Annotated in this window: 28 protein-coding genes (1 of these 28 cut by a window edge); 10 read left to right on the top strand and 18 right to left on the bottom strand. The window is 38.9% G+C overall.

Features of this window, described 5'->3' with window-relative positions:
• Positions 1-366 precede the first annotated feature (366 nt).
• The 3 genes from EYS08_RS14080 to EYS08_RS14070 all read right to left on the bottom strand — a co-directional run bounded on the left by EYS08_RS14080 (position 367) and on the right by EYS08_RS14070 (position 4017).
• On the bottom strand, positions 367-1692 hold the full coding sequence (locus EYS08_RS14080; protein ID WP_131030638.1) for an alpha-L-fucosidase: 1326 nt from the start codon (positions 1690-1692) through the stop codon (positions 367-369).
• 231 nt (positions 1693-1923) lie between these two features.
• Entirely contained in the window at positions 1924-3615 is a 1692-nt protein-coding gene (locus tag EYS08_RS14075) for a S41 family peptidase (RefSeq protein ID WP_131030637.1), read from the bottom strand.
• 186 nt (positions 3616-3801) lie between these two features.
• Positions 3802-4017, bottom strand: coding sequence for a hypothetical protein (locus EYS08_RS14070; protein WP_029280579.1), 216 nt, complete (start codon positions 4015-4017; stop codon positions 3802-3804).
• A 239-nt stretch (positions 4018-4256) separates the two neighbouring features.
• Between EYS08_RS14070 and EYS08_RS14065 the strand changes: the two genes are divergently transcribed.
• Both EYS08_RS14065 and EYS08_RS14060 read left to right on the top strand, forming a co-directional pair.
• Complete coding sequence (locus EYS08_RS14065; RefSeq protein WP_131030636.1) at positions 4257-4859, top strand: porin family protein; 603 nt, start codon at positions 4257-4259, stop codon at positions 4857-4859.
• Positions 4860-5048: 189 nt separating this feature from the next.
• Positions 5049-6881, top strand: a complete 1833-nt coding sequence (locus tag EYS08_RS14060; protein WP_131030635.1) for an outer membrane protein assembly factor BamB family protein — start codon at positions 5049-5051, stop codon at positions 6879-6881.
• Positions 6882-6949: 68 nt separating this feature from the next.
• Here the strand turns inward: EYS08_RS14060 and EYS08_RS14055 are convergent, their stop codons facing one another.
• The 5 genes from EYS08_RS14055 to EYS08_RS14035 all read right to left on the bottom strand — a co-directional run bounded on the left by EYS08_RS14055 (position 6950) and on the right by EYS08_RS14035 (position 18065).
• Positions 6950-8794, bottom strand: coding sequence for a RagB/SusD family nutrient uptake outer membrane protein (locus tag EYS08_RS14055; RefSeq protein ID WP_131030634.1), 1845 nt, complete (start codon positions 8792-8794; stop codon positions 6950-6952).
• A gap of 11 nt (positions 8795-8805) precedes the next feature.
• Positions 8806-12273 carry a SusC/RagA family TonB-linked outer membrane protein gene (locus EYS08_RS14050; protein WP_131030633.1) on the bottom strand — a complete coding sequence of 1156 codons (3468 nt, stop codon included), beginning with the start codon at positions 12271-12273 and terminating at the stop codon, positions 8806-8808.
• A 266-nt stretch (positions 12274-12539) separates the two neighbouring features.
• The gene (locus tag EYS08_RS14045; RefSeq protein WP_131030632.1) at positions 12540-13337 is read right to left on the bottom strand and encodes a DUF4397 domain-containing protein; all 798 of its coding nucleotides are present in this window, start codon (positions 13335-13337) and stop codon (positions 12540-12542) included.
• A 25-nt stretch (positions 13338-13362) separates the two neighbouring features.
• Positions 13363-14973 carry a SusD/RagB family nutrient-binding outer membrane lipoprotein gene (locus EYS08_RS14040; RefSeq protein WP_131030631.1) on the bottom strand — a complete coding sequence of 537 codons (1611 nt, stop codon included), beginning with the start codon at positions 14971-14973 and terminating at the stop codon, positions 13363-13365.
• 8 nt (positions 14974-14981) lie between these two features.
• Positions 14982-18065, bottom strand: coding sequence for a SusC/RagA family TonB-linked outer membrane protein (locus EYS08_RS14035; protein ID WP_131030630.1), 3084 nt, complete (start codon positions 18063-18065; stop codon positions 14982-14984).
• A 247-nt stretch (positions 18066-18312) separates the two neighbouring features.
• On the opposite strand from EYS08_RS14035, the gene EYS08_RS14030 reads away from it, so the two are divergent.
• Entirely contained in the window at positions 18313-19059 is a 747-nt protein-coding gene (locus EYS08_RS14030; RefSeq protein ID WP_131030629.1) for a DeoR/GlpR family DNA-binding transcription regulator, read from the top strand.
• 37 nt (positions 19060-19096) lie between these two features.
• Here EYS08_RS14030 and EYS08_RS14025 read toward each other — a convergent pair whose 3' ends face one another.
• The 3 genes from EYS08_RS14025 to EYS08_RS14015 all read right to left on the bottom strand — a co-directional run bounded on the left by EYS08_RS14025 (position 19097) and on the right by EYS08_RS14015 (position 24811).
• Positions 19097-20392 (bottom strand): RagB/SusD family nutrient uptake outer membrane protein, encoded by a 1296-nt coding sequence (locus tag EYS08_RS14025; protein ID WP_131030628.1) that lies wholly within the window; start codon positions 20390-20392, stop codon positions 19097-19099.
• A gap of 15 nt (positions 20393-20407) precedes the next feature.
• Positions 20408-23509: a SusC/RagA family TonB-linked outer membrane protein gene (locus EYS08_RS14020; RefSeq protein ID WP_131030627.1), complete on the bottom strand. Its 3102-nt coding sequence runs from the start codon at positions 23507-23509 to the stop codon at positions 20408-20410.
• A 105-nt stretch (positions 23510-23614) separates the two neighbouring features.
• Positions 23615-24811 carry an anhydro-N-acetylmuramic acid kinase gene (locus EYS08_RS14015; protein WP_131030626.1) on the bottom strand — a complete coding sequence of 399 codons (1197 nt, stop codon included), beginning with the start codon at positions 24809-24811 and terminating at the stop codon, positions 23615-23617.
• A gap of 153 nt (positions 24812-24964) precedes the next feature.
• On the opposite strand from EYS08_RS14015, the gene nagB reads away from it, so the two are divergent.
• From nagB to EYS08_RS14000, 3 genes are all read left to right on the top strand, one after another.
• Complete coding sequence (nagB, locus tag EYS08_RS14010; protein ID WP_131030625.1) at positions 24965-26890, top strand: glucosamine-6-phosphate deaminase; 1926 nt, start codon at positions 24965-24967, stop codon at positions 26888-26890.
• A gap of 282 nt (positions 26891-27172) precedes the next feature.
• Complete coding sequence (locus EYS08_RS14005) at positions 27173-28333, top strand: acyltransferase family protein (RefSeq protein ID WP_131030624.1); 1161 nt, start codon at positions 27173-27175, stop codon at positions 28331-28333.
• Positions 28334-28369: 36 nt separating this feature from the next.
• On the top strand, positions 28370-29392 hold the full coding sequence (locus EYS08_RS14000; RefSeq protein WP_131030623.1) for a LacI family DNA-binding transcriptional regulator: 1023 nt from the start codon (positions 28370-28372) through the stop codon (positions 29390-29392).
• Positions 29393-29398: 6 nt separating this feature from the next.
• On the opposite strand, the gene EYS08_RS13995 is transcribed toward EYS08_RS14000, so the two are convergent.
• On the bottom strand, positions 29399-30943 hold the full coding sequence (locus tag EYS08_RS13995) for a glycoside hydrolase family 10 protein (protein ID WP_131030622.1): 1545 nt from the start codon (positions 30941-30943) through the stop codon (positions 29399-29401).
• A 206-nt stretch (positions 30944-31149) separates the two neighbouring features.
• Between EYS08_RS13995 and EYS08_RS13990 the strand changes: the two genes are divergently transcribed.
• Positions 31150-32052, top strand: a complete 903-nt coding sequence (locus tag EYS08_RS13990; RefSeq protein WP_131030621.1) for a coiled-coil domain-containing protein — start codon at positions 31150-31152, stop codon at positions 32050-32052.
• A gap of 39 nt (positions 32053-32091) precedes the next feature.
• Here the strand turns inward: EYS08_RS13990 and EYS08_RS13985 are convergent, their stop codons facing one another.
• The 4 genes from EYS08_RS13985 to EYS08_RS13970 form a co-directional block, all read right to left on the bottom strand.
• Entirely contained in the window at positions 32092-35823 is a 3732-nt protein-coding gene (locus EYS08_RS13985) for a sensor histidine kinase (protein WP_131030620.1), read from the bottom strand.
• An 89-nt stretch (positions 35824-35912) separates the two neighbouring features.
• Entirely contained in the window at positions 35913-36794 is an 882-nt protein-coding gene (gene fabD, locus EYS08_RS13980) for an ACP S-malonyltransferase (protein ID WP_131030619.1), read from the bottom strand.
• A gap of 81 nt (positions 36795-36875) precedes the next feature.
• Positions 36876-37511, bottom strand: coding sequence for a GTP cyclohydrolase I FolE (gene folE / locus EYS08_RS13975; RefSeq protein WP_116250505.1), 636 nt, complete (start codon positions 37509-37511; stop codon positions 36876-36878).
• A 12-nt stretch (positions 37512-37523) separates the two neighbouring features.
• Entirely contained in the window at positions 37524-37934 is a 411-nt protein-coding gene (locus EYS08_RS13970) for a 6-pyruvoyl trahydropterin synthase family protein (RefSeq protein WP_029274209.1), read from the bottom strand.
• Between the two features lie 105 nt (positions 37935-38039).
• On the opposite strand from EYS08_RS13970, the gene mqnB reads away from it, so the two are divergent.
• From mqnB to EYS08_RS13955, 3 genes are all read left to right on the top strand, one after another.
• The gene (gene mqnB / locus EYS08_RS13965; RefSeq protein ID WP_131030618.1) at positions 38040-38663 is read left to right on the top strand and encodes a futalosine hydrolase; all 624 of its coding nucleotides are present in this window, start codon (positions 38040-38042) and stop codon (positions 38661-38663) included.
• A gap of 118 nt (positions 38664-38781) precedes the next feature.
• Entirely contained in the window at positions 38782-39630 is an 849-nt protein-coding gene (locus EYS08_RS13960) for a menaquinone biosynthesis family protein (RefSeq protein WP_131030617.1), read from the top strand.
• Between the two features lie 550 nt (positions 39631-40180).
• Positions 40181-40942 carry a hypothetical protein gene (locus tag EYS08_RS13955; protein ID WP_131030616.1) on the top strand — a complete coding sequence of 254 codons (762 nt, stop codon included), beginning with the start codon at positions 40181-40183 and terminating at the stop codon, positions 40940-40942.
• A 235-nt stretch (positions 40943-41177) separates the two neighbouring features.
• Here the strand turns inward: EYS08_RS13955 and EYS08_RS13950 are convergent, their stop codons facing one another.
• Complete coding sequence (locus tag EYS08_RS13950; RefSeq protein ID WP_029274212.1) at positions 41178-41873, bottom strand: response regulator transcription factor; 696 nt, start codon at positions 41871-41873, stop codon at positions 41178-41180.
• 175 nt (positions 41874-42048) lie between these two features.
• A protein-coding gene (locus EYS08_RS13945; protein ID WP_131030615.1) for a sensor histidine kinase crosses the window boundary here: on the bottom strand, positions 42049-43481 show its 3' portion. The gene runs 388 nt beyond the window's last position; only the last 1433 of its 1821 coding nucleotides appear in the window; its start codon lies beyond the right edge, outside the window; it ends in the stop codon at positions 42049-42051.

The raw sequence follows: 43481 nt of genomic DNA, 5'->3' as shown, positions 1-43481 counted from the left end.
GGCAGACAGCTGAAATTAAGAATTTACTCAATAGATCATAGCTACCCATAGCATCAGGATCACTAAAAGAAATACTTAGCGCTAATATGTTACCTGAAATATAGCCAGGAGGGGATGTCTATTTCATTTTTATGCCTAAAATAAAATTTCGACCCCAAATCTGTTCAGAAATGCCAATCAAAAATGAACTTCCGCCTATAAATATAATTATCGCGGAATAAAATCAGGTGATATTCATTTTTAGAACTTAGTAATATTCAGATTACGACAGACATGCGGATTTTAGGAGCTATCGGATGACACTCTTTTATTGAAATCAAAAGATCCTTCACTGCATTCAGGATGACAACATACATAATCGACCTCTTAGCCAATCTCCAAAACAATTACCTGATCGGGATCTGCACTATTTAAAGTTGTAGTAATGTTTAATGTTGATTTTTTAAAGGTATAGTTTACCGGACTTTTATCTTTCAGTAAATATGCCTTTTTGATTTTCTTTAGCGGAAGGTTCTCTAAGTTAAGCGTAGTGGTTTTTCCATCTACAATGTGGACGTAAACTTTCTTATCGCTTTGCGTAATGCTTCCCCAGGCCTGTGGTTTTATAAATCCTGCTTTAGTACCATAAATGCTTTCGCCATATACTCTAAGCCAATCGCCCAAACCAGCTAATCGGTCTTGAAACTCTGGTTGGATTTTACCACTCGGCATTGGCCCGATGTTCAATAAAAGATTGGAACCTAAACTTGCGGCTTTAACCAACATATGCACCAGTTCTTTATTCGATTTGTAATAAGTATCACTCAAATTATATCCCCACGAATTTGAAATGGTTTCGCAGGTTTCGAGTGGCAGTTTATCTGATGCCTTTTGAAAACTTAAGCCTGATTTATTCTCACCAGGAAGATCGCGTTCGAACATCTGAAAATCTTCTCCGGCAAAGGGCGAAAGGTGGTGGTTGTTACCGATCATACACTGCGGTTGAAGTTTATGGATTAAACCATAAATTTCATTGTATTTCCAATCAATCCGCGATGTTCTGTCTTTTGATCCTTCTGGTGCAGTCTGATCCCAATGCCCGTCAAACCAGATTCCTCCTATTTCGCCATAATTGGTCAATAGCTCGGTTAACTGGTTTTTCATAAACTGCAGATAACTTGCATAATCGCCTTTACCAGTCCTACCTGAGTTCTGCCCGGTACGGCCAGTTTCGTGGGGATAGTCTTCTCTGCGCCAATCTAACAGCGAATAATACAGGTACAGTTTTATGCCCTGCTTGTGGCACTCATCGGCCATCATTTTTACAATATCTTTTTTGTAGGGCGTATTCATGATATTGAAATCAGAATATTTGGTATCCCACATGCTAAAACCATCATGGTGCCTGGTAATCAGCGTAATGTATTTCATTCCGGCATTCTTCGCCATGCTCACCCATTGTTCGGCATTAAACTCAACAGGGTTAAAAAAATCTTTAAGGTTGGTATAATTATGAACATTCAACTTTCGTTCATTCATTACCCATTCGCCGCTCCCTGGTATACTAAAAGGCCCCCAGTGGATAAACAGGCCAAAACGTGCATCATTAAACCATTTACGGCTTTCGATATTTGATGGAGATGGGCTGTAAGTTTGGGCAGAAACATTGAATGCTATAAAGCCAAAGAAACACAAAAGCAGTATTTTTTTCATGCGAATATTTTCGATTTGATTAGAATTTGAAATTAATCATTTATTCACGTTAATCAACCTTTAAGCTAATAGGGCTTAAGCTTTTTCCATTAAAACTTAAGATTCCACATTAAAAACCAAATTTAGGTGCAGTTGTCTTAAGTTAAGTAAAACAAAAAGTATATAAACAGATATCTTGCTTTCTAACCAGGCAAAGTTGAAAAATTTGCTATTTATTTTGTAGTCAACCTACTAATCAACAACAGCAAGCGCTTTAACTGGCTTACCTATTACTTTGTAATTTCCATCGCCTTTTAAAATGGCCAGGATCTGCGATTGGTTGGTAAAAAGGTTTTTTGCCGCAGCCAATTCTTTATCGTACTGGAAACTCTGCTCAATTCTTCCTTTTTCATAAAAATATCGGCTTACGATCTGTGTTTCTAAAACTCTTTTTATTTCTGCTTTATGCCTAACCAGATCAGTTTTTTTAGAAGAGGTAAGTTTATATTTAAGGTTCTCGAGATCGGTTTTTACTTCAGCAGATTTATTTTCCTTTTCGGCCTCTAAACGTAAATCGGAAAGCAATCTTTCGGTACGGCTGAGGTAGGTTAAATCTTTATCGGCCAAACTGCCAGAAAATGCAGCATAATCCACATCAGATAACTGGAAAGTTTTGGCTGATGCCAGACTTGGTTTTTCTTTCCTGTATTGATTTGCGTAGTTAAAGAAAAGGTTTTTATTAAGCATTGAAATGGTAATCGGACTGAGCTTTATGGCATCTACCACGATATCGGGATAAACGCCATTACCACTGTACACGTTTCTTCCTGCTTTGGTTTGGTACATTACCATAGTCGAATCGGCAAAACGCTCGGCAATACCATCTGCATTTTTATGCGCATAATCTAATTTTTGGATGCACCTGCCTGATGGTGTATAATATTTTGCCACAGTTACTTTAACCAAGCTGTTATAGGGCAGGTTGAAAGTTTGCTGAACCAAGCCTTTGCCGTAACTACGTTGCCCAATTACAATGGCACGATCTAAATCCTGTAAAGAACCTGCAACAATCTCTGAGGCTGAGGCCGAATTTCCATTTACAAGCACTACTAACGGAACTGAGGTAGAAACTGGGGTTAAAAGTGTTTTATAGGCAATGGTTTTCTCTACATTTTTGCCTTTTTGGGTTACAATAAGCTGATCTTTATTCACAAAGAGGTTCACAATTTTAACCGCTTCCTGCAGAATACCTCCGCCGTTGTTTCTCAAATCTAAAACCACACCTTTTGGATTTTCTTTTTGAATAGCCAACAGTGCATCTTTAACTTCCTGTCCGGAATTTTCAAGAAATTTATCGAGTTTGATGTAACCGATGCCATCGCCAACCATTCCTGAGTAAGAAACGTTAGGCTGTTTTATTTCATCACGGACAACTTTTTTAGTGATTTCTTTTCCATCTCTGATCACCAATAAATCTACCGGTGTTCCTTTCGGACCGCGTAACAACTGACTAATTTCTTGACGGTCTTTTCCTTTTATTGCAATCCCATTGATGCTCACCACCTGATCGCCGGCTTTAATATCACTTTTATTTGCAGGATAACCTTCGCTTACTTCATTGATAAACAGTTTGCCATCAATAAAAACAGTACCTGCACCAATGCCTCCATATTGAGTGCTCACATATTTCAGTTTGTAATCTTCAATCTCTGATTCTGGAACATATTCGGTATAGGGATCTAAACTATCCAACATGGCATCAATCCCCGTTTTCATTAATTGGGGGGCATTGGTGTCATCAACATAATTGATATTGATTTCTTTATAGAGCGAAGCAAAAATATCCAGATTTTTAGATACGAGGAATAAATCTTCTTTAAATGAAAAAGACAGAACAGCCACGCCTAAGCCAGCTGCTAAAAGACTATATTTTAGTTTCTTCATTCCCTTATATTTTTAATTCCGAAGGGCAAGTTAAATGAAATACTGCTCTTTTTGGAAGATTATTATCGATTAAGTACAAACGTAAATGTACAAAAACCGATAAATATTAAAAACAGCTTATTTGGGCTATGCGTAAATTAAGCGTTACGCTAAAAAGAAGAGCATGAAAACCAAAGGAAAGATTTACTAAAGTCTGTTACCCTTGGTATCGGCAAGTGCTTTTTGAATGGTAAATTCGATGTAGGTACGGTCGCGTTTTACCAAACGCATTAAATCTTCAATTAGCTGATCTTCCTTGCCTGGCGTAAAATCTAAAGGCTCGTTCGCCAGATCGCGATATTTCCTTAAGAACTTGGTTTTTACTTTAAATGCAGTTTCTGAAGTAAGTTGAAAATTAGCCATGGCATATTTTATTTGATGCAAAAGTAAAAAATATTTGCTCAGGTTAATACCTTTTTATGTGATGTGACAAAAAAAGTGGAGATTCGCGGATTCTTTTTGCACGATAATTGTGTTAAAAGCGCGTTATAAAACCTAATCGGATATAAAAACCGTTTAACACAAATTTTAAAAATGAAACCATGGCATGTATCATTGATCGTTTATGGTTTTATAACCCTTAAAAAAACAAATTAAACAACATGAAAAAAATCATCTTCTCTATTGTTTTCCTAACCTTAGGTTGGGCAACATCAAAGGCACAAACGTTTAACCTTGGTATTAAAGCGGGTGTAAACTTAGCCAAGTTAAATGCAGATTTTGCAAGTGAAGAAAACCGCTTAGGTTATCAGATCGGTGCCTGGGCACGCATTGGTGGCGCTAGTTTTTATGTGCAACCAGAGGCTTACATTGGCAGTAAAGGCAACAAGTTTATCAGCATTACGCAAGATAATGGGAATGAAGTTGCAGCTGAAGGAAAAGTAAAATTTACCACTTTAGATGTTCCTGTTTTATTGGGAACAAAATTTGGTGCTAAAAATTTAAACTTCCGCTTAATGGCTGGTCCGGTTATTTCATTTATTCTGGATGAAAATTCTTCTTTTAGCTCTGCTTATCAGCAAGCAACCGATTTCGACAACTACAAAAACCAGGCACTGGGCTTACAGGCAGGCGCTGGTGTAGATGTGGGTAATATTTCGGTTGATTTACGCTACGAAGCTGGTTTATCCAACATCAGTAAAAGTGAAAAATACAGCCAAAAACCTAATTTGTTTCAATTGAGTTTAGGATTTAAAATTTTGTAATTTTTTACAACAGAACGAGTAAGAGGCGGCCAATGGCCGCCTTTTTTGTTTACTTCTTTTTAGCAACAGAAAAAACTATTTCTTAACCTCTTGCTGTACATTTATTAATATGTAAAATTGGCATTACAGCCCTGTTTAAGCCCTAAAAATTATCGATTTTTATAGTAAAACAATTTAAGGAAAAATAAAATGAAATATCCCATTATTTTACTGTTTGCTGTTCTGTTATCGCTCTCTGTAAAAGCCCAAAATTTTAAATATGCTTTTGTAACTGACACCCACGTCGGTTCATCAACAGGAGAAGAAGACCTAACAAGAACCGTTGCAGATCTAAACGGGTTAAAAGACATCGATTTTGTGATCATTACTGGCGATATCACCGAAATGGGCACCAATAATGAGCTTAAGCTAGCTAAAGAGGTTCTTTCGAAATTAAATAAACCATACCACATTATCCCAGGGAACCACGATACAGGATGGTCAGAATCAGGTGGTGTAAATTTCATCAAAGAGTTTGGCAGTGATAAATTTATTTTCGACCATAATGGTTACCGTTTTATTGCCTGCGCATCGGGGCCTTATGTAAGGATGAGCGACGGGCACATCCCAAGAGATGCTACCGTTTGGCTTGACAGTGTGCTTAAAGCAACACCTAAAAATATGCCCATTATTTTTGCCAACCACTACCCATTGGATAACAGTTTGGATAATTGGTACGAAGCAACAGACGAGTTAAAGAAATATAATATCCAATATGCCATTTGTGGCCATGGACACAATAACCATCCTTATAATTTTGAAGGTATTGAAGCCACAATGGGGCGCTCTAATCTAAGGGCAAAGGATAGTATTGGTGGGTACAACATTGTAACGATGACCAAGGATAGTGCATTTTTTCAGGTTAAAAAACCAACCCAGGATATTCTTCCGGTATGGCGAAAAATTGCACTAAAAACTTTCCGGGCCGATTCAAAAAAATATAATCGCCCTGATTTTGCCATCAACAACAAATATGCAGGCACGAAAGAAGTTTGGACTTACCACTCTAACGCAAATGTAGTGAATACACCAACCTGCGCATCTAACCATGTTATTTTTGGAAACAGTTTAGGTTTCGTTGAGGCCTTAAACAAGAATACTGGAAAGAAAGTATGGACATTTAAAACCAAAGGCGCGATCTATTCATCACCAGTTGCTGTTGACAATATGGTTATCTTCGGTTCAGGCGATGGCACTATTTACGCATTAAGTGCAAAAACAGGAAAGGAAATCTGGCACAAAGAAACAACCAATTCGGTGCTGGGCTCGCCAGTGGTTAGGGGGCAACACGTGTATATAGGTGGCAGCGACAATACCTTCAGGGCATTGGATATCAAAACCGGAAAAGAAATATGGTCATTTAAAGAAGTAGAAGGTACGGTTGTGTGCAAACCACTAATTTATCAGGGCAAAATTATTTTTGGTTCCTGGGGAAGACATCTATACGCACTTGATATTAATACCGGGAACTTGTTATGGGAATGGAATAATGGCCAGGGCAACAGAATGTTTTCGCCAGCTATGGTAACGCCTGTTGCCTATAACGGCATTGTGTACATCGCAGCCCCTGACCGCTATTTAACAGCTATTGATGCAAACAATGGCAGCACACTTTGGCGCAACAAAGAAGCAACGGTTCGCGAGTCGATCGGCCAATCTGCAGACAGTAGCATCATTTATGGTAAAACCATGCAGGATGAAATCGTAGCTTATAAAGCGCAGGCACTAGATCCGGGTGTACTTTGGCGATATAACGTGGGCTTTGGTTATGAGCACGTACCATCCATGTTGATAGAGAAAGACGGAAAGGTATTTTTTGGAACAAAAAACGGTGTGATTTATGCCATCGACCCTAAACAACAAAGCACCGTTTGGGCACATAAAATAGATAACTCCATGATCAATACCGTAAATGTGATCGACAGCAAAAACATACTGGCGAGTACAATGGATGGTAAAGTGGTGTGGCTGAAAACAAAATAGCTAAAATAAATAACCTCCTCAGCTACTAGAGCTTGAGGAGGTTATAAATTCAAAGATTATCTAAAGCACTACCAACCTACGGTTTGCGTAAGTTTATAGCCCTTTTCCTGATATTGAATAATCTGCGCCTGCCCTACTGGGGCTAAATAAGCCCTATCTGTAAATGCATTCCTATTGGTTGCATTGGTAACCATCCAATAACCAATCATATCTGCAGCGTTTGTACCATTGTAGGTTATAATTGTACCATCCTCTTTTTTAACTTTAACATTTCTGGCAGTTGCATTTGCAGGAGTTAAATAACTTGGTGCTTCAGCTTGTACATTAACCCATGGTCCCAAAAAGTAATCAGGATTGATACCAAAATTCATATTGTTTAATTTTTTCCAGCGTTTTAAATCCAACAACCGGGTATGCTCAAACACAAACTCCATGCGGCGCTCCCTGCGGATTTCCCAGATCAGATCAGGAACATCGGCATCTTTAGCCGGATCAACAGGAAGTTCGCCTAACGTTAATGCAGCTGTTTTTAATACCCCTTTTGCAGTTGCTGCAGCATCTAAAGGCCGGTTTCTGATTGCATTTACTGATTTGTTTAAATCAACCTGCGTTACAGCTGTACCGCCAAAATACTGAGCTAATACGGCTTTGGCTTCAATCCAATTTAGCGCTACTTCTGCTAACCTCATTACAGGTGCATCGCTCGTGTTGGTATTGCTGCCCCAGGCTGCCGGATAAGTTTTACCGATGTAGGTTAATGCTTCTCTTGAGGCAAATTTATAACCGTAAAGCAATGTTGCCGACGGAACGAGGGCTTTATCATAAAACGAAGCTTCGAAACGCGGATCTCTTGTTTTTACCAGATCGGCAATTGTAAATGAATTCGCACCTGTAACCGAAGATTTTTGCCATACTTTGCCATCATTAAGTAGAAAAGATTTGATTAAAACCAGATTTGCATCAACCCCTACAACTTCGGTTCCATTTTGATAAGAACCGATACTGTGTGTTACGGCTAAAGCAGCATCATAAGTTCTGTATAGCAATACTTCCGGATGTCCGGCCAGATTATCGCTAGAGAACAATGATTTAAAATCGCGCCCGAAACTATATTTGTTGCTATTGATCACATAATCACCTGCCTCAACGGCAAATTCTAAATATTTTTTTGCCCTTGCCGCATCTAAACCATGGTAATGCTCATAAGTTCCTTCAAATAACATGAATCTTGAGATAAAAGCGGCAGCAATGTATTTATTTAAAAACTGAGCCCCATCATTTTCGCGCATGTTGGCCATCACAAATTTAAAGTCATCATATACTTTATCCATAACCACTCCCCGGGCATCTCTATCTTTATATAAAGCAGCAAGATCGGTATCTGAAAGTTCTTTGTCAAAATAGGGCACATCGCCAAAAACACTGACTAAACGACTGTATTCAAAACCTCTAAAAAAACGGGCAACTGCTGTCCAGTGGTTATAGGCTTCAGTAGTAATTTTAGGCTTAGCCACGTCGTTTAAACGGGCAAGCATTACATTCGATTTTCTGATCCAGGCAAAATCCCAAGTTGGACCAGCATAGGTACCCAACCAATCAGCTGCTTCAGAAACAGAACCTCTTGTAGTAGGCACACTACTTTCAAAGTTAATCTGAACATTTTTACCTGTTAAATCATCAGAGAAAGTATAACCCCTAACCGGTGTATAATCAACTCCAAAACCAGTACTATAACCGTTAAAATAGTTCGGATAGTAGCTGTTGGCATACATGCGGATATCATCTTCACCACGCCAATATTGTCCATCAATATAAGAAGTTAAGGGCAGACGGTCTAAAACATCCTTATTACAAGACACCAGAAGTAGGCAGGCCATAACCGGCAAACCATATATGTATTTAAAATATTTCATCTTCTTAATTTTTAAAAATTCAACTGAACACCAAAAGAAACACTCTTAAAGGCTGGGATTCCGGTGCCCGTACGGCCGCTGTTATAATTTGATTGGTCCCAGATCGAATAGCCGCTAACACTCTCCGGATCGATAGGCAGATCACCCAAATGATCCCAGGTAAAGAAATTCTCTAATGCAGTATATACCCTAAGCGAGCTGATACCTACTTTTTTGGTCAACATCTGTGGGAAAGTATAACCAACGGTTAAGTTTTTCAATCTTAAGTAGGCCATATTTAACAGATAGCGATCTTGAACCTGCATGTTATTGGTGGTTCCGCTTGCTGCATTGTTATAAGCAGCAGGGTAAAAAGCATTCGGGGTTTGCGGTGTCCAATAGTTTCCTGCAATAGCTTCGGGCATGGCACCATCAGCAGAGTTAAAGCCTGGGATAGCTAAAAATCCAGCACCCCAAATTTTACGGCTACCCACGCCCTGGAAAAATGCACTGATATCAACGCCTTTAAAATCGGCACCTAACCTAAAACCATATTCGTAGCTCGGATTAGAATTTCCGATTACCTCTAAATCGCCATGGTTGGCCAATGTGCCATCTCCATTGCTGATTTCCCCATCACCATTAATATCTTTAAACTTAACATCACCAGGACCAAAACGGAAGTTAGCTGAATTTTGTAAAAATGGTTGGTAAACTGGTTTTTCGCCATTTGGTCCGGCTTTTAGTTTATAAGCTTGTTTACCTGCGTTTAACTTACTTTCCGCACTGGTTAAAGTAATTATGATTGGTTTACCCGAGCCATCTAACTCGAAATCACTTGTTTGATACAATCTATCGGTACGGTAACCCCAAATTTCGCCAATATCTTTTCCATTATAATTGTTAAGCACTTGCGTTCCAGAACCATACTCGGTTAGCTTTGTTTTAGCATCGGATATATTTCCTTTAAAGTTTATGCCTAAGCCATTTTTAAACCTGTGGTTAAAATCTAAGGTCAATTCCCACCCTTTCGTTTGCAGGGCACCAAAATTCCCCTGTGGCGCCCCGGCACCAAAAGTAAAAGGGATGCCTTCCTGTGGCACAATCATATTATTGGTGTTTCTTTGAAAAACATCAAAAGAAAGATTTACCTTATTATTTAAAAGTGTTGCGTCTAGCCCTATATTGGTAGTTACAATATCCTGCCATTGAATTGCCTCTTTAATTGCATCAGGTGTGCCTACATAATTCACTTTGGCACCGTTTGCACCGATCCAACTCGATTGTCCGCTTGGCATAGTTGGAATGTATAAGTTGTTTGGTACGGTCTGATCGCCTATTGAACCCCAGGACCCCCTGAATTTTAACTGATTCAGAACTGGCTTAGTCCAGGCCATAAAACTTTCTTCACTGGCAACCCAACCTGCCGAGAACGAAGGAAACCACCTCCACTGCAAATCGGTTGGGAATTTAGAAGAACCATCGTAACGCAAGTTACCTTCAATAAGGTATTTGTTTTTAAAAGCATAATTTATACGACCAAAATATCCCAATTGTGCTTCCCACCTTTTATCTGATCCAGGAATGTTAATCCCACCAGGAATAATGCCCATCACTGTGCTAGTTGGAAGTACGGTTTGAAGTCCGGTACCGAATCTAAACTGTGGGTTAATGATATCGCTTAAATTGGTGATTTGACCAAACTGGGATTCAGCAGTAGAAGTAACCCGGTTTAAACCCAAAATAAATTTAAAATCGTGGTTTTCCTTAAGGTTTAAACTATAAGTAGTAAAAGCATTAATGGTATGGCTAAAATAGCTTGTAGCAGATCTGGCAAAATGATCGGGGTTTGACCCAGGTGTGGTATACATATCCATAGATAGATCATAGGCCGCAATTGCACCAGCCGTGGTGCTCGATACCACTTGGCCCTGATCGTTTACATAAACAGGGGCACCACTTGCATCTAAACGCGCTTTAGGCGCTACCCATGAGTTTCTTGCAGTAAATCTTGTGCCCGGTCTTTTCCAATCTTCGTTCTGGTTGGTAAAAGTATAATCAAAATCTACTTTCCAGTTTTTTAAGATATTAACGGTAGATCCCAAATTTACATTGGCATAATTTAACAATATATTAGCAGTATTTGCAGAAGCCACTTCACTTTCAGGACTGCGGATGGCATCTCCATTCTCATCCTTGCCCAATGGGTACAAGGAACTCCAACGATATAAATACAACCATGGATCGGCTGTTGTAGAGCTGGTGGTATAAGCATATTGTTTATTTCTCCGTGAATATAATGCGCCCCCGCGGATGGTAAGGTATTTGTTGATTTCACTTGAAATTTTAAATGAAGCATTGTAGCGTGTAAAACGATCTTCTTTTGCCGGCTTTAACATTCCACTCTGATCAAGCAATGCAAGTCCGATATTATAAGATGTTTTCCCGGTTGTACCACCAACGGATAGGTTATGTTGTTGGGTAGGCGCCCATTCTTTAATCATATAGTCATACGGATCGTAAGTTCTAACACCCATTTTCTGGTTAGCTCCCTGAACGTACCAGTCTCTGCCGAATATGGTCGGGTCGTCAGGGCCGATGGTGCTGCCATACTTTTCTTTCCAGGCAACGGCCTTTTCATAGCTTGCTCTGTCTACGTAATAAAATGCGCCAACTGGTGTTGTCACACCAACACGTTCTGCAGCATCAACTGTATATTTTAAACCATTTACGTCAGCCATTTTTAAGTCTTTCCAAACGTTTTGGAAAGAAAAGTTATTTGAATAATTGATTGATGGCTTATCAGATCCCGAGCCTTGTTTAGTAGTGATTAATACCACACCGAAAGCGGCTTTAGCACCATAAATAGATGCTGCAGCAGCATCTTTCAAAATGGTAATAGAGGCAATATCATTTGGATTAACCAATTGGATGCTTGGAATCTCTACATTATCCAATAAAATCAACGGTGAATTTCCACCAACAAATGATGCCAATTGCCCTCTAATTTTGATCACTGGATCAGAACCAATCTCTCCACTGGGAACAGTTACGCTTAAACCAGATGCGGCACCTTGTAGTGCTCTACCCACATCGGCGATTGGCCTGCCCTCCAAAGTCTTTTTTACATCAATGGTAGAAACTGCTCCGGTTAGATTGCCTTTACGCTGAGTTCCATAGCCCACAACAACGATATCATCTAATCCCTGAGCGTCTGTTTTTAGACTGATGTTGATTGTTTTAGCTGCACCAACGGTTCTTTCTGCCGTTACATACCCAATATACGAAAATACCAGTATGCTGCCATTAGCCGCATTAATAGAATAATTTCCATCTGCATTTGATTGCGCAACGGTAGTGCTTCCCTTAACCCTAATGGAAACACCGGGTATTGGTCCATCCTCAGATGTGACCTTACCCGTAATGGTAGTTTGTTGCGCAATGGCATGGGCCAGCAACAAAAACATACCAAGAAAAATTAATAGTAGTTTTTTTTTCATAAACGTAAGTTTAGAATTGTTTTGTAGTTTAGTCTTAATACCGCATAAAACAGCAATATTTAAGTAAATATCATTATTTATTTGATTAAAAAAAACAAATTTAGGTTTGCAACAGCTATATTACCGCATAAACACGCAAAAAAGCGCAATAACTGATTATGAAGCAGTTATTGCATTACAAGTATTTATTTTCTTACCAAGAAAAAACTCCGGAAAATGAAAAAGCCAACCGCTAAGGGTTGGCTTTAATAATCATGTGATTCAATTTATCTGATCAAAAAGAATGATACATAAGGTCTGCGCGGTGCAGTTGTAATGCCACTATAGCCACTTGCAAAAATGGTATAAACCCTTTTGTTTAAAAATGTACTTGCACTGGTATAATTGGCCAGAACTGTTGCGCTTGTAATGGCCGCTCCAGCCGGTCTGATTTTCCAGGTTTTCGATTGTGCAGACCTTAGTGTAATCTCGTTGCTAATGTTTAAATAATTTACATTACCTGCAATAAGCGAGTCTTTCGTATTATCCGTTGCACTTGTTCCATAATACAAATCTACTGATGGCACATTTGGCATGAGGTTAATGAAACGGTATTTACAATAGGCCGTATCCGGTCTGATAAAACTTTCCTGGGTTAAAACGTTTTTGGTGTTTGCGGCGGTATCGGTAATATGGGCAACATAGTTTTTACCTGCTTCTATCTGAAAGGTTGTGCTGTACAACACAAGTGAATCAGTGCCATCGTCTCTCTTTTTAGGAAGAATGATTGATAGCTTTAGATTTCCCGGGCTTACAGCCAGAAAATCAGCAGTAGAACTCCCCCCGGTATTATAACCGCCACCAGGAAATGGCGTACGGGCGGTAATTACACTGCTCACTCTTTTATCGTTAATTTTAATGGCTATTGCCCTGTTGTTATAATAATAAGAGGCATAGTTCACTTTTAATAAAGCCTGATCGTTGGTTAATTTTTCTGTTTCACCATAATCGAGCACATTTTTGGTGCAGCCAGCTAAAGCCGTTGCAATAAACAGGCCTACAAATAAGTTAGAAAATATTTTCATCTTGATATTTTTTAAATTAATAAAATTATGGCTGGCTAAACCAGGTTTCTTTGGTCATATAATCAACCTCTAGCCCGCCCCACTTACGTAGTTCTTCGGCATTCCAAACATATTCAGAATTGTACCGTGGCCTGAAACGGTAGGCATATTTACCTCCCAAAAGAAGATCGGCAGCTGGAATTTGATAGAACTGCCTGAATACTGCTGCACTGTAGTGGTGTTTCCTGATGTCAGACCATTGTTCTAAACCTGCCCATCCCCATTGTGCGATATATTTCTGGCCCATAATGTCGGCAAGAGATAATGAATCAGGGGTTTGCGCCACTTCCTTTGAGCTCAAATAACTGTTAATTTCGGCATCAGTTATCAAAGGGTCGGGCGTTTTAGAAGCCCTGCCATAGGTATTGCAAAAAATCATGTGCCCCGATATACCTGCTCTGTATGCAACTAAAGCATCGGCAGTTTTTCCTTGTAAAAACAACGCTTCTGCTTTAGTAAACTGTAATTGCGAATAGGTCATAATTGGGTATCTTGCTGCATCGGCAAAAATATATTTTCCGCTGTAGGTATTAGCCCCTGCCGGGATGCTCCCGAAAACAATAGGAAGACCAGATGTACTGCTTCCCTGGGTTGGAACGCCGGCTATATACCTGCCCAAAGTAGCTGCAGCTGTACTTGCCGGCAGCATCCTACTCAACCGTGGATCGAGTGAACTTGTTGGATTTGTGGTAGGCACTCCCCTCACCCCACCGGCAAGATAGTTTAAGATTGTGGTCGAAATACGGCCATAGTAAGTAGATGTTGTACCAGATGGATTGATATAGCCTAAGGTTGGGCCAAATGGATTGGTATCATCAGTACTTGCTGCAGAGAAATAAACTGTTGCAGATTCTGTTTCGTTGGCAAAAGATAAATTGGTGTATTTAACAACACTATCGGCGTACATGGTTTTAAACTCTGGTTTATTTACCAGATGACTGTACTGTAATGCATAAATTGCATACACAAATTTTCTCCACTTAGCCATATCTCCTTTATAAATCCCATCACCGGTAACACTGGCCAATTGCGTTGCGTAGTTGAGTGGGCTTTTCATTGTAGAATACTTAAGCGACTGTTCGCAATAGTAACGCACTTTTGCATATACTTCTGGCTGATCACGGTAAGGGAATTTTAACATCCCCGGGGTGAAAGCCTCATCCAAAATGATCGGCCCGTACAAATCTGTTGTTTGTTGGTAGGCCCAGGCCTTAATGGCATAACCAATTGCAGCATACTCATATTTTTGATTGGCAACAGCATCATTAATTAAATTTTCCAGGTTCAAACCCAAATCAACATATGTCATTCTCCATATTACCCCCCCATTATCGCTCGAACGCACGAAAGTGTGTTTTTCAAAAGCAATAGATCCATCATCGGTGGATGCTCCAATAAGATTTTGTGTAATTTTCCAAATAAACCGGTAATCCTGTGAGGTTCCGTTTGTCATCTGAAATAAAATCGGAGGAAGCAGCAGTTCTGCCTTACTGGTTTGAGGCACTGCAGGATTTGTATTAATATCGAGGTATTTTTTACACCCTCCGGCCATTAATAATACTGCCGCAGCAATATATAATTTATATAATCTTTTCATGTTATTCACTATAATTTAACCCTAAATCCAACATTAAAACCTATCGGTTTACCTACATTACCATAATCAATTCCGTAACCACCAATTCCACCAACACCTGGCGAGTTTGCATTACTCTCTGGATCGCCACCTGAGTAATTGGTAATGAGTATAGAGTCGGTTAAGGTAAAAAATGCACCAAAACTCTGGATAAATCCGATTCGCTTAACCAGTGATGGGGGAAAATCGTATGCCAGGGTAACATCCCTCAAACGGAGGGTCTTGATATTCCTTTCTACAAACATCTCTGGCGAAACGTTTAAAGAGTAGTAATTCGAAGCATAAAAAGGTGTTACAGCAATCGTATTAACCGTAGGGTTGGCTGTGTTTTGCAATCCGTCTGCCAGAACTCCCTTAATTACACGAGGCACTTCCCTATCTAAAGTTTTCAAACTAATTCCCTTTCTATAAGAGTCGTATTCAGTACCATTAACCACATCACCACCGTATCTTAAATCCCATAAGAAAGAGAGATTAAAGCTCTTGTAGCTAAACCTGTTCACAAAACCCAATGTAAATTTCGGGTTTCTGTCTCCAAGAGGATAATACTGTGTATCTGAGCTTGTTGGCAAGCCAGATGAGGTATTAATCAAGATATCACCCCTATTGTTTCGATCAAACCTGGTTCCACTGATTGCACCGGTACTGTAACCCGGATGAACTGCACTTCTGATTTCGCCAACTACCCAGGTATCAGATTCGTAAAGCTCTGGAAGTTCATTTGCCAGCGATAGTACCACACCTCGGTTGCGGGTAAAATTAAACGTGGTGTTCCAGTTAAAATCTTTCCCTTTTATTGGATTACCTGTTAGCTGTACTTCAATACCACGGTTACGTACCGTACCGCCATTCATCATCTCTAATACGAAACCAGTACCATAGCTTAAACGCGGGTTAATGATCTGATCTTTACTTAACAGGTTGTAATAGTTAAAATCTAGTCCGATCCGGTTTTTCAGGAACTGCATTTCAGTACCGATTTCAAAGTTCTCCGATACCTCTGGTTTTAAGTTGGGATTACCGCCATAATACGAATAGGCATAACCTCCACCCGTAAATCTTTTGGCCTCATAGTTTGTACCTGTAGAATATTCTCTCCATGGCTCTTTACCTGTTAGCGCATAAGAGGCTCTCAGCTTGCCATTATCCAACCAAGGCAGTGCCGTTTTAACGGAGGCCAGATCGGTAAAGTTAAAGGCCAAACTCGCTGATGGATAGGCAAAATATGGATTATTGGGCATCAAACGCGAAGCACCGTCAACCCGGCCAGATAAAGTCAAATACAATAAAGTTTTATAACCCAAAATGGCCTGTGCAAAAACACCAACCGTACGGTAACGGTTTACATAAGTTAAGGTACGCTGCGTGGTAGGCAAAGTATTGTTTATACTGTAAAAATTGGGATCATACATGTTCGTCCCACGCTGAGAATCGGTGGTCGAGTTATAATTATTAAAGGTGGCACCAATAACATAGGTATTGTTAAAATCGCCAAATTTATGCTTGGCACTGGCAGTTAATGATCCATTGAATACTTTGGTCAATTGATTATAGGTCATTACCGTTCCTCCTGTTGGGGCCGCGGCAGAACCCGAACCACGGTAAGATTGGGCGTGGTATACCGACAATCCTTTCGTATTGGCAATATCGGCACCGATAATTCCATTAATCCTTAACCATTTAGTTGGTTTTAATTCCACATTTGTATTGGCAATTAACCTGTTAACTTTATCGTTGTTCACATTTTTAACAACATCCCAAAGCGGGTTATCAAATTCCGAATATATATTTGCCAGGTGCAAAATTCTATTTCCATTGGCATCCTGATAATTTTGCACATCATAAGCAGAACTAAACCGCATTAACTGAAGTAAAGATCCATTAGCACCTTTATTGGCCTTGTCGTTATTAGAATTGATGTAATTGAAAGTGGTTGTTAATTTTAGTGCCGGCGAGATGGTACCAACAGCGGTAACCCGCGATGAAAATCTGGTATAACCTGTTGTAGGGATTGTTCCTTTAGTATCAGTGTATTCGTTAGACCAGCGATAAGAAAACTGCTCAGTTCCGCCCTCAAAAGATAAATTGTGCTTTTGTGTAAAACCCGTTTCAAAAAAATTATGGATGTTATCGTAAAGTGGTGTACTTGGTAAAAATGCCGGTCCAAAAAAATTAGAGGAACCGCCATTGTAAACGCCGTTAGAAAGCCCTGAATTATACTTTGTTTGTATCTCTGGAAATTTATTTAACTGTTCTACCCTAAACGAGTTGTTATAATTAATGCTTCCACGACCGGCTTTTCCTTTTTTGGTGGTAATTAAGATCGCACCACTTGCTCCGGCACTTCCATACAGGGCCGTGGCCTCAGGGCCTTTCATAATCACATAACTTTCAATATCGTTTGGGTTGATGTCCATCCCCCGGTTAGAATAATCCTGATCTCTGTTCGCCGCGCCCGAAACAAGTTCTCTTGTTTGGTTTAAGGTACTGTTGTTAATTGGCACACCATCTACAACAATCAAGGCATTATTATCGCCACTGATGGATACAAATCCACGTAAAACAATCTGCGCAGAGGCTCCTGGGTTTCCATTGGTACTATTAATGGATAAACCAGGAACACGGCCTTGTAGGCCTCCAAAAAAATCGTTCCTCTGTGTTTCGGCTACCTCAGTACCAGAAACCTTCGGGGTAGAATAACCTAATGATTTAACATCGCGGTCAATCCCATAGGCAGTAACTACAACCTCGTTAAGGTAGCTAGCATCAGCAGAAAGATTAACGTTAATGATTGTATTGCCCGATACAGTTCGTTCGGCGCTTTTGTATCCGACATAGGAGAATATTAGTACATCGGTTTTTAATGCTTTAATAGCATAATTTCCATCGCCGTTGGATTGCGATACGATGGTACTCCCTTTTACCCGAATGGTAACACCAGGGATGGGGCCGTCAACAGAGCTGACCTTACCGGTAACCGTTAGCTGTTGCGCAAAAATCTGTGCACTCAGCATAATCATACCGATAAAACTAAAGACTAGTTTTTTCTTCATAATTAATTAATAAGAAAGTTGGTTAAAAAGGAATAAAAATTTGTTTTCTGGTTTATCAAACACGCATATTCACGCAGTATTGATGTTAGTTATAGTAAATATGATGAATGTTTTTGATAAAAAAAACAAATAGCAAAGATTTATAAAGCTACTAAACAATATTTTATTGCAAAAACAAGCAAAAACACGCAATATTTAAAAAATCTAAAAATCTTTTATACATTCGTTTTAAAACCAGACACTACTTATGCTGAAAAAAGAACGCCACGACTTCATTATGCGCCAAATTAACCTGCACAACAGGGTACTCACATCAGATCTGGTACAATTGCTCAATGTTTCGGAAGATACCATCAGAAGAGATTTACAGGAACTTGTTGATGAAAACCTGCTTTATAAGGTTCATGGAGGTGCTTTATCTAAATCATACCACAGCTCTTTTGATGATAGTACGGTTTATGCCAGAGATAGCAAAATTGCGATTGGCAAAAAAGCCGTTCAGTTGATAAAAGATGGCATGGTAGTTTTAACCGGAGGGGGAACAACGATTTTAGAATTTGTGAAACGGCTTCCACAGGGTTTATCTGCTACATTTTTCACCATTAGTCCGCTGGTTGCAGTAGAACTTGCTAAATACAATAATATCGAAGTGATTTTGATTGGAGGCTTGTTTTCTAAAAATTCGCAGGTTACCTACGGCGGACAAGTAATTACACAGTTATCAGAAATTAAGGCCGATTTATGCCTGATGGGAACCAGCGCCATCCACCCAGATGAAGGCTTAACGGATACTTACTGGGAAATTAACCAACTTAAAAAAGCCATGTTGAGTTGTGCAAAAAAAACGGCCGTGCTCTGCATTTCCGAGAAGCTGGATATTGCTTTGAGATTAAGGGTTTGCCCAATAGAGAGCATTAGTTATTTGATAACAGAGCTAGAAGTAGGACATGAATCTTTAGCCCGTTATCGCGCTAAAGAGCTAAATATTTTATAAAAAAGTCCCGACAAAGATCGGGACTTTTATATATCTGCTAGAAAGTAGGATCTGCAGGGGTATTGGTATTGTTGTCTCTTTCTGCAAAAGGATAAGGAAAAAAATTACGTTTGCGATCGGCTAAAGGCTGGTTAAATCTTCTCATATCTTCGAGTTTTAGACCCGACATAAAGAGCTCAATACAACGGTGTTTGTAAATCAGGTCTAAAAGCTGTTGCTGTGTATAAGGACCAGTTAGTGCCGGCAGTGCCGCCCCAACGCCAAAAGGGTCAGTGGCAGCAGTTTTGGTTACAATCTTGTTCAGCTCAGTAAGCGATGAAGTTAAGTTCGGTGTAGCTTGACGAGCATAGGCCTCTGCTTTAATCAATGTCATTTCGCCTGGCAGATAAATGGGAAACTGGGTAAAAGTTCCGGCACCAAAACCATTAATACGTACAGTTGTATTAATTGTAGTATAAAATGGGATCCTGGCATCGCCTGCATCTGGAATATTAGCGCCGGTCTGCCCTAAATTTATATTCTTAGGTTGAATTACATTATTGGTAGAGGTAGCAATCTCAAAAATCGGGTTCAAATTTAATGCATCGTATGTAAATGTCGATTTTTTAGTCAAATCAACTGTATTTGCAGCAGTTAACGCTAAGGCATAGTTTCCGGCGAATAAAGCATAACGCGCTTTGAGAGCATTTAAAGTACTGGAAATGTCTACTCCTGATGGAATGTTACCTAAAAATGATGTACTTATTGAGTTTGCTGCAATTACCGCCAATGCATTGTCAATGGTCGCAATTGCTTTATTATAACCATCAACACGACTCATGAAGGTAACGTTTTGACCTGTCCCGGCTGGAACCTTTTCCCAATACGCTGATAAATTACCCACAGCCAAGGCTTTAAAAATACTTGCGTAAGCTATTAAACCCGCTGCATAGTTTTTATCCGGAAGATTAGCGGCATTATTAATCACGTTATCAGCATCGTAGATAATTTTATTGGCACCAGCCCAAACATTTAGCAATACCGAATTGGTACCATCAACCTGTACACCTCCAATCACTAATCTTTCTTCATTGGTATTACCTGTATTAATGGATATCAACTCATTTGTAGTTAAGCCATTCAGTGTAATAGTCGCATACAGGATTCCAGCCCGGGTTGTCGAATAGTTTTTCTGTAAACCTACCGTAACGCCTGTTAAACCTTTTGCCGAGGTTAATACATCATCAGCCGTAGCCGCATTAGGATTTAAGTACTCCTTTTTACAAGCGCTTGAAAAAGCTACTATTGTAAGTAGAAATGCATAACCTATGTATCTTGATTTTAAATTTTTCATAACAACAGTTTTAAATTAGAATCTTGCTTGTAAACCCAAAGAGAAAGTGCGTGGAATTGGTACAGAGCCGAAATCGATATTTCTCAAGATTGTCGATTGACCACCAGAGTTCAATTCAGGATCATAGCCTTTGTAATTATCCCATGAAATGAGGTTCCTTCCACTAAGATTAACGGTTAAGCTTTTAATAAATTTAACCTGACCAATATTATAACTCAAAGAAATCTCTCTCAATTTCACAAAAGATCCATCATCAATACGCCATTCTTCTACATTGTATGCACCAGCCACATAACCTCTAGGCAATTGGCCCATCTGCTCTGCTTCGGCAACTTTTCCATTACCTACGCCCTGGCGTGTTCTCCAATCTGCGTTCCAAACATCACCCCCTTGAACAGCATCCAATTGAATATGTAAGCTTAATTTTTTGTAGGTAAAATCGTTAACAAAAGACCCTGTATAATCTGGGTTTGGATCGCCGATTACTTTACGCAAAACATTACCAGCGGCTTGACCTGCAGTTAAAGGAATACCAGCAGGATTTGTGGCAATATCTCCAGTTGATGTCCGCTCAAAATATGTTCCATAAAAAACACCTACCGGATAGCCATCAGTGATAGAAACAGGTGCACCTGCGTTGGTTGAAATTAATCTCTGCGCACCTGAACCCACTATTTTATTTCTATTTCTGTTGTAGATCAGTGTCGATGTCCATGTAAAGTCTTCGGTTTTAACCGGCACCCCTGTAAGCATTAATTCGATACCTTTATTTTTTAAAGTCCCGCTAATATTGTCTAACAGGCTAGAAAAACCAGTTGTTGGCGCAATTACAACGGGCAATAGTAAGTCAGTTACGTTCTTATTATAGTAACTAAAAGTTAAACCTAAGCGATTGTTAAAAAAAGACATATCTGTACCGATTTCGAGCTCTTTTTGGCGCTCTGGTTTTACACTCGTATTGGCCCGTGTTGCTAACGATGTTAAAGACGTTTTGCTGTTTAACGCACTTGGCGAATAAACATTGAAACGATCATACGCTCCAATCCCTGTTAAATTTCCTGACTGGCCGTAAGCTGCTCTTAATTTGAAAGCATTCCACCATGATGATACACCAAAATCTTTCCAATAATCGGCAGATGACAATACATAACTCACATTAGCTTTAGGATAAAACTGCGTTCTATTGTCTTCTCCAAATACAGTAGATTGATCTACTCTAATGGCACCAGTTACAAACAAATGGTCCTTATATTTAAAATTTTGTTGTAAATAAGCTCCGCTGATTGAAAATTCTGAACGACTATCAACATTTGCCAAAACAGTACTTGCTCCGTTTACAACCTGAACAAAAGGAGCTAACCCACGTCCGTTTAGCAAGCTGTACAGATCTTTTTGATATTGATAAGAACCACCCACTTGCGTTGTTGAACTCAACAAATCTGTGACCTTGGTATCATAAGTAAAATTCAGTTCATTATTGAATAATGTGGTTGTAGCGTTTGCCGCACTGGCATAACCGTTTAATGATGGATCTAAAGTTGGTCCACCGCCATAAAAACCTGTACTTACATTATACGCAAAGGGGGGAATATATGTTGTTCCGTTTTGAATGGAGTTATCAACGCCCATAGTATAATCGATGGTTAGGTTTTTAACTGGCGTAAGCTTCAAGCCTGTATTTGCTATAATACGGTTGGTAAACTGGCGCTGCTTGATATCTTCAATAACAGAAACCGGATTAACACGACCGCGTTCTCCAACAGCTTTTAAATTGCCTAAAGCGTCTCTGGTAAACAAATCATGAAAATTACCAATAATCGTTACCGAATTCATTGGTGAGAAAAAAGAGTTGCCATCTGGTTTTTCGTTAGCATCACTGTGGATATAATTGAATCCTGCCGTCATTTTCGCCCATTTATTAATGGTTTGATCAAGATTCGCCCTGAAGTTCATCCTGGTGAAATCAGTGTTTTTTATGATCCCCTGATTAGAAAAATAACCTGCCGAGGTATAGAATTTAGTGTTGTCATTACCTCCAGAAACTGAAACTGAATTATCTGTACCAATACCTGTTCTGAAAATATAATCTTGATAGTTATATCTGGTAACCGGAGTTTTTGCGGTCTGTAAAACAGGAGTGGCACCAGGGGTGGGAGGAACTGTTTGAATGACATCTTGCGTTACAGAGTTCGCATTATCTCCAAACCTAAAAGGCGATTGGTTTACTTCAATTTGCTTACGCAGCTCGCTAATTGTTAAGCTTGTGCTAAAACTCACTTGCGGCTCGCCAGTTTTACCCCTCTTGGTAAAAATCTGGATCACACCAGCATTCGCTCTCGAACCATAAATGGCCGCAGCCGCCGCACCATTAAGCACTTCAATGCGATCTATATCCGCAGGACTAATATCCACCATCCGGTTTTGCCCAATACTCCCAACAAAGTTTCCGCCATCATAATTGGCTGATGTATTGGTCACTCTGGTTGTAGAGTTGTTTACAATTACGCCATCAATAATGTAAAGTGGTTCTGATGATGAGTTAACCGAGCTCACCCCTCTTAAACGGACAGAAATCCCACCTGCTGGGTCTCCAGAATTTTGGCTGATCTGTGCGCCAGGCGTTTTACCCTGTAATGAAGCTAGTGCATTTCCACTAGGTGCTTTGTTTAAATCATCACCCTTTACCGTACTCACGTAACTACCGAGCTGTTTACGGGTAGTCCCTTGAGAAGTACCAGTAACAATTACCTCATCGAGCCCCACCGCATCGCCACTTAAAGCACTATTTGCCTGAACGGTGGTATTATCGCCCAGTGTTACAGATTCGATATTTGATTTAAAGCCGATAAAGGAAACCTGGATCTGGTATTTACCTGGTGCTAAATCAACCGAAAAGCTATACGTTCCACTCGAACTTGTGCTTGTTACGAGATTTGTATTAATAATTTTTACAACAGCGCCCGGAACAGGGTCATTATTTGCGGCATCGGTAACCTTACCACTTATGGTATACCGTTTGTTTTGTGCCTGCGCCATTTCTGTAAATAAGAGCAGCAGAAATGGGATCAACAAAATTGCGAAGAATCCTGGTGACCATTTTAGGTAACTTTTTTCCATAAAATTTGGTTTTGTTAGAAGATTAGTGTTAAAACAAATTTAACAAAATACCGCACAAACCAAATTTTTTAACCTGTACAAACTGATTTACAAAATTGTGCTTACCTAGGCTGGTAAACTGATTTTACCCATGCAAACCGAAGGTACGCCTTGCCTATCACCAAAGGCTATCGGTTTGCCACAGAGTGTTTCGTTGGCCAAAACAGCGAACAAAACAGCTTCTTTAGCATCTGGATTAATATTTAAATCTTCAGTGGTTAAGAAGTTGCAAAAAGACAGTTTAGTTTGAAGAAGCTGAACAAGTAACGGGTTATGCATCCCTCCTCCACTCATAAAAACCTGTGCTTTAGCATCTTCACCAAAGCAACGCTTAATCGCATTAGTAATGGTCTCGGCAGAAAAATGACATAAAGTGGCCATTACATCGGCTGCACTTAAACCAGTTGTTGAAGACTGTTCCTGTGCGCTGATTAAATACTCCAGATTAAACAATTCCGGTCCTGTGGTTTTAGGAAAATCCAGATCAAAAAAGCTACTAGCCAACAACGCAGATAATAGACTTGGATTAGATTCGCCTGCCAGGGCAACAGCCGCATTTTTATCGTAAAATTGATTAAAATGTTTCTGCATATACTGGTCCATCAAAGTATTTCCCGGGCCAACATCCGTTGAAAAAATTTCGCTGGCATAGGTACTCCCTGGCAAATAGGTAAAATTTGCTATCCCACCAATATTTAACATTACACGGTCCTCTCCAGCTTTCGAAAACATTAAATAATCACCATAAACAGCCAATGGCGCCCCTTCGCCTCCAGCGGCCAGATGTTTTTGTCTGAAATCAGATAAGGTAATGATTCCGGTTTTTAAGGCAATATGATCGCCATCACCAATTTGTAATGTACCATTTGGATAATCGGTGAGTTGATGCAAAGATTTTGGTGCATGGAAAATGGTCTGTCCATGGCTGGCGATAAAATCGATATCCTCATTTTGATAACCCCACTCTTTTAGTGCCTCGTTTATCAGTCCTGCATGGGTATTTGCAATATGTTCGTTCATCAGACATACCAACTGTAAGTCGACCTCCTTTTTCGAAAAAATTGCTTTTATTTTAGCCCTAAAATCATTGGTATAATTGCCTGTTTTAAATTTCAAAATCCGGATATCCGTCTCAGCACCGCTTCCCTTTACCAAACAGAGCGCAATATCCAGTCCATCCATTGATGTACCACTCATCAACCCTATAATTAAACGTTCCGATTTCCCTGCTTTCGAATACAACTTTTCAATCTGTGTGTTCATATTGGCTTTTTATCTTAAAAAGATCAAACGTTTGTCTGCCCCTTTAATCGAATTTTATATAAATACTTGCAATAAATGTAAATAACCTTTGTTACAAATTGGGCATAACTCTCTATATTTACTGCTCCGTACATTAAAATCCATATAAAAAAAATGGCTAGATTAAATCTACTGGAGGAGACACGTTTCGAGAAATTACCGGTAAGCGTGTTCGAAAATCCAAAAATTGCTTCAATTAATGTTGCACGCCGCATTGCCGAGCTCATTAAATCTAAACAAGCAAGCAACACACCTGCAGTACTGGGCTTAGCAACAGGTGTTACCCCAATTGCAGTTTATGCCGAATTGGTTAGACTGCACAAAGAAGAGGGCTTGAGTTTTAAAAACGTAATTACTTTCAACCTGGATGAATATTATCCAATGGCGCCAACTGCGGCACAAAGTTATGTTACGTTTATGAACGAAAACCTTTTCAATCATATCGATATTGATAAGAAGAATGTTCACATCCCTGATGGTACACTTGCACTTGAAGACATTCCTGCATTCTGCTTAGAATATGAAAAGAAAATAGGTGATCTTGGTGGTCTTGATATTCAGATTTTAGGTATCGGCCGTACAGGTCACATCGGATTTAACGAGCCGGGATCTGCGCCAAATTCTGGTACCCGTTTAGTTACTTTAGATGACCTTACCCGCCGTGATGCCGCACGCGATTTCGGTGGAAAAACCTTCGTACCAACTAAAGCCATTACCATGGGTATCGGTACAATTTTCAAAGCAAGGGAAATTATATTAATGGCCTGGAGCCGTAAAAAGGCTTCGATTATCAAAAAAGCGGTTGAAGGCGAAATTTCGGGCGATGTTCCTGCAACATACCTGCAGCTTTCTGATCATGTAGAATTTATTCTTGATGCACCTGCAGCTTCAGAGCTGACCCGTTTTGATACACCATGGTTGGTTAAAGATTGTGTTTGGACAGACGCATTAATCCGTAAAGCGGTTATCTGGTTGGCCAATACCTTGAAAAAACCGATCTTAAAGTTAACCGAAGACGATTACAACAATAATGGTATGGCACAGCTGGCTACTGAAAAAGGACCAGTATACAATATCAACATCCATATCTTTAATAAATTACAGCACACCATTACAGGTTGGCCAGGAGGTAAACCGAATGCTGATGATTCTCAACGTCCGGAAAGAGCAGAGCCTGCTAAAAAGAGAGTAATTATTTTCTCCCCACACCCTGATGATGATGTGATCTCGATGGGCGGCACTTTTCTACGCCTGGTTGATCAAGGGCATGATGTACACGTAGCTTACCAAACCTCAGGCAATACCGCGGTTTGGGATGATGATGCACTTCGTTTTGTTGAGTTCAATGTAGATTTTACAGAGAAAATGGGTATGGACAATACACATTTGAAGGATCTCTATAACAAAATGAGAACCTTTATTGAGCAGAAACAACCAAACCAGATCGATACACCAGAGATCCAAACGGTTAAAGGATTGATCAGAAAAGGCGAGGCCATTGCCGGCGCAAGATATTGCGGCCTTGAAGATGACCATATCCATTTTCAGGCGCTTCCGTTCTACGAAAGCGGTAAGGTTCAGAAAAATCCGGTAACTGATGCTGATATCGAACTTACAATAGCACTGTTACAAAAAGTTAAGCCTCAACAGGTTTATGCAGCAGGCGATTTTGAAGATCCGCATGGAACGCATATTGTTTGTTTTAATATTATTTTAGAAGCATTAAAACGTTTACGCAAAACCGAAGCCTGGGCACAAGATTGCTGGTTGTGGATGTACCGTGGTGCTTGGCATGAGTTTGAAACATATGAGATCGAAATGGCGGTTCCAATTTCACCACAAGAGCTTGAGCGTAAAAAATATGCTATTTTCAAACACCAGAGCCAAAAAGACAGAGCTGTTTTTCCTGGTGACGATTCAAGGGAGTTCTGGCAACGTGCAGAAGACCGTAACCGTGATACGGCAAAAGCTTATGATGAGCTTGGCCTAGCAGAATACGAAGCAATGGAAGCTTTTGTACGCTGGAAATTTGAAGATTAACTTTGTTATAATAAATATTGATCCTGCCTTGTTAACTCAAGGCAGGATTTTTTTTTACGCGAAGTTAGCCTCCACCAATTGTCATGCTGAGCTTAGCGAAGCATCTGTTAACAATATACCACAAATCCTAATAAGGCAAAAACCATAATAGCAATACGGTACTTGGTAAAAGATCCTTCACGTTGTTCAGGATGACAAATCATTTTCCCCAAACTTCATAAGTAATTTCTCATTCTAAAAACAATACTCTAAATTAGTTTGCTGAACCCAAACAAGCTAATCATGACCGAACCTAAACCACGATTGTTATCTCTTGATTTTTTCAGGGGATTAACCGTAGCCGCAATGATCTTAGTGAATAATCCGGGCAGCTGGGGACATATTTACGCGCCTTTAGCGCATGCGGAATGGAATGGATGTACACCCACCGATTTAATTTTTCCATTCTTCTTATGGATTGTTGGTGTATCCGTTGCATTTGCCATGAGTAGCAGTAAAGCAGATCCCCACACACATCAAAAAACCATTATAAAAGCCATTAAACGTGGTATTATACTTTATTTACTCGGTTTCTTTTTGGCCATTTTCGGGAAAATTATCAGTGCCATAATAGACGGCAGATCGATCTGGGAGGCTTTTCAAACGGTTCGTCTTTTAGGCGTTTTACAAAGAATAGGCATTGTTTTTATCATTAGCAGTATCATTTTCATCAAAGTAGCCAACAAAACCATATTCAAAATCTTAATTGTAATCCTTGCCCTTTATTGGGCTTTAATGACATTTATTCCCGTACCTGGAGTAGGTTACCCCAACTTGGAAAAAGAAACCAATTTAGCTGCCTGGATAGACCGCGGGATTTTAACCGAAGCACACACCTGGGCCTCATCCAAAACCTGGGATCCGGAAGGGATTTTGAGCACATTACCAGCAGTAGGAACCTGCTTATTTGGTATTCTGGTTGGCGTTTGGATGCGCAGAAAAGATGTAGACAATGCAACTAAGGTGGCCTGGTTATTTACTGCAGGTATAGCCTCTGTTATTCTAGGTTTACTTTGGGATTTACAATTCCCGATCAACAAAGCCCTTTGGACAAGCTCTTATGTACTCTATGCAGGTGGATTGGCGTCAATAGGACTGGCACTTTGTTACTGGATCATCGATGTTCAGGGTTATAAAAAATTTACCACTCCTTTTGTTGTTTATGGTGTAAATGCCATAACAGTCTTTTTCTTAGCAGGCTTAATGCCGCGGGTATTAAACCTAATCCAGATTACCAAACCTGATGGTACAAAAACGGGATTATTAGTACGCTTTTATGAAACTTGTTACACTCCGTTTTTTAGTCCTATAAATGCTTCCTTAGTTTGGGCCATAACCTATGTGCTCGGTTTTTATATGTTATTATATTTTATGTATAAAAAGAACATTATTATTAAGGTTTAGTAAATTTACGCTATAATTGATTGTCCCCCTCTGCCATTGAAAAAGAAAACCACCATATACGATATAGCCAAGGAGCTTGATATTACCGTATCAACTGTTTCCAGGGCACTTAGTGGCTTTCCGGCAATAAGTGACGCCACCAGAAAGGCTGTTGTTGAAATGGCTAAAAAATTAAACTATAGCCCAAATAAACTCGCCTCTGCATTAAAATCTGGCAAAACCCATATTATTGGTGTAATTGTACCAAGTGTACAGGCACACTTCTTCGCATCTATTATCCATTGCATAGAAGACGGGCTGAAAGACAGCGGCTACCGTGTTATTATCTACCAATCTAACGAATCTGTAGAGAACGAAATAAACGGCGTTAGAACTTTACTAGAGGCGCAGGTAGATGGCATAATGGCCTCCATGTCTTTAGAAACAAAAGATGTTTCGCACTTTGCCGAAATTATTAAGCAAAATAAACCACTTATCTTATTCGACCGTGTAGACCTAGAACTAAAAGTCCCTACCATTACACTTGATGATTTCAAGGCAGGTTATATCGCTACTAAACATTTAATCGATCAGGGTTATAAAAAAATTGGGTTTGTAACCACAGTTCATCAGATTAAAATATTTAACGATCGCTTAGAAGGATACAAAGCAGCCTTAGCAGACCATAACCTTCCGCTAATGGAAGAACATATTATTTTTGGTGGTTTATCCATTAAAGATGGTCGGTTTGGTGCTGGCAAGTTAATGCGCAGCAGAAACAAACCTGATGCTATTATTGCGGGTGATGATTTTACTGCCTTGGGTGTAATTAAAAAGCTTAAAGAGATTGATGAAACACCCCCTGAAGTTGGTGTGATTGGTTTCGCCAATGAAGCATTCTCCGCTTACATTACTCCTAACCTATCAACAATTGATCAGCATGCGTCACAAATGGGCAAAGAATGTGCTAAAATGTTTCTGAAAATGATTAATCAGGAAAACCCATACGCCAATATGGAGCATATCGTACTAGATCCAGCAGTTGTAGAAAGAGAATCAACCAGCAAGAAAGATAAATAGCATTTATTATTCCTTTGCTAAAGGAACTTCAACGCCAACAGGCCCACTTGGTTCACTTTCATTTTTTAGTCGGTCTAGCGCAGTTACAAGATAGCTGTACCGCTTCCCACTTTCTATACTGGTATCAACATATGAAAGATAATCTTCAAAGCTTATTTTAACAATGTTCTTAGGATCGAGTACCGAAATTTTTTCTCCTTCATTAAACCTGTAAATTACAAATCCCGAGGCCGTTTCTCCATCTTTTGCCTTTAACGGAAGTTGCCATTTTAAATGTACGCCATCTTTTAATGCATCAGCAGTTAGGGCCTGGGGCTCATTTGGCGGCACCTCATCCAGCCATGGCATTTGTGGTGGCAAAGCAGGGTATTTATATAAGTCATTCTTTAACGAGTCGCCTACGGCTTTAGCAACTGTACTTAATGATTTAGAACTAAAAAACACACTCCCCTGAATTCGGTTGTTATCTCTTAAATATCTAATCTGATTAGGTATTTCTCTTAGGTTTTTCCAAGCTGCTTCTGCCCTCGAGTTTACCAGGTAAGCACCCTGTCCGATATAAACATGCCTACCAAAGGTATTATTGCTCCACCAATCAACTAAAACACCATAGGGTGCTACTCTTCTGGTAAAAGTAAAATAAATTTGAGGGTTGATGTAATCTACCCAACCTTCTCTAACCCATTTACGGCTATCGGCAAAAAGTTCTGCATAATTGGATAGGCCGCTGGTAGCAGAACCTTCGGGATCTTCGTTCTTATTTCTCCAAATTCCAAAGGGGCTAATGCCAAACTTCACCCATTTTTTATAATGGTGGATACTATCGTCAAGCTGCTTGATGAGCAGATCAACGTTGTTGCGCCTCCAATCTTTTATATCTGAAAAATTATTGGGGTATTTGTAAAAAGTATTACCATCGTTAATCGTTTGTCCCTCTACTTTATAAGGGTAAAAATAATCGTCGAAGTGAATTCCATCAATATCGTATCCTTTTACCACATCTAAAATTACCTGAACAATATATTCCCTTACATCTGGGATACCCGGATCAAACTGCTTTTTGCCACCGTAGGTAAAAAACCAATCAGGGTGTTTACGATAAGCATGATTTTCGCTCAATACAGCTGTACTACTCATACTGGCCCTGTAAGGATTAAACCAGGCATGAAGTTCCATTCCCCTGAAATGGGCCTCTTTAATGGCGAAGGCTAAAGGGTCATAACCAGGTGCAGGTGCTAAACCTTGTTTACCCATTAACCATTGGCTCCAGGGCTCTCTTGATTTTGCATAAAACGCATCAGCCGCTGGTCTAACCTGCAAAATAATTGCATTCATCCCTTGACTTTTATGTCTTTCTAAAATACCAATCAGCTCCTGCTTTTGTTGATCAATGCTTAAACCTGGCTTCGATGGCCAGTCTATATTGGTAACAGTAGCCACCCAAACACCCCTAAACTCCCTTTTTGGTGCAATTTTTGATAAAGGTTGTGCATTTAATATATAAGGTACTACAGTTAAAGATAAAAGTGCGTATAGGAAGTTTTTAAGCATTATTTCTGTCTTATTTTTTTATTCAGGCTGTGTGTTTGTGTTGATTTGAATACAAATGAACATTAGCAAGTAAACGATTTTTTTTAAAAACTCTTATAAGTTTTTAAAAAAATTTAATTTGCGCCCTGCTAAAATTATTGTGTACCCCCATTTACCTATGGAGAACAAAAGTATATTAATTTACAGAAGATACAGCGTTATTAAAAATGGAACCACAAAAGATTAATAAGGGTGATAGAAACAAAATTTACTTCCTGGTCATCGTTATTGCAGCTTTAATTGGCACAAATGCTTACTTGTTTTTTAAAGACCGACAACAAAGTGAAAGATTTGTTACAGTTAGTACAGAGAAGGATAAACTGCGGCTCGAGGTAGAAAAGATTGAGGTTGAGCTGGATAAGGTTAATGCATTGAACCTGGATTTAAACGAGAAACTTGTTGAAGAGCAGAAGCTTGCCCGCGAAAAAATCGAAGAACTTAAAGCAGCTTTAGAAAAAAACCAGATTACCCAGGGCGAACTCGACAAAGCCAATGCACAGATTAATGAACTGAAAACATTTGTAAAAAACTACAATGAACAGATTATTCAGCTGCAGAAAGACAATATTTTCCTAAAAAACAGTCGCGATAGTTTACAGAATACCCTAAGAAACATCAGCAGTAAGGCATCGAATTTAGAGAACGAAAATGCTAATCTAAATGCAAAAGTTAAAACTGCCTCAGTATTAAAGCTTCAATCTGCCGAAATTATTGCTTTCAGAACAAAATCAAGTGGCAAAAAAGTCGAAGTAACCAAATCATCTACTGCCGAGAAGTTAAGCGTGCGCTTTAATGTTGTGCCTAACCAATTGGCAGAAAAAGGACATCATAACATTTATCTCCGGGTATTCGATCCGGCTGGGAATCTGCTTGCAGACGAGGGAAACCATTTTGAGGCTGATGGGCAGGATATGCAGTTCAGCCATTCTATTTTTATTAACTACAATAACGATGACAGCACCTATGTTATCGACTGGGCAAACCCTAAACCGTTTATAAAAGGCATATATACCGTAATTTTATATGCTGATGGTAATACCATGGGCAAGGCTCAAGTGGAACTGAGATAAAACCCACCTTCTGATTAAACTATCTCTACATGTTTTAATTTAAGCTAAAGGAAAGTTCAGATAGAACGTTGTTCCTAAACCGCTTATCGACGTAAACTTAACCGAACCGCCCGCATTTTCTACAGCCTGCTTAACAAAAGCTAAACCTAAACCTGTACCTGATGTTTTTGTAGTGAAGTTCGGTACAAATATTTTATCGTGCAGGGCCGGTGGAATGCCTTTTCCATTATCTTTTATTTCGATATATGCATTTTTTGCGTCTACATATATAATTATGGTGATGCAGCATAAAGTCGCCTCATCTATAGCTTCTATTGCATTTTTAAGTAGGTTGTTAAACGTTCTTAAAAGCTGATCGTGATCGGCCATGATTTCGATGTCCTTATCGCTCTTGTTAAGCACATCAATGGTTACATTTTCCGTGCTTTTAAATACTTCTCTCGCCTGGTCAATAATTGGAAGTAAAGAAAGGCGCTCCAGATTGGTATCGGGCATTTTGGCAAAATTAGAAAACTCCGAAGCAATTTTCGAAAGGCTATCAATCTGTTCTATAAAAGATTTGCTAAACTTATTAAACTTCAGTTCGAAGTTTGGATCTTTTTCTTTCCACGACTTCTCTAACAGCTGAACACCTAATTTTAACGGCGTTAACGGATTCTTGATTTCGTGGGCAACCTGTTTTGCCATTTCGCGCCAGGCACTCTCGCGTTCCGATCTGGCGAGCTTAATCGCACTATCTTCTAAGGCCGCAATCATATGGTTGTACTCCTTAATTAAAGAGCCGATCTCATCATGCCTACGCCATACGATGGGCTCGTTCTTTTGCCCGATTTTCGTTTTACTAATACTGTCCTGAATAAAAGTTAAGGGACTGGTAATCTGATTGGCCAAAAATACAGCCAACACTCCAATAGCCACAAATACCAGGGCATAGAGATTAATCAGGTTACTTACAAAAAGCGCCAGTTTATCTGTATATTCTTCTTCGGTAGAGTAATTTGGTAGGCCGATATAGGCAATTGTTTTATTTTGTGCGTTCCTGATGGGGGCATACGCTGCAGCGTAGGTTAAGCTGCCTATCTTTTCTTCAGTATTGATATATTCTGAACGATGCAAGCCTCTTAAAGCAGCAAAGGCAGACGGCCCCATCTTTTTACCGATGATTTTATAATTATAGAGTTTTGGATAAGTGGTCATGATCAGGTTACCACTCAGATCGTATAGGTTCAGATCTGCGTTATTAATATCAGCAAAATTGTTAAAATCTGCGGCTGTATTCTCGTCGTTTACAATTATGCCATTACTAAAAATCTGCTTTTCAAAATTCTGTTGAATCTTCCTTATCTTATCTTTTAATATAGTATCCTGTTGCCCACGGTACTCATTATTCATATAATAATAAGTTCCCCAACCTACAATAACCAGTGTTGCCACAACGGCCAACACAATAGATACCTGGATTCTGGTTTTGTACAAAATTTTATTGGCATTGATCATTAAAGACCTGTTGATACTAAACCAGCCCACCTTATCATCATCAAGGTTTTTGATTAGCCATATTAATCCATAAAGTAACAGGGAGAAGATAATAAATATCAGAAAGAAAAACGATAGCGCTGCCAAACGTTCTACATAATCTACCTTCTCTTTACTGATAACAACCATTTTGCTGTTAGTAGGCTTATAAATTAAATGGCTGTAATGAAGTTCATTATCATTACTGGTTATAAAGTCGTCCTTTTTACCCTTAAATATGCTGCCATCTAAAGGATATGTATAATTTCCAGATTGATTAAGCAATTTATTATTACTGTACAAGGCAATAGAATAACCCTTAAAATCTTCGTCTTTGATCAATTTTTGATCACCTAAGAGATCGGGTAGACGATTGTTGTAATTATACGGCTTCGAGCGGAGTTCGATAACAAGCGTGCCTAATAAACTAGCATTATCTACAACAGAGATGATTCCAAAGTAGTCCTGATAACCAAATGTATTGTTAACCTGATAAAAAAAGTTAGATCCATCAATTTTAACAGAGCCTGCCTCCACCAGCTTTTTATATTTATCAATCGGTGGCGTATCAGAATTTTCTATTGCAGCACCCAATCTATCATAGGGATAGATCTGATAATCGTACCGGTTTAAATAGCCATCTAAATAATCTTTAATATGATTTTTGAGTACGGCATAATTGCCTTTTCGGTTTTGACTAAAATAGCTTGTCAGAAAATTATCTTTAACAATTTCATTGCCCAAAGTACCTAAAGCAATAATTGCATTCGGATCTTCTGATGATTGCACTTTTCTGGCCAAAGGCTCGCGTAAACTTCTTTCTTTAATATCTTTATACTTGGTGTATTTAATAGAAGTATTGAAAGCCAGGCAGAAAAATACAATGGCAAACATACCGATTGAAAAACTCTTTTCTTTTAAATAAACAGCCCGAGCCACAATAAACAGCACAAGGGCAAAAACAATAAAAAACGCATTAAAATCGACCACTAGCTTGTAGATAAAAACACCTGCAAAGCCAATTAAGAAAATAATGACCCGCTCTTTATTGCTTACATTTAATTGACTGCTTACAGTTGCTGAAACAACCGTTATCAGGTAAATCTGAAACCAGGCCAGGCATAAAATTACAATACCAACCCAGCTGGTTCCACTGAGTTTAAGGATATTAATGATATCGAAATTAATTTTTGAGTTAAAAATCAATCCGAAGAAAATGTCATCGGTATCCCAAACTATCCGACCTATCAACACCATTAATCCAGCCTGAATAACAACTCCAATTATTTTGCTCCGCTTAATCCATCCCGGAAACTTGTATTGTTCCTTGTGATTATACATAAACAACAGTAACCAGGTTAATGCAATTACATTTAACAAAAAGTCGCCCAACGAAGGCATCAGGAAATTATCGGCATATATTCTCGGATCAAATAGATCTAAAGTAAACCTGTGATTAAACCAACCGTAATATAAATCTGTTAACCTAAAGGCCAGGAAGAAAAACAATAATAAAAAAGTACCCCATGCGATGTGTCCACGCCTGGCAATGAACGAACTTAAAGAATTAAAAAACATGCAGATGCATAACATACCAGCAACAAACAACCATAATTGTGTGCCTGAATAATGGGTTTCTGCATATCCTGGTTTAACCTTAAGTCCGAATAAAAACTTATTATCTAAACTTTTTATTACATACACATCCTTATCGGTAAAAGATGCAAGCGTTAATATTTTGGTATTTGATAAAATTGGATCAATATCATTTTTAAAATACTTTGTTTCTTTAAAAGGATACTGAGATTGAATCGTGATCAAGAAAATAAGGCTAAAATTGCCTTGAGTACTTTTAATCACTTCATACCAGCCGTTATAAAAAAACAACACCGAACTACCCTCTTTTATTGTAGTTGGATCTATTTCCGATACTTTATATGTACTCCAGAATTTAAGCTGATTGTTTTGGTAGGTTAATAAGTTTATACCACTCTTTTTGCGATAGTTTTCGATAAAATCTATTGCGTTACTAGGATCGAGATGAAATCTTTTGGCCTTGGCAACCTGTTGTTTATCGGCAAGAAAACTTTGAACAGATCTTTCTTTGATCAAAAGGTTCTGTTGAATCTCTTGCGCATCGTGCTCAAGGAGTTCGCTTTTTGTGGTAAACCGACTTAACGAAATAGAAGTTGCAATGAGGCAACAGCCCAAAACAAGCAATAGAAATCTTATTTTTACACCAAAGCTCATTTTCATCTACGGATAAAGATATTAAATATTGATAAAAAACAACGCCATAAACAGCTGAGTTTATGGCGTTGGCAAAATATTCTATTTTGAATAAATTAAGCTATGGCAGCACTACTTGTTTGCACTTCGCGGCTTACCTTTTTAACCAATCCCTGCAACACATTACCTGGGCCAACCTCTACAAATTCAGTTGCACCATCGGCAAGCATGTTCCCTACTGTTTGAGTCCAACGTACAGCACCCGTTAATTGTTTAATTAAATTACCCTTAATTTCAGTTGGGTCGGTATATGGCCTTGCATCAACATTTTGGTAAACCGGACAAATTGGTGCAGCAATATGAGTGGCCTCTATAGCTGCCTGTAATTCAATTTTTGCAGGCTCCATTAAAGGAGAGTGAAATGCACCGCCTACATTTAATTTTAAAGCTCTTTTAGCTCCTGCTTCTGTTAGTTTAGCACAAGCCAGATCAATTCCTTCTATGCTGCCCGAAATTACCAATTGCCCTGGGCAGTTATAATTTGCTGGCACTACCACAGCATCAATTTCTGCACAGATTTTTTCAACTACATCATCAGCTAAACCTAAAATAGCTGCCATGGTTGATGGTTGTGCCTCGCATGCTTTTTGCATAGCATTTGCACGGGCAATTACCAGTTTTAATCCATCTTCGAAGCTTAATGCATTTGCGGCCACTAAAGCCGAAAATTCACCTAAGGAATGGCCTGCAACCATATCTGGTTTAAAATCGTCGCCCAACACTTTGGCTAAAATAACCGAATGCAAAAAGATTGCCGGTTGGGTTACATTGGTTTGTTTAAGCTCTTCATCTGTTCCGCTAAACATAATATCGCTAATACGGAAACCGATAATTTCATTGGCCTGTTCAAATAATGCTGCAGCTTTTGGGTTCTCATAAAGATCTTTACCCATACCTACAAACTGTGCTCCCTGTCCGGGAAAAATATATGCTTTCATACCCCTTAATCCCCTAAAGGGGAAATTAAATATTTAGTTAAATTATTATTGTTAATCCATACCCCCTCTAGGGGGCTGGGGTTAATCTAAACTTGCGGTGATTAACCTTAAAAACTCGGCTCTAGTTTTATCGTTACTTAAAAAAGTTCCTGTAAAGGCTGATGTTGTAGTTACCGAATTCTGCTTTTGCACACCACGCATAGACATGCATAAGTGCCTGCATTCCATCACCACTGCAACGCCCATTGGGTTAAGGGTATTTTGAATACAATCCCTAATTTCGTTCGTCAAACGTTCCTGTACCTGTAAACGACGGGCAAAAGCATCAACTACACGTGGGATTTTACTTAAACCAACAATGTGTCCGTTAGGAATATAAGCAATATGTGCTTTACCAAAGAATGGCAGCATATGGTGTTCGCACATCGAATACACTTCAATATCCTTAACCACAACCATTTGGCTATAATCTTCTTCAAACATTGCGCCCTTCAGAATCTCATCAGGCTTTAAATCATAACCGTGTGTTAAATATTGCAGCGCCTTAGCCACGCGCTCAGGTGTTTTTAGTAAACCTTCGCGTTCCGGATTTTCGCCCAACTGGCCAAGAATATCTTTATAATGTGTAGCTACAGCTTCAATTTTATCTTCGTTATAACGGTCTATTTTTACGTAACCGTCCCTCGATTCGCCTTTCAATACGTCTTTATTGCTCATTAATTGGGGTTTTTAACCAAAGTATTCAACAAAATTATTTTCGGTCTCGTATATTTTTACGCAATGTAAAACTGCGCCGCTCTCTGCAATCGGCGCCCATAATTGTTTCCAGATTTCTATGGCCAGATTTTCTGTTGAAGCCAACTTGCCTTTCATAAAATCTACATCAAGATTCAAGTTTTTATGGTCAACCTTATCTACCACATAGTCATTCATTACGTCTTTCAGCCATTTCAAATCAACAAGAAAACCTGTTTCTGGATTAACTTCGCCTTTAACTGTAACATATAACCAATAGTTATGGCCATGCCAGTTGGGGTTGGCACATTTACCATAAACTTCATTGTTTTTATCATCATCCCAATCGGTACGGGCCAATTTGTGCGCCGCGTTAAAGGATGCTTTTCTCGTTATGTAAATCATTACTATAAAATAAAATGCAAATATACGGATAAAGGTTCAAGCTTAAAGACTAAAGACCAAAGCTTACATAAAACTTAAATGAAAACAATCTGCTAACTTTACGTTATGAAAACTTTAGTTGTTGCTGCTACAAAAGCCGAACTCACCTTCTTTTATCAACATTTTAATTTGCCAGATGGAGATTTTGTAGAAAGTAAAAATTTCGATTTGCTGATTACAGGCGTTGGAATGGTAGCAACAGCCTTTGCCCTGGGTAAACATCTTTCATCCAAATATAATCTTGTGGTAAATTTCGGCATTGCCGGAAGCTTCGATCGGAATATAGCTTTAGGTACTGTATTAAATATTGCCGAAGATACTTTTGCCGAACTGGGTGCCGAAAATGGAGACGAATTTTTAACCATAAGCGATTTGGGTTTTGGGGAGAACCATTACACCTCGAAAACACACAAAAGCGTTCAGCTACCCGTAGCAAAAGGGATAACCATGAACTGTATAACGGGAAGCGAAAAAAGCATTAAAAACCTAATCAAGAGGTTAAACCCAACTACCGAGAGTATGGAAGGTGCTGCTGTTTTTTATGCCAGTAAACAGTTAAACATAGATTGTTTACAGATTAGAAGTATATCTAATTATGTAGAACCGAGAAATAAAGACAATTGGAAAATTGGCTTGGCCATTAAAAACTTAAACGATTGGGCCATTGCATTTATTGGAGAAATGAACTGATTATGACCGATTAGTTTACCGCAGTACTTAATTTTGATTTATGAACCCGACACAATTAAAATAGTTATTTTAATTGTCAAAGGCTCCATCTAACAACTGAAAACAAAAAAATAAATAGATGAAACTTACACTTGGATTTTCTCCCTGCCCTAACGACACCTTTATTTTCGATGCGCTAATTCACCATAAAATTGATACAGAAGAGCTAGAATTTGAAGTTTCGTATGATGATGTAGAAACTTTAAACCAAAAGGCGCTTAGGGGCGAATTAGATATTACCAAGTTAAGTTTTCATGCCTTTGCTTATGTAGCCAACCAGTATGCCTTACTGGATGCGGGGAGTGCCCTGGGTTTTGGTGTTGGGCCGTTATTAATCAGTAAGAATCGTTTCGCTGGAGAAAATGACGCTGAACTGCAAACGCCAGACTCCAAACTAAGGGTTGGAATACCGGGAAAATACACCACCGCTAATTTCTTGCTGGGAATTGCTTATCCTTATTTACAAAACAAGCAGGAACTTGTTTTTTCAGAAATTGAGTCAGCCTTGCTTAACGACCAGATTGATTTAGGACTGATTATTCACGAAAACAGGTTTACCTATCAGGATAAAGGTTTAACCAAGATTGTTGATTTAGGCGATTATTGGGAAAAACTAACGGGTTGTGCCATCCCATTGGGCGGCATCGTAATTAACCGTAATTTAGATCGCGAGGTACAGTTAAAAGTGAACCGTTTAATCCGCCAGTCGGTAGAATTTGCCTTTGCACATCCAAAATCGGGAATCGATTTTATCCGCCAGCATGCCCAGGCCATGCAAGAAAGTGTGATGTACAAACACATCGAATTATATGTGAATAAATATAGCATAAACCTTGGTGAAGAGGGCCGTAAAGCGGTTGATACTTTGTTTAAGCTTGCGCAGGAAAGGAATATCATTCCGGCAATTCAAGAAAACCTGTATTTATAGAGGAGCCGTCATTGTGGGGAGTTTTCTAGCTCTGAACAAATTTTTTGTGACTTTGCCACAAACCAGCATAGTATTTTTGAATGAACCTTACAAATTGAGTTTTTTCTGCCCTTTTGAAATTTTATCCCTAAATTTATTTTTTAGTCGGCTGTGATTTTCTTTGCTTGGCTTTTGTGATTATACAATGGAGCGATTCAACAATAGTTTCGATTCTTGTTTAGACAGATTTACTTCTGGTTTATCGCTTTCAATCGTAATGCAATTTTTCTTTTTAAACTTCATAAAATGTGTTTTGGTGGTCACTCCTCCTTACGCTTGTCCTTATGTCACCTATGCGAATTGAACCCAAATTTGCACGTATTAGGTCGGTGGTTAAGTCTATTGGATTACTTGGGGTTTTTAGTAAACCGTTTACTTAGAAATCAGTACTTTGAAAATTCTCTATACGGTTACATGTCTGTTAAAGTAGATTTTTAAGATATGATTTTTTATAGCTATGTAATCAAATATTACATACCTTGTAGGTATAAATTATTAGCCACTACAACCTATGAAAACACATTTAAAATTTATGCTAGGATTTATCTTAGCCGGCAGTATCACCTTTCAAGGGTGTAAAAAAGAAGAAATCGTTGAACCAGAAAAAGAATTAGAAACATTTTCCGGCAAACCGAATTTATCAGCCAATGTTCCTAACTGGGAATCCTATGCTAAAAGCGAATTATTTCCATATGGAGATGGTACTCAATGGAAGACTTTAATTCCATGGGATGGTCAAACGTTTTATATGAGTAACATCCATCTAAGAGCCGGTTATGCATACGGAACAGCTGTTGCTGTTATTACAGGAACTCCGGAATCTCCAACTGGGGAAATAGGGAATTTGGTAACAGGAGAAAGCTGGGAGGGCCCGACTAGAATGTTTGGTTATACGAAACGGTCATGTAATCCGCCAGTTATCAATAAGCTCACCAGCACTTGGACAAATTATAGTATGACAGGTAAGGATAATGCTGGCGACACATTTACTGCATTCGGAAGCCAATTTCAGCAGACGAATGACTGGAACCTTCCAATTGATAATTCAGCTTCAGTAGATTTAGGTGAACGTTTTTTTGATGGGAGCATACAAAAAGTAAAGATTACAAGGGTGCTGTTTTATGGATTAGGAAATTGTTCATTTACTCCTCAGCTGGTGACATTTAAACTAGCAGCAGTTAAAGATAGTCAAGGTGTGATCCATTATTACATTGCACATCCAAATTTTCAAGAACCAAAAATTATACAATTAGTTGATCCAGGTGTGGAATAACTTTTTAGTTTTGTTGGGGATGGTCGAAAGATCATCCCATTTTTATTTAATTTATTCTAACTGTTCATGCAATAGATTTACGAGACTCGTCCAGTCAATGATGATATTTTTACCTTTGATCATATTGTCGGCTTTTGGGGCAAGTGGACTCTCATAGATAGTGTCTTTTTAAAGTAGCTACCTAAACAAGTTCGGGAGGACGACCGCTGTTATAAAACTAAAACATTTCAATAGCCTAACTTACCAGCAACTTATAACCTTTTCCGTGCACGTTAATAATTTCTACTGTCGGATCGGCCCTGAGATACTTACGCAACTTACTCAAAAACACATCCATACTCCTTCCGTTAAAGTAATTATCATCATGCCAGATACTTAACAATGCCTCTTCACGGGTTAAAACGGTATTCTTTTTCAAACACAATAAACGCAACAGCTCAGCTTCTTTGGTAGAAAGTTTTTGCTGATGGTCGTTATCGGTAATAATCTGGGTTGTATAATCGAAATGATATTGACCGATAGAAAACTGTGTTTCGGCAGCCTCGTCGTTATTATCTGTTTTATTGGCCACACGCTTAAACATCGCATTAATCCGGAGCAAAAGTTCTTCTATACGGAAAGGTTTGGTAATATAATCATCACCACCTAAATCATAAGCAGCAGATTTATCTTCCAGCATGGTTTTAGCCGTTGCAAAAATAATGGGCACCTGTGTGTTTACCTTCCTAATGTCTTTACCTAAGGTAAAACCATCTTTTTTAGGCATCATCACATCCAGAATACATAAATCGAAGTTCTGCTTATTAAACGTTCTCAATCCATCCTCACCATCGGTGCATAATACTACATCAAACTTGCCTTTAAGCTGCAAATAGTCTTGTAACAATAAACCTAAATTTGGGTCGTCTTCTACCAGAAGTATTTTTTTCATTTTCTTGTTTTTATTCACATACGTGTTATTACCCACGCTGAAGGTTTGATTCTGAATATGCACAACGGTTTAATTTATGCTATAGATTAGATTAATACTCCACTATATTAACTAAATTAAACCCCCTCTATTTAATGTATCGATAAAGCAAACTTTTGTACCGATGTTTAACTGTTTATAAAGGTAAAGATATTTCGAACGTGGTTCCTCTATCTTTTTCGCTACTTACCTTAATGGTTCCAGTCAATTTTTTAATAATATCCTGAACATAATTTAAACCTAAGCCAAACCCTTTAACATCGTGTAAATTACCTGTTGGCACCCTATAAAACTGGTCGAAAATCCGTTTAGACTGCTCCTTGGTCATTCCAATGCCTTTATCCGCTATTTCAATAATTAAATTTTTACCTGTATTGCGGGTAGTAATGGTAATCTCTGGCGTATCGCTACTGTATTTATTTGCATTATCAATAAGGTTATAAATTACGTTAGACAGATGCAGCTCATCGCCATATACAACGGCATTTTCCGCATCGGTATGTACTTTGATAATGGCATTCCTTTTCTGTAATTGCAATTCCATGCTATCCAGCACAATCACAATCAAATCGTTCACATCTACTTCGGTGTTCTCCATTTTAAGCTCACCTTTTTCTAAGCGGGCAATACTTAAAACACGTTCGATATGATTACCTAAACGAACATTTTCATCATAAATAATCCCTGCCAGGCGTTTTAATCTGGCCTTATCTTCTGTCACCTCCGGATCTTTCAAAGCCTCGCTGGCAATCATAATAGTAGCCACAGGCGTTTTAAACTCATGCGTCATGTTATTGATGAAATCTGTTTTCATCTCCGACAGTTTTTTCTGCTTTAAAATAGCATAAAGGGTATATGAGAAAATAAAAACAAGTACCAGTAACAGGCCGATGGATGAGGCGAGCGTTGCGCTTAGGTTAGAAATAATAGCCGAATTTTTGTTGGGAAAACTGACGAAAAGCATCCCGGGATCGCGAAAGATATCGTTTCCAAACAAAGGTGTTTTATAGGTATTTTCAGGCAAAAACTCTCCTTTAACGTTAGATGCCGTCATAAAAATAGTCGAATCTTTTCTCGCTAATGAAATCCGGTAGGATGGTTCTAGTGTAATATTATTGGCAAGGAGTTCTTGTTTTAATAAAACGCCTAACGAATTAAAATTAATGCGTTTATAGATTGGCACATTGGCTTCCTGAAGTTCTTTAGATACATCCTCAACTACACTCGATCGGGTATATGAAAAAGTGTCTTTGCCCAATGCTGCAATTTTAAGCTCTAATTTTTTCCGCTCAATCTCGTCTTCACGTTCAAATTTTTTCTGTAAATCGTTAGGAATCTTTGGAACATTTGCAAAACCAGGACTACCATCCCGGGGATCAAAAACCAAATATCTTAATGTATCGGGCAAACTCTGCAGACTTTTAAATTCAAATGCTTTTGGTGGCGCGGTAAAAGGTTTTGTGCGCATGCTATAACCTTTTAAAATAAGACTCTTAATATCGATAAATGCATCCATCTGTAAATCCAGCTTGTCGCCATTTTTCGAACTCAACGAAGTATATTCCCTTT

Origin of the sequence: Pedobacter kyonggii (genome assembly GCF_004310665.1) — a bacterium.
GTDB classification, from domain to species: domain Bacteria; phylum Bacteroidota; class Bacteroidia; order Sphingobacteriales; family Sphingobacteriaceae; genus Pedobacter; species Pedobacter kyonggii.
Note: the sequence above shows the minus strand (reverse complement) of the source record. Positions and strands in the feature narration are given on the sequence as shown.

Coding starts and splice junctions, on each gene's coding strand:
- EYS08_RS14045 (WP_131030632.1), bottom strand. CDS start 13,337: ATGAAAATATTTTCTAACTTATTTGTAGGCCTGTTTATTGCAACGGCT.
- EYS08_RS14035 (WP_131030630.1), bottom strand. CDS start 18,065: ATGAAGAAAAAACTAGTCTTTAGTTTTATCGGTATGATTATGCTGAGT.
- EYS08_RS13955 (WP_131030616.1), top strand. CDS start 40,181: ATGAAAACACATTTAAAATTTATGCTAGGATTTATCTTAGCCGGCAGT.
- EYS08_RS14075 (WP_131030637.1), bottom strand. CDS start 3,615: ATGAAGAAACTAAAATATAGTCTTTTAGCAGCTGGCTTAGGCGTGGCT.
- EYS08_RS14020 (WP_131030627.1), bottom strand. CDS start 23,509: ATGGAAAAAAGTTACCTAAAATGGTCACCAGGATTCTTCGCAATTTTG.
- EYS08_RS13950 (WP_029274212.1), bottom strand. CDS start 41,873: ATGAAAAAAATACTTCTGGTAGAAGACGACCCAAATTTAGGTTTATTG.
- EYS08_RS14060 (WP_131030635.1), top strand. CDS start 5,049: ATGAAATATCCCATTATTTTACTGTTTGCTGTTCTGTTATCGCTCTCT.
- EYS08_RS14025 (WP_131030628.1), bottom strand. CDS start 20,392: ATGAAAAATTTAAAATCAAGATACATAGGTTATGCATTTCTACTTACA.
- mqnB (WP_131030618.1), top strand. CDS start 38,040: ATGAAAACTTTAGTTGTTGCTGCTACAAAAGCCGAACTCACCTTCTTT.
- folE (WP_116250505.1), bottom strand. CDS start 37,511: ATGAGCAATAAAGACGTATTGAAAGGCGAATCGAGGGACGGTTACGTA.
- EYS08_RS13970 (WP_029274209.1), bottom strand. CDS start 37,934: ATGATTTACATAACGAGAAAAGCATCCTTTAACGCGGCGCACAAATTG.
- EYS08_RS13960 (WP_131030617.1), top strand. CDS start 38,782: ATGAAACTTACACTTGGATTTTCTCCCTGCCCTAACGACACCTTTATT.
- EYS08_RS14080 (WP_131030638.1), bottom strand. CDS start 1,692: ATGAAAAAAATACTGCTTTTGTGTTTCTTTGGCTTTATAGCATTCAAT.
- EYS08_RS14030 (WP_131030629.1), top strand. CDS start 18,313: ATGCTGAAAAAAGAACGCCACGACTTCATTATGCGCCAAATTAACCTG.
- nagB (WP_131030625.1), top strand. CDS start 24,965: ATGGCTAGATTAAATCTACTGGAGGAGACACGTTTCGAGAAATTACCG.
- EYS08_RS14065 (WP_131030636.1), top strand. CDS start 4,257: ATGAAAAAAATCATCTTCTCTATTGTTTTCCTAACCTTAGGTTGGGCA.
- EYS08_RS14040 (WP_131030631.1), bottom strand. CDS start 14,973: ATGAAAAGATTATATAAATTATATATTGCTGCGGCAGTATTATTAATG.
- EYS08_RS13995 (WP_131030622.1), bottom strand. CDS start 30,943: ATGCTTAAAAACTTCCTATACGCACTTTTATCTTTAACTGTAGTACCT.
- EYS08_RS14070 (WP_029280579.1), bottom strand. CDS start 4,017: ATGGCTAATTTTCAACTTACTTCAGAAACTGCATTTAAAGTAAAAACC.
- EYS08_RS14005 (WP_131030624.1), top strand. CDS start 27,173: ATGACCGAACCTAAACCACGATTGTTATCTCTTGATTTTTTCAGGGGA.
- EYS08_RS14055 (WP_131030634.1), bottom strand. CDS start 8,794: ATGAAATATTTTAAATACATATATGGTTTGCCGGTTATGGCCTGCCTA.
- EYS08_RS14050 (WP_131030633.1), bottom strand. CDS start 12,273: ATGAAAAAAAAACTACTATTAATTTTTCTTGGTATGTTTTTGTTGCTG.
- EYS08_RS13985 (WP_131030620.1), bottom strand. CDS start 35,823: ATGAAAATGAGCTTTGGTGTAAAAATAAGATTTCTATTGCTTGTTTTG.
- EYS08_RS13990 (WP_131030621.1), top strand. CDS start 31,150: ATGGAACCACAAAAGATTAATAAGGGTGATAGAAACAAAATTTACTTC.
- EYS08_RS14015 (WP_131030626.1), bottom strand. CDS start 24,811: ATGAACACACAGATTGAAAAGTTGTATTCGAAAGCAGGGAAATCGGAA.
- fabD (WP_131030619.1), bottom strand. CDS start 36,794: ATGAAAGCATATATTTTTCCCGGACAGGGAGCACAGTTTGTAGGTATG.